The organism is Aeromicrobium sp. UBA7512 (assembly GCF_002476985.1).
GTDB classification, from domain to species: Bacteria; Actinomycetota; Actinomycetes; order Propionibacteriales; family Nocardioidaceae; genus Aeromicrobium; species Aeromicrobium phoceense.
In genome coordinates, this window is the sequence record NZ_DLNK01000007.1 from 1 (window position 1) to 56,071 (window position 56,071).

General features: G+C 71.9%; 56 protein-coding genes (1 of these 56 cut by a window edge). 20 read left to right on the plus strand and 36 right to left on the minus strand.

What is annotated here, in order from left to right:
• Positions 1-9: 9 nt before the first annotated feature.
• On the minus strand, positions 10-1,560 hold the full coding sequence (locus B2363_RS10965) for a class I adenylate-forming enzyme family protein (RefSeq protein WP_286930141.1): 1,551 nt from the start codon (positions 1,558-1,560) through the stop codon (positions 10-12).
• Between the two features lie 52 nt (positions 1,561-1,612).
• Here B2363_RS10965 and B2363_RS10970 point away from each other — a divergent pair, with 52 nt between their 5' ends.
• Complete coding sequence (locus B2363_RS10970; protein ID WP_286930143.1) at positions 1,613-2,503, plus strand: HAD family hydrolase; 891 nt, start codon at positions 1,613-1,615, stop codon at positions 2,501-2,503.
• Here B2363_RS10970 and B2363_RS10975 read toward each other — a convergent pair.
• Positions 2,500-3,117: a TetR/AcrR family transcriptional regulator gene (locus B2363_RS10975; protein ID WP_286930145.1), complete on the minus strand. Its 618-nt coding sequence runs from the start codon at positions 3,115-3,117 to the stop codon at positions 2,500-2,502. The genes B2363_RS10970 and B2363_RS10975 overlap by 4 nt on opposite strands.
• Before the next feature lie 81 nt (positions 3,118-3,198).
• On the opposite strand from B2363_RS10975, the gene B2363_RS10980 reads away from it, so the two are divergent.
• Together B2363_RS10980 and B2363_RS10985 are read left to right on the plus strand one after the other, a co-directional pair.
• Complete coding sequence (locus tag B2363_RS10980) at positions 3,199-5,517, plus strand: MMPL family transporter (protein ID WP_286930147.1); 2,319 nt, start codon at positions 3,199-3,201, stop codon at positions 5,515-5,517.
• A 105-nt stretch (positions 5,518-5,622) separates the two neighbouring features.
• Positions 5,623-5,997 (plus strand): hypothetical protein, encoded by a 375-nt coding sequence (locus B2363_RS10985; protein ID WP_286930150.1) that lies wholly within the window; start codon positions 5,623-5,625, stop codon positions 5,995-5,997.
• A 98-nt stretch (positions 5,998-6,095) separates the two neighbouring features.
• On the opposite strand, the gene B2363_RS10990 is transcribed toward B2363_RS10985, so the two are convergent.
• From B2363_RS10990 to B2363_RS11030, 9 genes are all read right to left on the minus strand, one after another.
• Complete coding sequence (locus B2363_RS10990) at positions 6,096-6,668, minus strand: RNA polymerase sigma factor (RefSeq protein WP_286930152.1); 573 nt, start codon at positions 6,666-6,668, stop codon at positions 6,096-6,098.
• Positions 6,661-7,380 (minus strand): hypothetical protein, encoded by a 720-nt coding sequence (locus tag B2363_RS10995; RefSeq protein ID WP_286930154.1) that lies wholly within the window; start codon positions 7,378-7,380, stop codon positions 6,661-6,663. Before B2363_RS10995 ends, B2363_RS10990 begins: the two co-directional genes overlap by 8 nt.
• Positions 7,381-7,400: 20 nt before the next feature.
• Complete coding sequence (locus B2363_RS11000) at positions 7,401-8,714, minus strand: lysophospholipid acyltransferase family protein (protein WP_286930156.1); 1,314 nt, start codon at positions 8,712-8,714, stop codon at positions 7,401-7,403.
• On the minus strand, positions 8,711-9,685 hold the full coding sequence (locus B2363_RS11005; RefSeq protein ID WP_286930158.1) for an NAD-dependent epimerase/dehydratase family protein: 975 nt from the start codon (positions 9,683-9,685) through the stop codon (positions 8,711-8,713). The genes B2363_RS11000 and B2363_RS11005 overlap by 4 nt, the downstream gene beginning before the upstream one ends.
• A 3-nt stretch (positions 9,686-9,688) precedes the next feature.
• Positions 9,689-9,790 carry a 30S ribosomal protein bS22 gene (locus B2363_RS11010; protein ID WP_019143756.1) on the minus strand — a complete coding sequence of 34 codons (102 nt, stop codon included), beginning with the start codon at positions 9,788-9,790 and terminating at the stop codon, positions 9,689-9,691.
• A 128-nt stretch (positions 9,791-9,918) separates the two neighbouring features.
• Positions 9,919-10,104, minus strand: a complete 186-nt coding sequence (locus B2363_RS11015; RefSeq protein WP_078699209.1) for a helix-turn-helix domain-containing protein — start codon at positions 10,102-10,104, stop codon at positions 9,919-9,921.
• Positions 10,105-10,314: 210 nt separating this feature from the next.
• Positions 10,315-11,490: an acetoin utilization protein AcuC gene (locus B2363_RS11020; RefSeq protein ID WP_286930167.1), complete on the minus strand. Its 1,176-nt coding sequence runs from the start codon at positions 11,488-11,490 to the stop codon at positions 10,315-10,317.
• A 5-nt stretch (positions 11,491-11,495) separates the two neighbouring features.
• Positions 11,496-12,278, minus strand: coding sequence for a pyrroline-5-carboxylate reductase (gene proC, locus B2363_RS11025; protein WP_286930170.1), 783 nt, complete (start codon positions 12,276-12,278; stop codon positions 11,496-11,498).
• Positions 12,279-12,347: 69 nt separating this feature from the next.
• Complete coding sequence (locus B2363_RS11030; protein ID WP_286930172.1) at positions 12,348-12,905, minus strand: TIGR00730 family Rossman fold protein; 558 nt, start codon at positions 12,903-12,905, stop codon at positions 12,348-12,350.
• A gap of 90 nt (positions 12,906-12,995) precedes the next feature.
• Here B2363_RS11030 and B2363_RS11035 point away from each other — a divergent pair, with 90 nt between their 5' ends.
• Positions 12,996-13,946, plus strand: a complete 951-nt coding sequence (locus B2363_RS11035) for a bile acid:sodium symporter family protein (protein ID WP_286930174.1) — start codon at positions 12,996-12,998, stop codon at positions 13,944-13,946.
• Complete coding sequence (locus B2363_RS11040) at positions 13,943-14,290, plus strand: VOC family protein (protein ID WP_286930177.1); 348 nt, start codon at positions 13,943-13,945, stop codon at positions 14,288-14,290. Before B2363_RS11035 ends, B2363_RS11040 begins: the two co-directional genes overlap by 4 nt.
• A gap of 6 nt (positions 14,291-14,296) precedes the next feature.
• Here B2363_RS11040 and B2363_RS11045 read toward each other — a convergent pair whose 3' ends face one another.
• Genes B2363_RS11045 through B2363_RS11055 form a run of 3 tightly spaced genes read right to left on the minus strand, consistent with a single transcriptional unit; the run spans position 14,297 to position 18,018 of the window.
• Positions 14,297-15,091: a sugar phosphate isomerase/epimerase family protein gene (locus B2363_RS11045; protein WP_376785959.1), complete on the minus strand. Its 795-nt coding sequence runs from the start codon at positions 15,089-15,091 to the stop codon at positions 14,297-14,299.
• Between the two features lie 25 nt (positions 15,092-15,116).
• Positions 15,117-16,028 carry a Ppx/GppA phosphatase family protein gene (locus B2363_RS11050; RefSeq protein WP_181754268.1) on the minus strand — a complete coding sequence of 304 codons (912 nt, stop codon included), beginning with the start codon at positions 16,026-16,028 and terminating at the stop codon, positions 15,117-15,119.
• Between the two features lie 4 nt (positions 16,029-16,032).
• Entirely contained in the window at positions 16,033-18,018 is a 1,986-nt protein-coding gene (locus B2363_RS11055; protein WP_286930180.1) for an SGNH hydrolase domain-containing protein, read from the minus strand.
• 49 nt (positions 18,019-18,067) lie between these two features.
• On the opposite strand from B2363_RS11055, the gene B2363_RS11060 reads away from it, so the two are divergent.
• From B2363_RS11060 to disA, 4 genes are read left to right on the plus strand one after another with little or no spacing between them, the layout of a single operon-like run.
• On the plus strand, positions 18,068-18,808 hold the full coding sequence (locus B2363_RS11060) for a hypothetical protein (RefSeq protein WP_181754264.1): 741 nt from the start codon (positions 18,068-18,070) through the stop codon (positions 18,806-18,808).
• A 42-nt stretch (positions 18,809-18,850) separates the two neighbouring features.
• On the plus strand, positions 18,851-19,489 hold the full coding sequence (locus B2363_RS11065; protein ID WP_181754261.1) for a VOC family protein: 639 nt from the start codon (positions 18,851-18,853) through the stop codon (positions 19,487-19,489).
• A gap of 38 nt (positions 19,490-19,527) precedes the next feature.
• On the plus strand, positions 19,528-20,877 hold the full coding sequence (radA, locus tag B2363_RS11070) for a DNA repair protein RadA (protein WP_181754259.1): 1,350 nt from the start codon (positions 19,528-19,530) through the stop codon (positions 20,875-20,877).
• 40 nt (positions 20,878-20,917) lie between these two features.
• On the plus strand, positions 20,918-21,979 hold the full coding sequence (disA, locus tag B2363_RS11075) for a DNA integrity scanning diadenylate cyclase DisA (protein WP_181754257.1): 1,062 nt from the start codon (positions 20,918-20,920) through the stop codon (positions 21,977-21,979).
• A 12-nt stretch (positions 21,980-21,991) separates the two neighbouring features.
• Here disA and B2363_RS11080 read toward each other — a convergent pair whose 3' ends face one another.
• Positions 21,992-23,176, minus strand: coding sequence for an oxygenase MpaB family protein (locus B2363_RS11080; RefSeq protein ID WP_286930184.1), 1,185 nt, complete (start codon positions 23,174-23,176; stop codon positions 21,992-21,994).
• 44 nt (positions 23,177-23,220) lie between these two features.
• On the opposite strand from B2363_RS11080, the gene B2363_RS11085 reads away from it, so the two are divergent.
• Entirely contained in the window at positions 23,221-23,817 is a 597-nt protein-coding gene (locus B2363_RS11085) for a TetR/AcrR family transcriptional regulator (protein WP_286930187.1), read from the plus strand.
• A 63-nt stretch (positions 23,818-23,880) separates the two neighbouring features.
• Here B2363_RS11085 and B2363_RS11090 read toward each other — a convergent pair whose 3' ends face one another.
• Positions 23,881-24,366 (minus strand): CarD family transcriptional regulator, encoded by a 486-nt coding sequence (locus B2363_RS11090; protein WP_181754253.1) that lies wholly within the window; start codon positions 24,364-24,366, stop codon positions 23,881-23,883.
• Positions 24,367-24,459: 93 nt separating this feature from the next.
• Here B2363_RS11090 and B2363_RS11095 point away from each other — a divergent pair, with 93 nt between their 5' ends.
• Positions 24,460-25,023 carry a hypothetical protein gene (locus tag B2363_RS11095; protein ID WP_286930190.1) on the plus strand — a complete coding sequence of 188 codons (564 nt, stop codon included), beginning with the start codon at positions 24,460-24,462 and terminating at the stop codon, positions 25,021-25,023.
• 61 nt (positions 25,024-25,084) lie between these two features.
• On the opposite strand, the gene phoU is transcribed toward B2363_RS11095, so the two are convergent.
• Positions 25,085-25,732 (minus strand): phosphate signaling complex protein PhoU, encoded by a 648-nt coding sequence (gene phoU / locus B2363_RS11100; protein ID WP_181754249.1) that lies wholly within the window; start codon positions 25,730-25,732, stop codon positions 25,085-25,087.
• A 133-nt stretch (positions 25,733-25,865) separates the two neighbouring features.
• On the opposite strand from phoU, the gene B2363_RS11105 reads away from it, so the two are divergent.
• Positions 25,866-26,999, plus strand: a complete 1,134-nt coding sequence (locus B2363_RS11105) for a sensor histidine kinase (protein ID WP_286930193.1) — start codon at positions 25,866-25,868, stop codon at positions 26,997-26,999.
• Positions 26,996-27,673, plus strand: a complete 678-nt coding sequence (locus B2363_RS11110) for a response regulator transcription factor (RefSeq protein WP_078699966.1) — start codon at positions 26,996-26,998, stop codon at positions 27,671-27,673. Before B2363_RS11105 ends, B2363_RS11110 begins: the two co-directional genes overlap by 4 nt.
• Here B2363_RS11110 and B2363_RS11115 read toward each other — a convergent pair whose 3' ends face one another.
• From B2363_RS11115 to mshA, 4 genes are read right to left on the minus strand one after another with little or no spacing between them, the layout of a single operon-like run.
• Positions 27,674-28,417, minus strand: coding sequence for a phosphoglyceromutase (locus B2363_RS11115; RefSeq protein ID WP_286930197.1), 744 nt, complete (start codon positions 28,415-28,417; stop codon positions 27,674-27,676).
• A gap of 34 nt (positions 28,418-28,451) precedes the next feature.
• The gene (locus B2363_RS11120) at positions 28,452-29,024 is read right to left on the minus strand and encodes a DsbA family oxidoreductase (protein WP_286930199.1); all 573 of its coding nucleotides are present in this window, start codon (positions 29,022-29,024) and stop codon (positions 28,452-28,454) included.
• A gap of 3 nt (positions 29,025-29,027) precedes the next feature.
• Entirely contained in the window at positions 29,028-29,513 is a 486-nt protein-coding gene (locus tag B2363_RS11125) for a YbjN domain-containing protein (protein WP_181754237.1), read from the minus strand.
• Positions 29,510-30,736, minus strand: a complete 1,227-nt coding sequence (mshA, locus tag B2363_RS11130) for a D-inositol-3-phosphate glycosyltransferase (protein ID WP_286930202.1) — start codon at positions 30,734-30,736, stop codon at positions 29,510-29,512. Before mshA ends, B2363_RS11125 begins: the two co-directional genes overlap by 4 nt.
• A 26-nt stretch (positions 30,737-30,762) precedes the next feature.
• Between mshA and B2363_RS11135 the strand changes: the two genes are divergently transcribed.
• Positions 30,763-31,503 carry an SDR family NAD(P)-dependent oxidoreductase gene (locus B2363_RS11135; RefSeq protein ID WP_286930204.1) on the plus strand — a complete coding sequence of 247 codons (741 nt, stop codon included), beginning with the start codon at positions 30,763-30,765 and terminating at the stop codon, positions 31,501-31,503.
• 22 nt (positions 31,504-31,525) lie between these two features.
• On the opposite strand, the gene B2363_RS11140 is transcribed toward B2363_RS11135, so the two are convergent.
• Both B2363_RS11140 and B2363_RS11145 read right to left on the minus strand, forming a co-directional pair.
• Positions 31,526-32,380, minus strand: coding sequence for a hypothetical protein (locus B2363_RS11140; protein ID WP_286930207.1), 855 nt, complete (start codon positions 32,378-32,380; stop codon positions 31,526-31,528).
• Positions 32,381-32,454: 74 nt separating this feature from the next.
• Positions 32,455-33,348: a sterol desaturase family protein gene (locus tag B2363_RS11145; RefSeq protein WP_286930209.1), complete on the minus strand. Its 894-nt coding sequence runs from the start codon at positions 33,346-33,348 to the stop codon at positions 32,455-32,457.
• Positions 33,349-33,389: 41 nt separating this feature from the next.
• Between B2363_RS11145 and B2363_RS11150 the strand changes: the two genes are divergently transcribed.
• The 3 genes from B2363_RS11150 (at position 33,390) to B2363_RS11160 (ending at position 37,498) form a co-directional block, all read left to right on the plus strand.
• Positions 33,390-34,211, plus strand: coding sequence for an SDR family NAD(P)-dependent oxidoreductase (locus tag B2363_RS11150; RefSeq protein ID WP_286930211.1), 822 nt, complete (start codon positions 33,390-33,392; stop codon positions 34,209-34,211).
• 90 nt (positions 34,212-34,301) lie between these two features.
• Positions 34,302-35,378, plus strand: a complete 1,077-nt coding sequence (locus tag B2363_RS11155; RefSeq protein ID WP_286930213.1) for a Glu/Leu/Phe/Val dehydrogenase dimerization domain-containing protein — start codon at positions 34,302-34,304, stop codon at positions 35,376-35,378.
• A gap of 68 nt (positions 35,379-35,446) precedes the next feature.
• Complete coding sequence (locus tag B2363_RS11160; RefSeq protein WP_286930215.1) at positions 35,447-37,498, plus strand: MMPL family transporter; 2,052 nt, start codon at positions 35,447-35,449, stop codon at positions 37,496-37,498.
• 113 nt (positions 37,499-37,611) lie between these two features.
• Here the strand turns inward: B2363_RS11160 and B2363_RS11165 are convergent, their stop codons facing one another.
• From B2363_RS11165 to purF, 3 genes are all read right to left on the minus strand, one after another.
• On the minus strand, positions 37,612-37,788 hold the full coding sequence (locus B2363_RS11165) for a DUF3073 domain-containing protein (protein ID WP_078699958.1): 177 nt from the start codon (positions 37,786-37,788) through the stop codon (positions 37,612-37,614).
• A 125-nt stretch (positions 37,789-37,913) separates the two neighbouring features.
• The gene (purM, locus tag B2363_RS11170) at positions 37,914-38,957 is read right to left on the minus strand and encodes a phosphoribosylformylglycinamidine cyclo-ligase (protein WP_286930218.1); all 1,044 of its coding nucleotides are present in this window, start codon (positions 38,955-38,957) and stop codon (positions 37,914-37,916) included.
• Positions 38,954-40,450, minus strand: a complete 1,497-nt coding sequence (gene purF, locus B2363_RS11175; protein WP_286930220.1) for an amidophosphoribosyltransferase — start codon at positions 40,448-40,450, stop codon at positions 38,954-38,956. Before purF ends, purM begins: the two co-directional genes overlap by 4 nt.
• A 157-nt stretch (positions 40,451-40,607) precedes the next feature.
• Between purF and B2363_RS11180 the strand changes: the two genes are divergently transcribed.
• A complete protein-coding gene (locus tag B2363_RS11180) occupies positions 40,608-42,161 on the plus strand; it encodes a long-chain-fatty-acid--CoA ligase (protein WP_286930221.1) in 1,554 nt (517 codons plus the stop codon).
• Between the two features lies 1 nt (position 42,162).
• Here B2363_RS11180 and B2363_RS11185 read toward each other — a convergent pair whose 3' ends face one another.
• The 4 genes from B2363_RS11185 to rfbB are packed head-to-tail and all read right to left on the minus strand — an operon-like array spanning position 42,163 to position 45,479.
• Positions 42,163-42,777 (minus strand): peptidylprolyl isomerase, encoded by a 615-nt coding sequence (locus B2363_RS11185; protein ID WP_286930222.1) that lies wholly within the window; start codon positions 42,775-42,777, stop codon positions 42,163-42,165.
• A gap of 10 nt (positions 42,778-42,787) precedes the next feature.
• Positions 42,788-43,150, minus strand: a complete 363-nt coding sequence (locus B2363_RS11190; protein ID WP_286930224.1) for a sterol carrier family protein — start codon at positions 43,148-43,150, stop codon at positions 42,788-42,790.
• Between the two features lie 23 nt (positions 43,151-43,173).
• The gene (locus B2363_RS11195; RefSeq protein ID WP_286930225.1) at positions 43,174-44,472 is read right to left on the minus strand and encodes a bifunctional dTDP-4-dehydrorhamnose 3,5-epimerase family protein/NAD(P)-dependent oxidoreductase; all 1,299 of its coding nucleotides are present in this window, start codon (positions 44,470-44,472) and stop codon (positions 43,174-43,176) included.
• Positions 44,473-44,480: 8 nt separating this feature from the next.
• Positions 44,481-45,479 (minus strand): dTDP-glucose 4,6-dehydratase, encoded by a 999-nt coding sequence (gene rfbB, locus B2363_RS11200; RefSeq protein WP_286930227.1) that lies wholly within the window; start codon positions 45,477-45,479, stop codon positions 44,481-44,483.
• A gap of 61 nt (positions 45,480-45,540) precedes the next feature.
• Between rfbB and rfbA the strand changes: the two genes are divergently transcribed.
• Positions 45,541-46,404, plus strand: coding sequence for a glucose-1-phosphate thymidylyltransferase RfbA (gene rfbA / locus B2363_RS11205; protein ID WP_286930229.1), 864 nt, complete (start codon positions 45,541-45,543; stop codon positions 46,402-46,404).
• Here the strand turns inward: rfbA and B2363_RS11210 are convergent.
• From B2363_RS11210 to B2363_RS11225, 4 genes are all read right to left on the minus strand, one after another.
• Positions 46,377-48,542 (minus strand): CDP-glycerol glycerophosphotransferase family protein, encoded by a 2,166-nt coding sequence (locus B2363_RS11210; protein ID WP_286930230.1) that lies wholly within the window; start codon positions 48,540-48,542, stop codon positions 46,377-46,379. The two genes, rfbA and B2363_RS11210, sit on opposite strands and share 28 nt — an antisense overlap.
• Before the next feature lie 35 nt (positions 48,543-48,577).
• Entirely contained in the window at positions 48,578-49,834 is a 1,257-nt protein-coding gene (locus tag B2363_RS11215; protein ID WP_286930231.1) for an HNH endonuclease signature motif containing protein, read from the minus strand.
• A 72-nt stretch (positions 49,835-49,906) separates the two neighbouring features.
• A complete protein-coding gene (locus B2363_RS11220) occupies positions 49,907-51,694 on the minus strand; it encodes a glycosyltransferase family 2 protein (protein ID WP_286930232.1) in 1,788 nt (595 codons plus the stop codon).
• A complete protein-coding gene (locus tag B2363_RS11225) occupies positions 51,691-53,922 on the minus strand; it encodes a CDP-glycerol glycerophosphotransferase family protein (RefSeq protein WP_286930233.1) in 2,232 nt (743 codons plus the stop codon). The genes B2363_RS11220 and B2363_RS11225 overlap by 4 nt, the downstream gene beginning before the upstream one ends.
• Before the next feature lie 56 nt (positions 53,923-53,978).
• Between B2363_RS11225 and B2363_RS11230 the strand changes: the two genes are divergently transcribed.
• Positions 53,979-55,685 (plus strand): glycosyltransferase, encoded by a 1,707-nt coding sequence (locus B2363_RS11230; protein ID WP_286930234.1) that lies wholly within the window; start codon positions 53,979-53,981, stop codon positions 55,683-55,685.
• A gap of 1 nt (position 55,686) precedes the next feature.
• Here the strand turns inward: B2363_RS11230 and B2363_RS11235 are convergent, their stop codons facing one another.
• Positions 55,687-55,983 carry a hypothetical protein gene (locus B2363_RS11235; RefSeq protein WP_286930236.1) on the minus strand — a complete coding sequence of 99 codons (297 nt, stop codon included), beginning with the start codon at positions 55,981-55,983 and terminating at the stop codon, positions 55,687-55,689.
• On the minus strand, positions 55,980-56,071 hold the end of the coding sequence (locus tag B2363_RS11240) for a hypothetical protein (RefSeq protein ID WP_286930238.1). It continues 628 nt past the right edge of the window; the window shows 92 of its 720 coding nt (coding positions 629-720); its start codon lies beyond the right edge, outside the window; it ends in the stop codon at positions 55,980-55,982. The genes B2363_RS11235 and B2363_RS11240 overlap by 4 nt, the downstream gene beginning before the upstream one ends.

Sequence of the window (56,071 nt, forward strand, 5' to 3'; positions counted from 1 at the left end):
GGCGCTCGCTCATGCCGGCTCCGAGCGCGCGAGGGCGCGCAGGCGCCCCTTCGCGACCTTGCCCGTGGGCGAGTGCGGCAGGGCGGCCACCACGATGACGCGCGACGGCACCTTGAAGCGCGCCAGCCGCTCGGCCGCGATGGTGCGGACCGCGGCCTCGACCGGGGCCGAGTCGCCCTCGGGGTCGTCGGGGACGACGAAGGCCACCACGGCCTCGCCGGTGCGCTCGTCGGGGACGCCGATCACGGCGACCGCCTCGACACCCGGGGTGTCGACGATCGCCTCCTCGATCTCCGAGGGGTAGACGTTGAAGCCCGAGACGTTGATGGTCTCCTTCAGCCGGTCGACCAGGACGAGGTTGCCCGCGTCGTCGAGCAGACCGATGTCGCCCGTGGCCCACCAGCCCTCCGCGTCGGGGCCGTCCGAGCCGTCGGGCCAGTAGCCGGAGAAGAGGTTGGCACCCCGGGCGTAGATCTGGGCCGGGTCGCCGGGTGCGGCCGGCTGGCCCAGGAAGTCGCGCAGCGCGATCTCGACACCCGGGAGCGGGCGCCCGACCGAGCCACCGGGCGGCAGCTGGCCCGGCTCACGGCCGTCGCCGATGGTCATGGTGAGCACGGGCGAGGTCTCGGTGAGGCCGTAGCCCTGCTCGACCGGCTGGCCGGCGAGGACGTGGAACGCCTCGGCGAGCTCGGGGTCGAGCGCCGAGGCACCGGAGACGACCAGCCGGACGCCGGCGAACGCCTCGGCAAGCCCCTCCAGCCCGACGAGGGCCTGGATCACCTGCGGCGCGACGGGCAGGTTGGTGACGCCGTGGTCGACGATGTCGCCCAGCAGCGCGCCGGGGTGGAACTCCTCGACGAGCACAGCGGTGGCGCCGACCCGGACCGAGAGCGACAGCACGCAGTTCAGGCCGTAGATGTGGAACATCGGCAGCAGGCCGAGCACGACGTCGTCGGGCGTGATGACGGGCGGCGAGTCGACCCGGAGCAGCTGGTCGAGGTCGGCCGCGAGCGCGCGGTGCGTGAGCATGACGCCGCGCGGCAGGCCCGTGGCACCGGAGGTGAACAGGACGACCGCGAGCGACTCGGGGTCGCGCGGGGCGATCGGCTCCAGCTCGACCGCCTGCTCGAGCAGCGCCCCGAAGCGCAGCTCCCCCGCCTCGGGGGCGGCGCGGTGGACGACGATGAGCGAGTCGCCCGTCTCGGCCTGGCGCACCTGCGTGATCGACTGGGCATCGCCGACGACGATCTTCGGCGAGCATGCCTCGACCATCCGCGAGATCTCGCGCGGGGTGGCGCGCGGGTTGATCGGCACGGCCACGAGGCCGCCGCGGAGCACGCCGTAGTAGGCCACGGCGAGGTCGATGCCGTTGGACATGACGAGGGCGACCCGCTGTCCGGCGAGGACATTGCGTCCGAGGAGGGTCTGGGCGACACGATCGGCCCATTCGTCGAACTCGGCCCACGTCACGCGACGGTCGCTCCGGGGCTCGATCAGGGCGATGCCCTCGGGGTCACGACGCGCGGTCTCGCGCAGATCGTCACTCACGTTGACGGTCATGGCGTCGAGTCAACCACACCTCGCCGTCCGGCAACGCCGTTACAGTGACGCCATGTCCCCGCGACGACCGCACGACGCCCCGCGCAATCTGCAGTCGCGCTCGATCCTGGCCGGCCAGGCGGCGGCCGCCGCCGCCGAGGTGGAGCAGGCTCTCGCCCAGCCCGCCGACCCCACCGCCGCCGCGTTCTTCGACGTGGACAACACGATCATGCAGGGCGCGTCGATCTTCCTGCTCGCCCGCGGCCTGCACCGCCGCGAGTTCTTCACCACGCGCGACATCGCCCGTGCGGCCTGGCAGCAGGCGTACTTCAAGTACGTCGGCGTCGAGGACCCCGAGCACATCGAGCAGGCCCGCAACGCCGCGCTCCAGTTCATCGCCGGCCACGAGGTCAGCGAGTTGGAGGAGATCGGCGAGGAGGTCTTCGACGAGTACATGGCCGCCAAGATCTGGCCCGGCACCAGAGCGATGGCCCAGTGGCACCTCGACCGCGGGCAGCGGGTCTGGCTGATGACGGCGGCGCCGGTGGAGATCGCGCAGGTCATCGCCCGCCGGCTGGGCCTGACCGGCGGCCTGGGCACCGTGGCCGAGCACGTCGACGGCGTCTACACCGGACGGCTCGTCGGCGACATGCTGCACGGAGAGGGCAAGGCGATCGCGGTGCGCGCCCTGGCGGAGTCCGAGGGCCTCGACCTCGAGCGCTGCTACGCCTACTCCGACTCCTCGAACGACATCCCGATGCTGTCCCTCGTCGGGCACCCGTGCGCGGTGAACCCCGACGGAGCCCTGCACTCGCACGCCAAGGCCAACGGGTGGCTCGTGCGCGACTACCGCACCGGGCGCAAGGTGGTCGCCGCCGGCGCGAAGGCCGGCGCCGCGGCGGCCCTGGCCACCACCGCTTGGCTGCTCACCCGGTTGGCCGTCCGGCGCCTGCGTCGTTCCTAGTCGGCGTCGAGCGGCGGCTGGCGGCGCTCGGGCGGGGCGCCGAGGCGGTCGTAGTCCTCGTCGGAGAGCGGCGGCAGCTCGCCCTCGGCCTCGGGCGACAGCGCGGGCAGCAGCATCGCGAGGTAGCGGCGGCGCACCGTCTCCGTGGCGACCGGCGAGTTGAGGCCCAGCACGATCATCCGCAGCAGCCAGTAGAGGTCGACCGGCTCGAGGTCGCGGCGCAGGACCCCCCTGAGCTGGCCGCGTCGCAGCAGGTCGACGAACGGCTCGGCGAGCACCTCGAGCGCCTCGTCGGTGACCTGGCTCGCGCCCACCTCGCTCAGCACGGGCGCGTAGCGGCCGATCACCTCGACGAAGTGCGTGGCCACGTCGAGCAGGTCGGCGTCCTCCTCCTCGGCGCCGTCGACGAGCGGCAGCAGCTCCTCGGCGAAGATCCGCGCGAACACGGCGCTCTCCAGGGCGGCGCGGTTGGGGAAGTGCCGGTAGACCGTGGCGACGCCGACGCCCGCCTCGGTCGCGATCTTCTCCATCGAGGGTGCGGCGTCCTCGATCCAGAGGCGCTGGACCGCGACGACGATGCGCTCGGCGTTGGCCCGCGAGTCACGTCGTGACACAGGTCTCCTCCCCTCCCCTCGCTTCGTTCCACGGCCCATCCTACGATGTGAGAGACATCTATCACTTCGTGAGGAACACCTGTGTCGACTCTCCTGTACCGGTGGGGCAAGTCCGCCTTCGCCCACCCGTTCCGCTTCCTCGGCGCCTGGCTCGTCCTGCTCGTCGTCATCGTCGGGTCGATCGCGGTCAACGCGCCGAAGCTCAGCAGCGAGGTGACGATCAACGGCGTCCCCGCCCAGGAGGTGCTCGAGCAGCTCGAGCGCGAGATGCCGGCCGCCGCGGGCGGCGCGGGCCAGATCGTCTACCGCGCCCCGGAGGGCACCACCTTCTTCGACGAGGCGTCCGCCGCTCCCCTGGCCCAGTCGATGCAGGGGATCTACGAGGACGACAACGTCGTGAACCCGCTCGACCTCGCCGGCTCCGAGCAGGCCCAGGCCGCGGCGCAGGAGCAGATGGCCGCCCAGGTCCAGGCCGCCGAGCAGGCCGTCGCGGCCGCGCAGGCCGGCCAGGACCTCGACCAGCCCGTGCCGCTCGTGGTCGGCGGCGAGCTCGTTCCCGGCGTGACCATCTCGCCCGACGGCACCGTCGCCATGGCGCAGTTCCAGTTCACGAAGCAGACGATCGACCTCCCTGCCGGAGCCATCGAGGAGGTGCTCGACCACGCCGAGGCGCCCCTGGAGGGCACCGACGTGGAGGTCCTGCCCGGAGCCTCGCTGCAGGAGCTGCCCGAGGTGGCCGGCGCGGGCGAGGCCGTCGGCATCGTCGTCGCGGCCGTCGTGCTCTTCCTCGTCCTGGGCTCCGTCGTGGCCGCCGGACTGCCGCTCGCGACCGCGCTGCTCGGCGTCGGCGTGGGCGTCGGCGGCGCCTACGCGCTGGGCCACTTCTACGACCTCGGCTCGATGAGCGTCGTGCTGGGCCTCATGCTCGGCCTGGCCGTGGGCATCGACTACGCCCTCTTCATCGTCAACCGCCAGCGCCGGCTCATCATGCGTGAGCGGCTGTCCGCCCACGAGGCCACCGGTCGTGCTGTCGGCACCGCCGGCAGTGCGGTGTTCTTCGCCGGCACCACCGTCGTGATCGCCCTCGCGGCTCTCACGGTCATCGGCATCAGCCTCCTGACGACGATGGCGATCATCGCCGCCGCCACCGTGGCCGTGGCCGTCCTCGTGGCGCTCACCGCCCTGCCCGCCCTGCTGGGGCTGGTGAACGAGCGGATCGTGTCGAACAAGGCCCGCGAGAAGTTCCAGGAGCGCGAGGCCGCCGGCGTCGACCACGCCACCGCGCGCCGCTGGGCGACCTTCCTGTCCAAGCACCGCTTCCTCGCCTCGGGCGCCGTCATCCTGACGACCCTCGTCATTGCGATCCCGGCGCTCGACATGCGCCTGGGCCTGCCGTCGAGCGAGAACTACAACTCCGGCACCGACCAGCGCGAGAGCTACGAGACGGTCAGCGAGGCGTTCGGTGAGGGCCTCAACGGCCCGCTGCTCGTGGTCCTGTCGTCGCGCGACGACCAGCCCGTCGACCAGCAGGCCGCGGGCGCCGTCCTGGCCGAACTCGGCCAGCTCGATGACGTCGCCTCGGCCACCGCCGCCGGCATGAGCGAGGACGGCCGCACCGTGCTCGTCTCGCTGATCCCCCGCGAGGGCCCGACCGATCCGTCCACCGAGGACCTCGTGCACTCGCTGCGCGACGCGTCGACCGATGTCGAGGCGACGTACGACATCGACCTCGGCGTCACCGGCCAGACCGCCATGGGCATCGACATCGCCGAGAAGATGGGCGAGGTCATGCCGATCTACCTCGGCATCGTCGTCCTGCTGTCGCTCATCGTCCTGACGATCGTGTTCCGCTCGATCATCGTGCCGCTCAAGGCCACGGCGGGCTTCCTGCTGACGATCCTGGCCACCCTCGGCGCCACCACCGCCGTGTTCCAGTGGGGCTGGCTGAACGGCCTCTTCGGGCTCGACTCGACCGGTCCGGTGATGGCGATGCTGCCGATCCTGGTGACGGGCATCGCCTACGGCCTGGCGATGGACTACCAGGTGTTCCTGGTGTCGTCGATGCGCGAGTCGTGGGTCCACGGCCACAGCGGCCGCGAGTCGGTGATCGACGGGTTCAGCCACTCCAGCCGTGTCGTGGTGGCCGCGGCGGTGATCATGACGGCCGTGTTCGCCGGCTTCATCTTCAACGGCGACCCGATGATCAAGCAGATCGGCTTCGCCCTGGCGGTCGCGATCGCGATCGACGCGTTCCTCGTGCGCATGACGCTCGTGCCCGCACTGATGGCGATGTTCGGCGACCGCGCCTGGCGCCTGCCGGCCTGGCTCGACCGGCTGCTCCCCGACCTGGACATCGAGGGCGACCAGCTGCTCAAGCGCCTCGGCGCGAAGGAGTCCTGACCAGCGCGCGAAAAAAAACTCCGGGGGCGTGTAACGCCGGTGCGCTCCCGTGACATGTGAGAGGTGTCAGCAGTCTCCGGGCTGCCCATCATCTGAGGAGATCACATGAAGAACAGCGCACGCATCGGCGCGCTCGCCGCCGGCCTCGCCCTCTCGCTTGGCCCTCTGACGGCTCCCGCGCACGCCGACGCTCCGACCAAGGAGCCCTGCGCGACCCAGACCACCCAGGTCGCCCGAGCCGAGGCGCAGCTGGCGAAGGTGAACGCCGTGTTCGCCAAGAAGCAGGCGAAGGTCAAGAAGGCCAAGAAGGCCGTCGTCCAGGCCGACACCCGCGCCGAGAAGCGTCAGGCCGTGAAGAAGCTCAAGGTGGCCAAGGCGAGTCGCACCAAGGTCGTCAAGGTCAAGAAGGCCCAGGTGCAGCGCGTCGCCCACGCCAAGGCGCGCCTCGCCAAGTGCCTGGCGAGCCAGCCCGCCTCCTGATCGTCCCCCCGGGACTCGCCCTCGTCTGCGTGGGCGTGCAGTTGTCGGCCCGCCCCAATCCCCCGGGGCGGGCCGGCTTTTTCTCCGTCGGTGCGGGTTCAGACCCCGGGCGCCCCGTCCGGGATCGACTCGAGGGAGGCCCGCACCGACGGTCGGCGCTCCAGCCGGCGCAGGCCGCGGTGCCGCGCCACGCGGAGCGCGACCGCACTGACGCCCAGCACCTCGGCGGCCGTGTGCGGATCCATGCCGAGCCCGTCCACGAGACCCACCGCCGCGCGCTCGCGGGGCGGCAGGCCGGCCAGGACGGCCCGGAGCCACTCCTGGTGGGCGACGTCGGGACCGTGGTCGGGGACCGGCTCCAGCGCCAGCTCCTCCCCCTCGCTCGGACGGGTGTTGCGACGCTGCCACGTACGGCGCGAGGTGGCGCTGATCCGGCGCGCGATGCCGAAGATCCAGCCGCCGAAGTCGGACGACGTCCCCTCGAACTCCGCGATCTTGCTCGCCGCGACGAACCACGCCTCGGCCGCCACGTCCTCGGGAGCGGCCGCGGAGTCGCCGGTGGGCCGCAGGCGCAGCCAGGCGACCAGCCGGCCGGCGTGCTCGACGTAGAGGGCGCGCCACGCCTCCTGCTCGCCGCGCTTGGCCGCCAAGACGAGGGCGTCGTCAGTCATCGCCGGCCCCCGGCTTCTTGTCCTGCGGGTCCGCGGGTGCCGGCTTCCTCCCGGTGCGCTCGCCCGCCTGGCTGCCGTCCTGCTCCTGCACCGAGGTGTCGTCACCGCGGCCCTTCTTCTCCTGCCCGCCGTGCTGGCCGTTCTCGCCCTTGTCCTCGCTGCGGGTCTCGCCCTGACCCTGGTCCTTCTCGCGACCCGGAGCCGGGTCCTTGCTCTGGTCCTTGCCCTGCTCCGCGCCCTGGTCCTTGCCCTGCTCCGCGCCCTGGTCCTTGTACTTCACCGGCGCGTCGGCCGCCGGGGAGTCGGCCCCGCGTCCGGCCTCGTCGTCGCGCGCGGGTGAGCCCGTCTCGCGACCCGAGGGCGCTCCGGGATCGACGGCACCGCCGCTGGACCCCTCACCACGGTCGGCGTCGCCGGCCGGGGCGCCACCCTGCTCGCCCTGCGGTGCTGGCGGGTCGGGCGTCACGACGGCCTCGCGCAGCGGCGACGGCGGCAGCCCGGGAACCTCGATCGCACCGACCGCCCACGCTCCACCCACGGAGACGGCACTGATGCCGAGGAACGCCGCGACCGCGACGGCGACGCGGTGCCGTCGGCGCGGAGCCGCGACCGTGACGCCGCTCGTGCGGGCCGCGGCGGCCAGCCGGTGGACGAGGTCGTCCGACGGCTCGAGCGTCGGGGTGTCGAGCAGCAGGTCCGGGCGTCGCGACATGGGCGTGCTCCTGGGGCGGATCAGACGAAGGGATTGCCGCGCTCGACCAGCAGCGTGTACAGCGTCTGCTGGATCGTCTCGCGGACCTGGTCGGTGACGTTGAACAGGAGCATCGGGTCGTCGGCCGACTCCGGCGGGTAGGCGTCGGTGCGGACCGGCTCGCCGAACTCGATGATCCACTTGCTGGGCAGCGGGATCAGGCCGAGCGGACCGAACAGCGGGAAGAACGGCGTGATGGGGATGTACGGCAGACCGAGCAGCCGGGCGAGCGACGGGATGTTGCCGATCAGCGGGTAGATCTCCTCGGCACCGACGATCGACACGGGGATGATCGGCACCTGCGCGCGCATCGCGGACGAGACGAAGCCGCCGCGGCCGAAGCGCTGCAACTTGTAGCGCTCACTGAACGGCTTGCCGACGCCCTTGAAGCCCTCGGGCCACACCGCGGCGAGCTCCCCGGAGGTCAGCAGGCGCTCGGCGTCCTCGGCGCACGCGAGGGTGGCGCCCATCTTGCGCGCGATCTGGCCCACGTAGGGCAGCCGGAACACGAGGTCGGCGCCGAGCGGGCGGATCGGCCGGCCGGTGTGCTTGCGCACGGCGTAGCCGGTGATCAGGCCGTCGACGGGCACGGTGCCGGAGTGGTTCGCCACCAGCAGCGCGCCACCGTCGGTGGGGATGTTCTCCACGCCGCGCACCTCGAGGCGGAACCAGCTCTCGGCCAGCGGCTCGACGAGGTTCGAGAGCAGGTCGAGCACCTCGGGGTCGAGGCCGAACTCGTCCACCTCGTAGCCGCCCGAGAGACGCCGGCGCAGGTTGCCGACGATGTCGACGACCTTCACCTGCCAGTCGGTGCCCATGAGCCGGCGGGCGCCCTCAGCGAAGGCCGCCGCCACGTCCTCGGGATCGATGTCGGCGGTGGCCTCGCGGGGCGGCTCCTGGCGGGGCGGCTCGTCCTCGGGCACGGCATGCAGGTGACGCTCACGCTGGGGACCGGGCGCGGTCTCCTCGGGCGCCGCCGTGGGCTGCTGCGGCGCCTCGGGGCGCTTCTTCGCCGCGGGCGCCTTCCTGGTGGTCTTCTTCGTCGCCTTCTTCGCCGGGGCGGTGGCGGCGGCCTCCTTGGCGGCGGCGGAGGTGGCCGCCTCGGCCTGCGCGGCCGAGGTGGGCTTCGTGCCCGAGCCGGACTTCTTCGCTGCGGCCTTCTTGGCGGGGGCCTTCGGAGTCGCCTTCTTGGCGGCGGGCCCGGCGAGCGTGCGCGCGGCTCGCGAGGGCGACGTCGAGCCGTTGCCGCGACCAGCGCGCCCCGACGTCCCGATGCCCTTGAGGTCGTCCTTCATCCCGTGATCCCCCATGAGTGCAGCAGACCCGGGCGCGCCGCCTCGGCGTACCACTCGAAGGTCTCGCGCGTCGTGTGCCGGGGACTGTAGCCGAAGATCTCGCGCAGGGCGGTGGTGTCCAGCACCCGGCCGTACGTCAGCAGGCGGTGGACGCCCGGCGACACGTCCGAGCCCATGTAGTGCACCATCCGGCGCAGCACCGAGCCGAAGCCCAGGGGCGGCAGCGGGATCGTGGGCTTGCCCATGATCCGGGCGGCCTGGGTGAGCATGAGGATGCCGTCGCCCGCGACGTTGAAGGTGCCGGGCCGGTCGGACAGCGCGGCCATCGAGATGACCTCGAGCGCGTCCTGGGGGTGCAGCAGCTGCAACCGGGCGTCGAAGCCCATGGGGACCGGGAGCACGGGATTGGCGAAGTACGACCCCAGCACGGTCGGGAAGTGCGGCGACAGCCACTGCGCCATGCGCAGCGTGGTGACGGTGACGTCGGGACGACGGCGCGCGAAACCGCGCGTGTAGCCCTCGACCTCGACGATGTCCTTGGCGAAACCGGACTTCGTGCCGCCGCGTGCCGTGGCGGACTCGGTGAACACCGCGGGATCACGCGGCGACGCGCCGTACACGGCAGCACTGCTGGCGAGTACGACGCGCTGGACGGTGTCGGAACGCTGGCAGGCGGCGAGCACCTGCATCGTGCCGATGACGTTGATCTCCTTGGTGGCACTGCCGCCCCCGCGCGATCGCATCGGCGCCAGGTCCATGTGGACCACGGTGTCGACGTCCTCGACGGCAAGAACCTTGGAGATGACCGGCGTGCGGATGTCCGCACGCACGAATTTGACTGACCCGAGATCGTCGGTGGGCAGGGTCGTGTCGACTGCGACGACCCTGGCATCACCAGCTTCAGCGATGCGCCTCGCAGCGAGTGCCACGCCCGGCGTGGCCGCGCCCGTGACGAGGACGACCCCGGCCATCGGTCACTTGCCCAGACGGCGGCGCTGCACGCGTGTGCGCTTCAGCATCTTGCGGTGCTTCTTCTTCGACATCCGCTTGCGGCGCTTCTTGATGACAGAACCCACGACTCACCTCGATCTGATCTTTCACACAGGACAGACCAACCCTAGGCGATCGCACCCCGCCTGCACACAGCGGTGGGCAGGGGAACGTCAGCGACCGTCGGTCCGCCCCCCGCGGACCTCGGGCCGGATCAGCCGGCTTGGTAGAACGACTTCTGCAGCAGCTCCTCGACCGCGTGCTCAGGCACACGGAAGGAACGGCCGACACGCACGGCTTCGAGCTCGCCGGAATGCACGAGCCGGTACACCGTCATCTTCGAGACACGGATCTGGTCCGCGACCTCGGCAACGGTCATGAAGCGGGTTCCCTCAGACATCTCACACCATCCTCCCAGGGGCACGCGCGCTCTCCGGCTTCCCCACCGGAGAGTGAGCGCGCGTGCTTGGTGTGAAGACTAGTGGCAGAAGGGTCACCTGGGAACGAAAAATTTGAAACTCATGGCCTCTTGGCGTACCGTCCGCGCTCGACCCGCTCCTTGTGTACCGCGACCGTACCCCCAAACCCGCAGTTGCGCCGGGGATTTCGGTCAGTACGAGGGATCGAGGCCGATCAGGGGAAAAGTCTCGGTCCGGGTGGCCTGGATCGATCGGTCGAGCCACGAGGCCGGGTCGTACCCGTCCTCCCAGCGCCGGTAGAGCGCTCGCCGGCCGTCGGTCATCCGGGTGGGCGCGGGCTGGCCGCGCAGCTCCTCCACGGCCCGCCGCCACGCCTCGGGCGTCTCGGTCTCGGGCGGGAGCGGATGACCGCTGACGATCGACAGCAGGTGGCCCCACGCGCGCGGCACGACGTCGACGACGGCGTAGCCGCCCCCGCCGGTGGCGAGCCACTTGCCCGCGGTGACCTCCTCGGCCAGGTCGCGCACCGCCAGGTAGGACGCACGTTGCCCGTCGACGCTCAGCATGAGGTTGGTCAGCGGGTCGTCCATGTGCGAGTCGCAGCCGTGCTGGCTGACGATCACCTCGGGCGCGAACTCGCGGACGATCGGCGGCACCACCGCGTGGAACGCGCGGAGCCAGCCGGCGTCGGAGGTTCCGGGCGGCAGCGGGACGTTGACCGCCGAGCCCTCGGCTCCCTCGGCGCCGACCTCGGTGGAGTAGCCGGTGCCCGGGAACAGGGTCTGCGGCGACTCGTGCAACGAGATCGTCAGCACCCGGGGGTCGTGGTAGAAGATCGCCTGCACGCCGTCGCCGTGGTGGGCGTCGACGTCGATGTAGACGATCTTCCGGGCCCCGTGGTCGAGCATCCACTGGATGCCCATCGCGACGTCGTTGTAGACGCAGAATCCGCTCGCGCGGCCGGGCATCGCGTGGTGCAGGCCACCGCTGACGTTGATCGCTCGCTTGCGCTCGCCGGTCCAGACCAGGCGCGCGGCCTCCAGGCTCGCTCCGGCGATCAGGGCGCTGGCGTCGTGCATCCCGCGGAAGACCGGGTTGTCCTCGGTGCCCAGGCCGTGGGCGGCGTCGGTGTGCGTCGGATGCTTGCTCAGGTTGATCACGCGCTCGACGTAGTCGGGCGTGTGGACGCTGAGCAGCTCGCGCTCGGTGGCGGGCCGGGCACCCACGACGTCGAGGTCCTCCAGCACCCCCAGCTCCTCGGCGAGCGCCATGGTCAGCTTGACCCGGATCGGCGCCATCGGGTGCGAAGGCCCGAAGTCGTAGTCGGTGAGGTGCTCGTCGAACACCACCGCGGCGCGATCGTCCATGCCCGTCACCCTAGTTCCGCGGACCGGGCGATCGCGGCGAGAACGCCGGCTCGGATCCCCTCGCCCACCCCGTGCTGGTCGAACGTGGTGATCGCGGCGTGCGTGGTGCCGTTCGGCGACGTCACCCGACGGCGCAGCTCCTCGGGCGACTCGTCCGAGCCGGCCAGCAGCTCGGCTGCGCCGGCGAGGGTCTGCACCGTGAGGGTGCGCGCGTCCTCGGGGTCGAGTCCGCCCTCGATGCCGGCGGCGATCATGTGCTCGGCGAGGTGGAACAGGTAGGCCGGTCCCGACCCGGAGACCGCGGTGACCGCGTCCTGGTGGGACTCGTCGACCACGACGACCTCGCCACCGGAGTCGAGCAGGTCGACCACGGCCTCGAGCCGGTCGGCGGGCACCCGGCTGCCGGGTGAGACGCCGAACATCCCGCGCCCGATGACGGCCGGCGTGTTCGGCATCGCGCGGACGACGGCGACGGTGTCGGGCAGGGCTGCCTCGATCGTGGCGGTGCGCACCCCGGCGGCGAGCGAGACCAAGGTGGCCCCGGCGTCGACCGAGGCGGCGATCCCCGGGAGCACCGTGGCGACGTCCTGGGGCTTCACGACGAGCAGGATCACGTCGGCCCCGGCGACCGCGGCGACGTCCTCGGCGGTGGCGTGCCCGAGGGCCTCCAGCTCGGCCCGGCGCTCGGCGCTGCGCTCGATCACGACGATGTCGTCGTGCCCGGCGCGCGTCGTCGCCTCGGCCAGCGTGCCACCCATGACCCCGCCACCGACGACCGCGATCCTCATGGGTCCGAGGGTAGTTCCCTGCGGGCGCGTCCCGGCTTCGGCCCTGCCCTCAGGCGTGACGGGCGTCTCTCACGCGTCGATCCCCAGGACGGCGAGCGCCTCCTCGACGGACGCGACGATCGTGAACAGCTCCTCGTCGCGGGGACCGGTGAAGCCCTCGGCCGCGCCGTGCGAGACGATCTCGCGCAGCGGTCCGTAGTAGCCGGCGGTGTCGACCACGACGATCGGCTTGTCGTGGAAGCCCAGCTGGCGCCACGTGAGGATCTCGAAGAACTCCTCGTACGTGCCGAGCCCGCCCGGCAGGACGACGAACGCGTCCGACAGCTGGTGCATCAGCGCCTTGCGCTCGTGCATCGTCTCCACCACGTGCATGTCGGGATCGCCGCGGTGCCCGCCCTCGCGCTCGAGCAGCGACTGGGGGATGACGCCGACGACGCGGCCGCCACGTTCACGGGCCGCGCGGGAGGCGGCCCCCATGATGCCGATCCCGCCGCCGCCGAACACCAGGTCGACTCCGGCGCGGGCCAGTGCGGCACCGAGCTGCTCCCCGGCGGCGAGGTACTCAGGGCGGGCTCCGTCGCGCGCTCCGCAGAAGACGCAGACGGCGCCGATGGTGGTCTCACTCATGGAAGTCACGGTGCCAGTGTGGAACGAACCGACGGCGACCGGACGGCGACCCCCGGGCGACGGCGTGCCGAAGCGGCCTATCGTGGCCCGGTGCGCATCGACCCGTTCGTGCTGATGATCCTGGGCCTGGCCGGCCTCGGGATCGCCCTTCCCGCGCAGGGTGTCGTGCTCGACGTGGTGTCCGTGCTGGTCCAGGTGGGCATCGTCGCGCTGTTCTTCCTCTACGGGGCGCGGCTGTCGACCGCCGAGGTGGTGCACGGCCTGACCGCGTGGCGCGTGCACGCCGTGATCGTGGCGGTCACGTTCGTGGTCTTCCCGCTGATGGGCCTGGCCCTGTCCCCGCTGGCGCCGGCCGTGATCTCGCAGCAGCTGCTCGCCGCGCTCGTGTTCGTGTGCCTCGTCCCCTCCACGGTGCAGTCGTCCGTGGCCTTCACGTCGATTGCCGGCGGCGACCGCGCGATCGCCGTGGTCGCGGCCTCGACGTCGAGCCTGCTCGGGGTCTTCCTCACGCCGTTGCTGGTGGCACTGGTCCTCGGGGGCGACGTCACGGTGGACGCCGAGGCCGTCCTGCGGATCGTCGGCCTGCTGCTCGTGCCGTTCCTCGCCGGGCAGGTCGCACGGCGGTGGCTGCGGCCGTGGCTCGTGCGCCACGAGACGGGACTGCGACGCTTCGACCGGTCGACCGTGCTGCTCGTGGTCTACGCCGGCTTCAGCCGGGGCACGAACGCCGACGTGTGGAGCGTGCTCGACTGGGGAGACGGCGCCGTGGTGGGCGCCGTCTGCGTCGGGCTGCTGGCCGTCTCGTCGGTGCTCTGCTGGCTGGCCGGGCGCCGGTTCGGCCGCGGCGCCGGGATCGCGATCTACTTCTGCGGGACCAACAAGTCGCTCGCGGCGGGCCTGCCGATGGCCAGCGTGCTGTTCTCCGCAGCCACGTTCCCGCTGATGATCCTGCCGCTCATGGTCTACCACCAGCTCCAACTGGTCGTCGGCTCGCTCATCGCCACCAGACTGTCGGGGCACGGCCCTAGCGTGGGCCCATGACTGTCACTCCAGCGATGATCACGTGCGACACGACCGACGCCACGGCGTTGGCCACCTGGTGGGCCGAGCAGACCGGCGGCACCATCACCGAGGAGAACGACGGCTGGTACGTCATCGTCTCCGTGCCCGACAGCCCCACGCTGGCCTTCCAGAAGGTGGAGGACCCCACGCCGGGCAAGAACCGCCTGCACCTCGACGTGCTCGCCGACGACCTCGACGCCGAGGTCGCTCGGCTGCGCGAGGCCGGTGCCGGCCTGGTCGCCGAGCGCGGCGACGAGAGCTTCCGGTGGGTCACGCTCACCGACCCGGCCGGCAACGAGTTCTGCGTCGCCCAGCGGTCCTGACCCGGCTCAGACGGGCGTGGGCGCCAGGTGCAGCCGCGCGTAGGCCAGCGCCTCCAGCAGGTCCGCGTCGCGGTCGGCGGCCTTGCGCGTGTTGACCTCCACCACGACGTGACCGGTGAAGCCCCGGTCGGCGAGGTGGCCCAGCAGCTTGTCGCACCCCTGCGTGCCGCGGCCGGGGATGAGGTGCTCGTCCTTCATCGACCCGGATCCGTCGGCGAGGTGGATGTGCGCCAGCCGGTCGCCCAGGTCGTCGATGAGCTGCATGGAGTCGATCCGCGAGGTGGCGCTGTGCGAGAAGTCCACCGTGACGTTCTCGTACTCGAAGGGCACCGGGTCCCACCCGGGCGCGTAGGCCTGGAACTCCCGCTTGCCCGAGCGCCACGGGTACATGTTCTCCACCGCGAACGCCACGTCGTACTCGTCCTCGAGCCGGGTGATCCCCTCGACGAAGCCGCGGGCGTACTCGCGCTGCCAGCGGAAGGGCGGGTGCACCACCACGGTGTCGGCGCCGACGTCGAGCGCCATCTCGGCGCTGCGGTGCAGCTTGCCCCACGGGTCGGTGCCCCACACGCGCTGGGTCACCAGCAGGCAGGGCGCGTGGATCGAGACCACGGGGATGTCGTGCGACGACGCCAGGGCCTTGATCGCGGTGGTGTCGGCGCTGACCTCGTCGAGGCCCACCATCACCTCGACCCCGTCGTAGCCCAGCCGCGCCGCGGTCGCGAAGCCGGCTGCCGTGCCCTCGGGGTAGACCGACGACGTGGACAGCGAGACCATCGGGTCGCTCGAGCGCGTGCTCACGACTCCCAGCCTAGAGCGGTGCTGGTCACATGTGGTCCAGGTACTCGATCAGCACACCCTCGCGCAGGGCCCACGGACAGATGAGCAGCTCCTCCAGCCCGAAGAGCTCCATCGTCGCCTCGGCCACCACGGCGCCCGCTCGCATCTGGTGCGCGCGCAGGGCGGACACGCCGGGCATCGCGGCGATCTGCTCGTCGGACGCGACCCGCAGCTCCTGGCCCAGCTCGACGAGGTCGCGGTGCTTCAGGGTGCGACGCACGTAGGGGCCGTCGCCCGACGGGGCAGCACCGCACATCCGCGCCAGCGAGCGGAACGTCTTGCTGGTCGCGACCGCCTGGTCGAAGGGCCCGCCGCGCAGCAGCGGGCCGGCGACGGCACCGATCTCGCGTCGCACCTCACGGCGCAGGTCGTCGTGGTCGAGGCCTCGGTCGAGCCACTCGCGGGTGAGTCGGCCGGCTCCGAGGGGAAGCGAAGTCGCGGTGTCGGGCGTCTCGTCCGACCCGACCGCGAGCTCGAGCGAGCCGCCGCCGATGTCGAACACGCCCAGCCGGCCCGACGACCAGCCGAACCAGCGGCGCACCGCGAGGAACGTCAGCCGCGCCTCGTCGTCACCGGGGAGGATCTGCAGCTGGATGCCGCTGGCCTCGGCGACGCGGGCGATGACCTCGTCGGCGTTGCCCGCCTCGCGCACCGCCGAGGTGGCGAAGGCCAGCACGCGCTCGGCGCCCTTGTCCTCGGCCTGCGAGCCCGCCTCGACCACGTACTTGGCGAGCCGGTCGATGCCCTCGCGGGTGAGGTGACCGTCGGTGTCGAGGTTCTCCGCGAGCCGCAGCGGCTCGCTGAAGGAGTGGGCCGGCACCGGCGGTCCGCCCCGGAAGGCGTCGACGATGAGCAGGTGCCCGGTGTTGGAACCGATGTCGAGAACGCCGATGCGCATGGGCTCAGTCTGACATCGAGGCGACCGCCTGCGCAGCGGTCCACCGCGGCTCGAACACCCCGGTGCGGGCGATCTCGCGATAGAGGACCGGCGCCAGCGTCGCCGAGTAGGTCGCCGAGACGTGGTTGTAGTCGCGGTAGACGTTGACCCCGCCGATCACGGCCGGGCACCGGCCGTCGGCGCAGAAGAGGGGCCTGGTGTCGATGAAGTGGGCGCCCTCGAGCTGCTCCGCCGCCGGCTCGAAGGGATCGAACTCCGGGACGAGGTCCTCGACCGGGACGTCGCACCTCGACCACTCGCGCGAGTCGAGCTCGGTCAGGCAGTCCAGGGTGTCCTCCTCGAGCCGCGGGTTGTCGCGCAGCGCCACGACCGGCACGCCCGCCTCGACCACCGGCTTCCAGGCCTCCACGTGGCTGGCCACCTGGCGGGCGTCCGGGCCCTTCATCCGGCCGTTGTACGCGGTGGTGACGACGACGTCGTAGTCCTGGACGTGGTCGACCAGCCATTCCGCCAGCCGCCCGCGCCACACGTCGCACCGCGGGCCACGCTCGGTGTCCCTGCGGTCCAGGACCGGCAGGGTGCTCCACCCGCAGCTGGCCTTCGTCGCGGCGTCGACCTCGATCACGCCGCGCTCATCGAGGCGGCGGAAGGCGCCCAGCAGCACGCGGGCGTGGGAGTCGCCCAGCACGAGCACGCGGGGCACATCGGGGTCCGGGCTCGCGTCCTCCCCCAGCTGGCAGACGTCGAGATCGGCGTCGCTCGGGTCCGACCAGCAGTCGAGGTAGGACTCGAAGTCCCACCGGGCCCGGTTCAGGGGCGGACGGATGACGCCGTCGAGCTCAGGGTTGGCGCAGTCACGACCGTCGCTCACCGCCGCCATCGTCATCGCACCGAGGCAGTCGGGCAGGTCGGCCGTCATCACGGTCTCGACGCGGGCGACGTCGCTCTCGATCGCCTCGACCCGGCCCAGGCCCGGCACGGTGACCAGGAAGGCGGCCAGGACCGAGGCGGCCGCGACGCCGACCCAGACCCCGCCGCGATCGACGAGCGCGCGCACGGCGGCGATCAGGCCCACCGTGGCGACGGCGACGGCACCCACCATCAGGAGCAGCAAGGCACGGTCGCGCAGGCCGAGCTCGCGTCCGATCACCTCGGGCGCGAGCCGCAGCGCGGGGCCCGCCCAGCACAGACCGGCCCAGGCGACGGCGCCGAACCAGGCGGCCAGCCGCGGGCCGAGCAGGACCGCGGGCGAGCCCGGGGCGGGCCCGCTCAGCACCAGGATGAGGCCGACCACGGCGCCCGTGACGGTGTCCAGCACCCCGCCCGTTCCGAGAACGGCGACGCCCGCCACGGCCAGCGTCGTGAGCCAGGCGATGACCGCGAGCTCCCGCCGCCCGGCCGCCTCGGGCCGCCGGGCCATCGCCAGGGACACCAGGACGCCGAGTCCGACCGGCCAGAACCTCGCCCCGAGATGCCCCGCCGGGTCGAACGCCCACCAGGCGAACGAAGCGACCGACAGCGCGAGCACGATGAGGCCGAGTCCGCTCGCGAGCCGGCCAGCGACCCAGCGCAGCACCAGGACGAGCGCGGCCGACTGCACCAGCAGCGCGACGATCCAGAAGAGGGAGACGGGCGACTCGGCGGCGACTCCGCGGACGTTGGTGGCCGCGACGGCTGCGTCGCGGACCTCGTCCAGCACGGGGTCCCACGCACGGACGTCGACCCAGCGCTGCACCGCGAGCCCGGTGGCGACAAGGACGAGCAGTGGCGGCACGAGGAGCCGCAGTCCGGCTCCCAGGGCGGGCCCGAGCGGGCGGCCACGCTCCACCAGCAGCGTGTGCCCCAGCAGCGCGCCGGCGGCGACCAGCAGGATCTCGGTGGCCGCACCCGCGCCGGGCAGGCGGCCGGGCCAGTACAGGCCGAGCACGACGAGCGCCGACGCGGCGCCCGCGATCGTGCACCACGCCGTGGTGGGTCGTCCCCCGGTCATCACGTTCGTCAACCCTACGTGGCGCCGCCACGTGACCTACTGTGTGACCGTGCCCGAGGTCGACCTGGGATTTCCCCGCTCCTTCGTGGAGTTCGCGAACCCCGACGACGCCACCGAGGTCTTCCGCTGCGACCTCACGTGGCTCACGTCGCGGTGGACCTGCATCTTCGGCGCCGGCTGCCCTGGCATCTACGCGGACGCCCCCGACTCGGGCTGCTGCACCCTCGGGGCCCACTTCAGCGACGAGGACGACCACGCCCGGGTGGCCGGCTTCGTGGAGCGGCTGGACCCCACCGAGTGGGAGCTGCACGACCTGGGGCACCGCGACGGGTGGACCGAGCGCGACCAGGACGGCGAGCTGAAGACGCGCGTCGCGGACGGCGCCTGCATCTTCCACAACTCCCGCGACTTCCCCGGCGGCTACGGCTGCGCGCTGCACGCCCACGCCCTGGCCACCGGCCTCGAGCCCCACACGACGAAGCCCGACGTGTGCTGGCAGCTGCCCCTGCGACGTCAGTTCCGCGAGGTCGACCCGGGCGACGGCTCGTCCTACACCGAGGTCAGCATCGGCGAGTACACCCGCGCCGGGTGGGGCCCGGGCGGCGCCGACCTCGACTGGTACTGCTCGTCGAACACCGAGGCCCACGTGGCTGCCGACCCGGTCTACGTCGGCAATCGCGCCGAGCTGACGGCGCTGATGGGCGAGGCCGGCTACGCCGAGCTCGTCGTCCACTGCGAGCGCTTCGTCGCGGCGGGACGGCCGGTGCCGCACCCCGCCGACCCAAGGTGACCCTGACTGCGACCGCGATCACATGACGGGCAACAATGCCGTATGCACCTCGATCATCTGTCGTTCGCAGTCGGTCCGGCCGGTCTCATCGAGACCACGACCGAGCTGAGTGAGAAGTTCGGCGCCGTGTTCCAGGCCGGCGGCGTCCATCCCCGCTTCGGCACCAACAACATGATCCTGCCGCTGAGGAACCGTCAGTACCTCGAGGTCGTCGAGGCGCTCGAGCACCCCGCCTCCGACAAGGCGCCCTTCGGCCAGGCCGTCAAGGCACGCTCCGAGCTCGGCGGCGGCTGGATGGGCTGGTGCGTCTCGGTCGACGACATCACGTCCGTGGAGCACCGCATCGGCCGTCACGCCGTGCCGGGCAACCGCCACCGTCCCGACGGCTACAACCTCACGTGGCAGCAGATCGGCGTCCACGGCATGCGCGCGGATCCGCAGCTGCCGTTCGTCATGAGCTGGGGCGTGCCGCCCGAGGAGCACCCCTCGCAGATGGCCGAGACCGAGATCGCGCTCGTCGGCCTGGAGATCGCCGGAAGCCCCGAGCGCCTGGCCGACTGGCTGGGCGAGCCGGCCGTCGGCGCCCTCGAGCAGATCGAGGTCCGGTGGGTCGCCCCGAACGGCGCGCCGGGCATCCTCGCGGCCGAGTTCGAGACGCCCGACGGGACCGTCCGCATCTGATCCCGAGGTCTGTCGGACCTCGCGTCTAGGCTCCTTCCATGCCACCGAAGACCGCCTCCGCGTTCGCCTGCTCCGAGTGCGGCTGGACCACCGCCAAGTGGGTCGGCCGCTGCGGCGAGTGCCAGGCGTGGGGCACCGTCGACGTCGTCGGCGGCAGTTCGCGCAACGGCCGCACGACGGCCGGCCCGGTCTCCAGCCCCGCCGTCCCGATCGCCCAGGTCACCGCCACGGAGGCGGCCTCCGTGGGCTCGGGCATCCCCGAGCTCGACCGCGTCCTCGGCGGTGGTGTCGTCTCCGGTGCCGTGATGCTGATGGCGGGCGAGCCGGGCGTGGGCAAGTCCACGCTGCTGCTCGAGGTGGCCGCACGCTGGGCCCGCGCCGGCCGCCGCACGCTGTACGTCTCGGGCGAGGAGTCCGCCGCCCAGGTCCGGCTGCGTGCCGAGCGCACCGGCGCCCTGGCCGACGAGCTCTTCCTCGCCGCCGAAACCGACCTCGGCGGCCTGCTCACCCACATCGACGCGGTCAAGCCCAGCCTGCTGATCGTCGACTCGGTCCAGACCATCGGGTCGGCCTCGATCGAGGGCGTCCCCGGCGGTGTCACCCAGGTGCGTGAGGTCGCTGCCACGGTGATCGGGCGCGCCAAGGCCGAGGGCATCGCCACCCTCCTGGTCGGCCACGTCACCAAGGACGGGTCGGTCGCCGGCCCCCGCGTCCTCGAGCACCTCGTCGACGTCGTCCTGCAGTTCGAGGGCGACCGCACCAGCCGGCTGCGGCTGCTGCGCGCCACCAAGAACCGGTTCGGCCCGGTCGACGAGATCGGGTGCTTCGACCTCGTCGACGCCGGGATCGTCGAGGTGCCCGATCCGACGGGGCTGTTCGTCTCGCGTCACGAGTCCCCGGTCCCGGGCACGTGCGTCACGGTCACGATGGAGGGGCGCCGGCCGCTGCTGGCCGAGGTCCAGGCCCTCACCGTCGCCGCCACCACGCCGTCGCCCCGGCGCTCCTCCAGCGGCCTGGACTCCTCCCGCGTCGCGATGCTGCTGGCGGTGCTGAGCAAGACCGGTGTCTCGCTGGGCAACCAGGACGTCTACACCGCCTCGGTCGGCGGTGCCCGCCTGCACGAGCCGTCGGTCGACCTGGCCGTTGCGCTGGCCGTCATCTCGGCCGCGGGTGGCTCGCCGCTGCCCGGCGGGCTCGTCGCCATCGGCGAGGTCGGACTCGCCGGCGAGGTCCGTCCCGTGCGCGGGCTGGAGGCCCGGCTGCGCGAGGCCGCGCGGATCGGCTTCACCCACGCGATCGTCCCCATGGGCAGCGAGAACCTCGACCGCGTAGGCCTCAAGGTGCTGCGAACCGGAGATCTGGCCGCCGCGCTCCGGGCGCTGCCCTAGGATGAGGCGACCACGTCCATGACCGAGAGCGGGGGATGTCGTGGCGGTTCCGGACCTGAGGGCCACACTCACCTCCGTCGCGCCCGGAACGGCGCTGCGTGAGGGACTCGAGCGCATCATGCGCGGGCGCACCGGCGCCCTGATCGTGATCGGCCAGGACCGGATCGTCGACTCGATCTCCACGGGCGGCTTCGCCCTCGACGTGCCCTTCACGGCCACCGGCGTCCGCGAGCTGGCGAAGATGGACGGCGCGATCATCCTGGACTCCTCGGCCACGCGGATCATGCGGGCCGCGGTGCACCTCATGCCCGACCCGTCGATCCCCACCACCGAGTCCGGCACCCGCCACCGCACCGCCGAGCGCGTGGCCCGGCAGACCGGCGTCCCGGTGATCTCCGTGTCGGCGTCGATGCACACGATCGCGCTCTACCAGGACGACCAGCGCTACGTCCTCGAGGAGCCCACGGTCGTCGTCAGCCGCGCGAACCAGGCGCTGCAGACGCTCGAGCGCTACCGCACCCGCCTCGACGAGGTGTCCGACGCGCTCTCGGCGCTCGAGGTCGAGGACCTCGTCACCGTCCGCGACGTCACCGCGGTGGCCCAGCGTCTCGAGATGGTGCGACGCATCTCGGACGAGATCGACATGTACGTCCTCGAGCTCGGCTCCGACGGCCGCCTGCTGTCGCTGCAGCTCAACGAGCTCGTCGGCGGGGTCGAGTCCGAGCGCACCCTCGTGGTGCGCGACTACCTGCCCGCCGGCGCCGACGACCAGGTGGTCAAGGTCCTCGACGAGCTGGCCGCGCTGGAGTCGCAGGAGGTGCTCGACCTCGGTGTCGTCGCCGCCGCCCTGCAGATCGGCGACGGCAACTCGCTCGACGCCTCGGTCTCGCCGCACGGCTACCGGCTGCTCGCGCGCATCCCGCGCCTGCCCGGCTCGGTGGTGGAGCGCCTCATCACGCACTTCGGCACGCTGCAGCGCCTGCTGGGCGCCAGCCTCGACGACCTCCAGGCCGTCGAGGGCGTGGGCGACCTGCGGGCCCGCGGCGTGCGCGACGGCCTCTCCCGCCTCGCCGAGTCCAGCATTCTGGAGCGCTACGTCTGAGAATGCGGCGGCTCAGGTGGGCAGATCGGCCACGGCGCGGTCGTCGGACGCGTAGTACTCCGCGAGGATCTTCTGCGCGACGCGGGCGCCGCTCTCCTCGAGGCGCCACCTCCCGCCGGGCAGCCGCCCCAGCACCCGGTGCCGCGCCGAGTTGGCCACCCAGAGCATCACGTGCGCCCACGGAGGTCGCCACGGCAGTCCGAGCTCGCGCATGCTCTCGCGGCCGAGGAACAGGCTCAGCATGCTGAGGGTGCGCTCGGTCTTCCAGCGCCCGTGCGGCAACCGGCCGAGCACGGCGATGATGTCCTGCGAGAGCCGCGGTCCCGCTTCGGTGATCCCGTCCTGGGCCAGCACGACGTGGTAGTTGATCCGCTGGCGCTCGCGTTCGGAGTCCACCAGCCACGGCTCGTCCACGCCCATCAGCCAGCCCACGTACTTCCACAGGTGCATCACGGCACGTGAGTCGTCCTGGCCCACCGGCACCCCGAGCGCCTTCACCCCGATCAGCACCGTGCCGTCGAACAGGCCGAGCGTGCCCGCCTGGTCGGCCTGGTTGATCGGCAGGCCCCACCGCTCGACGTCCCACCGCGGCTCGAACGTGTGGTTCACCAGCGCGTGCATCGCCCGCACGTGCGCCGTCGTGCGCCAGCCCTCGCCGTGCACGTCGAGGCCGCCGGCCGTCGTCACCGCCACCGCCCACGACTGGGTCTCGGCGAGCCGACGCTGCGTGCTCTCCCCGGCCAGCGCTCCGGTCGCCACGAGCAGGTCCGGAGGCCCGCCGAACCGGTAGCCGCCGATCAGCGAGAGCTGCAGCAGCACGTCGGCCGCGTTCCGCCCGAAGCGCCGGAAGACCCGCGCCCCCTCCTCCACCAGGTCACGGTTGAGCCAGGGCGGGTCCTCCCGCAAGGTCCCCACGAACTCCGCGAGCGCGGGCGGCGCCTCGGCGTCGACGCCGTGCTCCAGCGCGGAGCGGAACTGCGCCATGGACACGCGCTCGGGATCGCCGACCGGCAGGCGCATCGCCGCAGCCAGCCGAGCGCCCAGCTCGTCGCGCTGGGTGAACCCCCGGCCGATCCGCGCCATCAGGAGCTCGTCGACCTCACGCACCCCGGCGAGGACCTTGAGCACCCGGCCCAGCCTCACGTTGCGCTCTCCCCCGGCCCGGAAGCGGGCGGGCGGACTCTGGACCGTCGTCATGACGACACCGTGACACGAGTAATTGCTCGCATACAATTCGCGTCATGGCCCTGAGGAAGCTCCCCCGTCAGCAGCGCTCGCGCGACATGGTCGACCGGATCGTCGCCGCGGCCCGCGAGGTGCTGGTGGCCGACGGCTACGACCGGCTCACCACGAACCGCGTGGCCGACCGGGCCCGGGTGAGCCCCGGCTCGCTGTACCAGTACTTCCCCGACAAGGCCTCGATCGTCGAGGAGGTCACCGCGCGGTACGTCGACCGGCTCGCCGAGGACGTGGTCGCCTCACTGGTCGACCACGTGCACGAGGATCCCGAGGCGATGGCCCGGGCGACGGCCGAGGCCCTGCTTTCGGCACTCGAGCGCGACCCCACACTGCTGCGCGTGGTGTGGCAGGAGCTGCCGGCGTCGCGTCACCTCGACGACCGACTCGGCCTGGAGCGACGGGTGCGCGACGTGCTGCGCGCCTACCTCGGCGGCCGGCAGCCTCCCGGCGCCCGGCGTCGCGACCCGGCCCGCTCCTCGTGGCTGATCGTCCTGGCGGTGGAGTCGCTGGCCGTGAGCTTCGTGCTGGACGACGATCCTCCCCTGACTCGCGAGGAGCTCGTGGAGGACCTCGTCGCCCTCGGCCTGACCTGGTGGTGACCGCGCCACAACAGACGAGCGCCCGGCCGAAGCCGGGCGCTCGTCAGTGAATGGGTTGCTGCGTCAGGAGGCGAGGACCTCGTCGAGACGGATCTCGGCCTTGTCCTCGTTCGTGTTCTCGGCGAGCGCGAGCTCGGAGACGAGGATCTGACGCGCCTTGGCCAGCATCCGCTTCTCGCCGGCCGAGAGGCCGCGCTCGTGATCGCGGCGCCAGAGGTCGCGCACGACCTCGGCCACCTTGAGGACGTCGCCGGAGTGCAGCTTCTCCAGGTTCGCCTTGTAACGTCGGGACCAGTTGGTGGGCTCCTCGACGTGCTCGGCACGGAGCACGCTGAAGACCCGCTCGAGTCCTGCTTCATCGACCACGTCGCGGACGCCCACGAGATCGACGTTGTCGGAGGGGACGCGGACGACCAGATCGTTCTGAGCGATGATCCGGAGAACGAGGTACGTGCGGTCCACGCCCTTGATGTTCCGGACCTCGATGTCTTCGATCACCGCCGCGCCATGATTGGGGTACACGACGGTTTCGCCGACAGAGAAAGCCATGGAGAAAGCACCTTTCCTAGGTGACCAGAATAACATGGCGGAACGAGTACCCTGCCTGCCTTCGCTCCCGGGTGCCCCGGATACCATGCCTGCGTGAGCACACGTCGCACCCTTGCCGCCATCGCCCTGGCCGTCGCCGCCCCGTTCGCGCTCTCCGCCTGCGGCACCAGCTTCGGCGCCCAGACGAACCAGCAGTACCAAGCCGCTGTCGGCTCGAACCTGCGCACGGGCCCGATCGGCGTCTACAACGGACTATTCGTGGACAACGCCGACGGCACCGCCACCTTCTCCGGCGGCCTGCTGTCCACCGAGAACCAGACCATCGAGTCGGTCACGGTCGACGGCGCCGCGAAGAAGCTGGCCCGTCCGATCACGCTGAAGCCCGACACGCTGCTGACGCTGGGCACGGCGGGCGAGATCGTCGTCAAGAGCGACATCGCGGCCGGCGACTACGTGGTCATCAGCTTCGCGGCCACCCCCGGTGGGGACGTCAGCATCGAGGTCCCGGTCGTGGCCCGCACCGAGATGTACGCCGACGTCGCGAAGCGGCCCACCGGCGAGGCCAAGGCCGTCCAGGAGCAGGAGTCCGACCCGGCCGAGGGCGGCGAGGACCAGTCCGACGTCGAGCAGAAGGACACGTCCCCGCCCTCGTCGTGATCCTCACCCCGAGCACGACGAACGGCCCCGGCGATCGCCGGGGCCGTTCGCGTTCCGCAGGTCAGGCGACGGGAAGCTCGCCCGTCACGAGGTAGACGACGCGGCGGGCCATGCTGACGGCGTGGTCGCCGATGCGCTCGTAGTAGCGACCCAGCAGAGCGAGGTCGATCGCCGTGTCGACGCCGTGCTCCCACGTCCCGTCGAGCAGGACCCGGAAGAGCTCCTGGCGCAGGCGGTCCATCTCGTCGTCCTCGATCTCGAGCTCGGCGGCCGCGCCGAGGTCGCGCTCGGAGACGATCCGGGCAGCCGACCCGATCATCGAGTGGGCGACCCGCGCCATGTCACGGATGAGCGGCTGCACCGGCAGCGGCACGGCCGCCTCGGGCGCGCGGCGGCGGGCGATCTTGGAGACGTGGACGGCCAGCGCGCTCATGCGCTGCAGGTCGGCCACCATCCGCAGGGTCGAGACGAGCTGCCGCAGGTCGGTGGCGACGGGCTGCTGGGTCGCCAGCAGCACGAGGGCCCGCTCCTCCACCTCGTCGATCGCCTCCTCGATGCCACGGTCGGAGCCGATGACCGCCTCGGCGGTGGCGATGTCGGTGTCGAGCAGTGCGGTCGTGGCGTCGGCCACCGCGGTTCGCACCCGGTCGGTGATGAGGACGAGCTCGTCGACGATGACGTCGAGCTGCTCGTAGTACTGGTCGCGCATGGCTCGACGGTAGGCGCGCCGCATGAATGCGAGACGACCTGCGGTGAACGGGGGGTGAACGCCAGCGGAAACCGTGCCTCTCGGGCCCGCCGCGATGGTGGCCGGCGCGTGTCGTCGGCCTACGATCGGTCCCGTGGAGGTCTCCCAGATCCTGGCCGGCGCTGCCGGCATCGTGCTCGGCGCCGTGATCACGTACGTGTGGCGGTTCTCCGAGCGATCCCAGGAGGTCGTCCCGCCCGCTCCCGCCGCGGCCGTCCCGCCGGACATCGCGACCGTGCTGTCGGTGCTGCGGTCCTCGGCCGTGGTCCTCGACCAGGAGGAGCGCGTCCTGCGCGCCTCCGCGCCGGCGATCGCTCTCGGCCTGGTCACCGACGACGACCGGCTGCGCAGCGGTGAGCTGCTCGACCTGGTCCGGCAGGTCCGCCGCGACGGCGAGGTCCGCGAGGACGAGTTCGAGATCCGCATCCGCCGCCGGCCGCTCGTCTACGTCCGCGCCCGGGTCGCGCCGCTGTCGCACGGGCTCATGCTCGCTCTCGTGGAGGACCGCACGAGCGAGCAGCGCGTCGAGGCCCTGCGCCGCGACTTCGTCGCCAACGTCAGCCACGAGCTGAAGACCCCCATCGGCGCGATCAGCCTGCTCGCCGAGGCGGTCAGCGAGGCGCGCGACGACCCCGAGGCGGTCGACCGGTTCGCGGGCCGCATGCAGACCGAGGGTGAGCGCCTGACTCGCCTCGTGCAGCAGATCATCGACCTGTCCCGGCTGCAGGCCGACGTCGCCAGCGACGATGCCGCGCTCGTGAAGGTCGGCGAGCTCGTGGCCGAGGCGATCGAGCACTCGCTCACCGACGCGGAAGCCAAGTCCATCGCCATCTCGCAGGACGTCCAGCCCGACCTCTACGTCCAGGGCGACCGGGCCCAGCTGCACGCCGCGGTCAGCAACCTCGTCGAGAACGCCGTCACCTACAGCCCCGACAGCTCGGTCGTCGCGGTCTCCGCCACGGGCGACGGCGAGGACATCCGCATCACCGTCTCCGACCACGGCGTGGGCATCCCGCCGGAGGAGCAGGACCGGATCTTCGAGCGGTTCTACCGGGTCGACCCGGCGCGCGCCCGCGCCACCGGGGGCACGGGCCTGGGCCTGTCGATCGTCAAGCATGTCGCCGCCGGCAACGGCGGCTCCGTCGAGGTCTGGAGTGAACCAGGCCTCGGTTCGTCCTTCACGCTGGTACTGCCGGCGCGGGACGTCGATGAAGGAGAGTTCGAGTGACCAAGGTCCTGATCGTCGAGGACGAGGCCAGCTACAGCGAGGCCCTGTCGTACGTCCTGCGCAAGGAGGGCTACGACGTCGCGGTCGCCGAGACCGGCCCCGACGCGCTGACCGCGTTCGAGCGCGGCGGTGCCGACATCGTCCTGCTGGACCTCATGCTGCCGGGGCTGTCGGGCACGGAGGTGTGCCGCACGATCCGCCAGACGTCCTCGGTGCCGATCATCATGGTCAGTGCGAAGGACACCGAGGTCGACAAGGTCGTCGGGCTCGAGCTGGGAGCGGACGACTACGTCACCAAGCCCTACTCCCCGCGTGAGCTGGTGGCGCGGATCCGGGCGGTGCTGCGTCGCGGCGCGCCCGAGGAGGTCGACGACGACGCGGTGATCGAGGTCGGCGGCGTTCGGATGGACGTTGACCGTCACCTGGTCACGGTCGACGGCGGAGAGGTGAAGCTGCCGCTCAAGGAGTTCGAGCTGCTCGAGTTCTTCCTGCGCAACAGTGGTCGCGTCCTGACCCGCGGCCAGCTGATCGACCGGGTGTGGGGCGCCGACTACGTGGGCGACACGAAGACCCTCGACGTCCACGTCAAGCGCCTGCGCGCCAAGATCGAGGACGACCCGGCCCACCCCACGATCCTCACGACCGTGCGGGGGCTGGGCTACAAGTACGCCTAGTCAGCGGCCCTGGTTGGCCACGGCGGCGATGGCGGCCGCCGCGGCGTCGGGGTCGAGGTACTGGCCCCCGCGCTGCGTGGGCTTGAGGTCGTCGTCGAGGTCGTAGACCAGCGGGATGCCGGTGGGGATGTTCAGTCCCACGACCTCCTCCTCACCGAGCCCGTCGAGGTGCTTCACCAGCGCGCGCAGCGAGTTGCCGTGCGCGGTGACGAGCACCGTCTTGTCGGCGCGGAGGTCGGGAACGATCTGGTCGTACCAGTACGGCAGCATCCGCACGAGCACGTCGGCCAGGCACTCGGTGCGCGGCATCAGCTCGTTCGGCAGGTCGGCGTAGCGGGCGTCGCCCACCTGGCTGAACTCCGAGTCGTCGGCCAGCGCCGGCGGGGGCGTGGAGTACGAGCGCCGCCACGTCATGAACTGCTCCTCGCCGAACTCCTCGAGGGTCGCCTTCTTGTCCTTGCCCTGCAGGGCGCCGTAGTGGCGCTCGTTGAGGCGCCAGCTGCGCTTCACGGGGATCCAGTGGCGGTCGATGCCGTTCAGGGTGATCTCGGCCGTGCGGATCGCGCGCCGCAGCAGCGAGGTGTGCGAGACGTCGGGCAGCAGGCCCGCCTCGCGCAGCAGCTCCGGGGCGCGCAGCGCCTCCTGGAGCCCCTGCTCGTTGAGGTCGACGTCGACCCATCCGGTGAACAGGTTGAGGGCGTTCCACTCGCTGTGACCATGACGCAGCAGGATCAAGGTGCTCATGGCGACAGCCTAGTGCCGCGCCCGGGAGCCCGGCTCAGGACTGCGCGGTGATGGACTGCAGGGCCCGCAGGTAGTCGTCCTGCGAGTGCACGCCCGCGAGCGTGTAGCGCGCCTCGACCACGACGAACGGCGCGGCGTCGGCCCCGATGGCGGCGGCGGTGGTCCGCTGCTCCCCCACCTCGACCACCAGCTCGTCGCTCGCCAGGAGGGCCTCGGAGGTCTCCAGGTCGAGCCCCACGAGGGCGGCACGGCTGGCCAGCACGAAGCCGTCGGCGATGTCGGCGCCCTCGAGGAAGTGGGCCCGCCACAGCTGGTGCAGGAGCTCGCGCTGGACCTCGGGCCCGGACTCCGCCGCCCACGTCAGGAGGCGCCACGCGTCGGTGGAGTCGGCCGGCACCACCTCGTCGACGTTGAGGTCGATGCCGGTGATGCGAGCGGCGGCGACGACGTCGTCGGCCGGGGCGGAGGCGTCGAAGGTGGCGGCCCGATAGGAGACCTCGACCGGCTCACCGGTCAGGATCGTGAACAGCGCCGCGGCGCGCTCGAAGCGCACGGCGCCGACGTAGGACCAGGCGCCGACGACGTCGGCGAAGACGATGGCTTTCACGGCTCAGTCCTGGGGACGCAGGTGGCGGAACGCGTCGAGGTTGCGCGTGGGCTCACCCCGGGACTCGCGCCAGCGCCACTCCTTGCGGATGCTCGAGGCGAAGCCGAGCTCGAGGATCGTGTTGAAGGACTCGTCAGCGTACGACAGCACCGAGCCCAGCAGGCGGTCGAGCTCGTCGGCGGTGACCGCCTCCAGCGGCAGCCGGCCGTCGAGGTAGATGTCGCCCGCGGAGTCGATCGCGAAGGCGACGCCGAACAGCTTGAGGTTGCGCTCCAGCATCCAGCGGTAGACGGCCTCGTGGTTCTCGTCGGGGTTGCGCGCCACGAAGGCGTGGACGCCGAGCGCGTGCCGGCCCACCTCGAGGCGGCACGTGGTCTTGAGCTTGCGTTCCCCCGGCAGCTCGACCTCGAACACGTCCTGCCCGTGGCGCACGTACTCCAGGCCGGCGTCGTCGAGCGAGCTGACGATCACGTCGCGAACGTCGGTCATCCTGCCTCCTCCCGCGCCGCCTCGCGATCGTGCAGGGCGGCGGCATAGACGTCGAGGGTGCGCTCGGCGGTGACGTCCCAGCCGAACGACTCCGCGTGGCGCACGGCCTTGGCGCCGGCGTCGGACCGGAACTCCGGGTCGGCGAGGTACGGCCGCAGCGCCGCCGCGTAGGCGGCCGGGTCGTGCCCGTCGACGAGCGTGCCGGTGACGCCGTCGGCGACGGCCGTGGTGAGGCCGCCGACCGCCGCGGCGACCACGGGGGTGCCGCAGGCCTGGGCCTCGATCGCGACGAGCCCGAACGACTCGCTGTACGACGGGACGCAGACGACCGCGGCCCGCGAGTACCAGGTGGCCAGCTCGGCCTGGGTGACCGTGGGGACGAACTCCACCCGGTCGGCGATGCCCAGCTCGTGGGCGAGGTCGGTGAGCTCGGTGGGGCGGTCCAGCCCGCTGCCGGACGGCCCGCCGATGATCGCGACCCGGTGCGGCACGTCGAGCAGCGCCGAGGCGTGCAGCACCACGTCGGGTGCCTTGAGCGGCTGGATCCGGCCGGCGAAGACCACGAGCGGCGGCTCGTCGTCGGGCTCGCTCGCGCTGAAGACGTCGAGGTCGACACCGGGGTGCACGACCGCGACCGCGCGCGGGTCGGCCTCGTACAGGTCGATCAGCTCGCGCCGCTCCTCGGCGGTGTTGGCGATCAGCCGGTCGGCGAACCGGACGATCTCCTCCTCACCGGCGACCCGGCCGACGGGCTCGGGACGGTCGCCGGCCGCGAGCGACGCGTTCTTGACCTTGGCCATCGTGTGCATCGAGTGCACGAGCGGGACGCCCCAGCGCTCGCGCAGGACCGTGCCGACCTGGCCCGAGAGCCAGTAGTGGGAGTGGACGAGATCGAAGTAGCCCGGCTCGTGCCAGGCCTCGACGCGCAGCACGTCGCGGACGAACGAGCAGAGCTGGCTCGGCAGGTCGCCCTTCGTCAGTCCCTCGAAGGGACCGGCGGCGACGTGGTGCACGCGGATGCCCTCGTCGGCCTCGACGACCGGAGGCAGATGGCGGGAGGTGGCCCGGGTGAAGACCTCGACCTCGATGCCGCGGGCGGCCAGCCGGCGCGAGAGCTCGAGGACGTAGACGTTCATGCCGCCCGCGTCGCCGGTGCCCGGCTGGTCGAGGGGGGAGGTGTGCGCCGACAGCATTGCGACACGACGGATCCCTCGGGCAGCCATGCGATCCATTCTGGCACGCTGTCCCCATGCCCACAGCCGTCGTCACCGGAGCCAGCAGCGGGATCGGCGAGGCCACGGCCCGCGCCCTGTCGGCCGCCGGCTACACCGTCCTGGCCGCCGCCCGCCGACGCGACCGCATCGAGCGGCTCGCCGAGGAGATCGACGCCATCGCACTGCCGTGCGACATCACGAACCCCGACGACGTGGCCCGGCTGGCCGAGGCCGTCGGCGACCGGCTCGACCTGCTCGTCAACAACGCCGGCGGCGCGAAGGGCCTCGAGGACGTCACCGAGGCCGACCTGGACGACTGGCGCTGGATGTACGAGACGAACGTCCTCGGCACCGTCGCGGTGACGAAGGCGCTGACGCCGGCGTTGATCAACTCCGGTGCCGGCACGATCATCAACGTCGGCTCCACCGCGGGCCGGGTGACCTACGAGGGCGGCGGCGGCTACACCGCGGCCAAGCACGCCCTGGCCGCCGTCACCGAGACCCTGAGGCTCGAGCTCAACGGACAGCCCGTGCGGATCACGGAGATCGCGCCGGGCATGGTCCGGACCGAGGAGTTCAGCCTGACCCGCTTCGACGGCGACAGCACGCGCGCCGACGCCGTCTACGCGGGCGTGGACGAGCCGCTCGTGGCCGAGGACATCGCCGACGCGATCACGTGGGTCGCCACGCGGCCGCGGCACGTGGACGTCGACCTGATGGTCATCAAGCCGGTCGCCCAGGCCGCGCAGTGGAAGGTGCACCGCCGGCCCCAGTGAGTGGCAGGGCCGGCGGGTCCTCTCAGTCGGACGCGGGAGCGTCCGCGCTGGCCGGGTTCTGCGGCGTGGCCGGAGGTGACGTGGGCGACGTGGTCCCGGTGGCGGTCGTGGCCTTGCGCGCGGCGGTCTTGCGGCCCGGCGAGGCCGTGCGCTTCGCGGTGGACGTCGCGCCGGCCTTCTTCGCCGGCGCCTTCTTGGTCGCGGTCTTCTTCGCGGTCGCGGTCTTCTTCGCGGTCGCGGTCTTCTTCGCGGTGGTGGTCTTCTTCGCCGGGGACTTCGTGGCGGGCGTCTTCCTGGCGGCGGCCGGGCGCTTCGCCGCGGCCTTCACGGCCGGCTCCGGCGTCACCTCGGCCGTCGGAGCGGTGCCGGGCACCTCGGGGTCGACGGGCCCGCTCGCGTCCGACGCGGCCAGTGCCTCGCCGGCGAAGGAGAGCCTGTCGTCGGCCTCGGTGGCGGAGTCCGGCAGCGTGGCCTTCTTCGCGGTCGTCTTCTTCGCCCCGGCCTTCTTCGCCGGAACGCTCTGTGCCGCAGCCTCGCCCAGGGGGTCGCCGTGCGGCCGGTCCGAGCCGGTCTCGGCCGGGGCCGCGGTGGCCTCGGCCGGCGGCGGCGTGGCCGAGCCTCCGGGCTTGACGAGGTCGGGGGCGAGGCGGGCGACCATCGCGGTCAGGTCGGCGATCTGCTTCGCCGTCGTGTCGCGGACCTGGGCCACCTCCTCGCGCACCTTCTTCAGCTCGGCGGAGGACGACCGGGTGGCCTTGTCGATCTGCTGGGCCGCCGCCTTCTCGGCCGCCTTGCGGACCTTCTTGAGCTCACCTCGCAGGTCGTTGATCGTGGAGATCGTGTCGCGGAGCTTCTTCTCGACCTTGCTCTTGGCCATCGGGGGATCCTCTCGGTGGTGCGGAGTCGGTGCTGCCAGCCTAGGAGGATCGGGGCTCATGCGCCCGCCGCGTCTCAGTGCGTGCCGGCCTCGGTGCGGCCTCGGTCGATCGTGCCGTCGGGCTTCCACCCGGGCGGGCCGAGCACGTAGCCGACCTTCTCGCGCCACGTGGACGCCGACCTCACGTCGGCGGCCATCTTGCGGTAGTCGCCGTACTGCAGCGTGAGGATGTTGTAGGTCTCGACCGGATGCGTGAGCCCGTATCGCGGACGGTGCAGCTCGCGCTGGAAGGTGCCGAACATCCGGTCCCAGACGATGAGGATGCCGCCGTAGTTCTTGTCGAGGTACTCGGGGTCGGAGCCGTGGTGCACGCGGTGGTGGGAGGGGGTGTTGAACACCCACTCGATCGGCCGCGGCAGCTTGCCGACGACCTCGGTGTGCACGAAGAACTGGTAGATCAAGTTGATCGCGAAGGCGGCGAACAGGGTCCACGGCGCGAACCCCAGCAGCGGGAGCGGCAGCCAGAAGAAGAACTCGAACCACGGGTTCCACTTCTGCCGCAGCGCGGTCCCGAAGTTCATGAACTCGCTGGAGTGGTGCGACTGGTGGCCGGCCCAGCCGATCCGCACGCGGTGGCTGAAGCGGTGGTGCCAGTAGTAGCAGAAGTCGAGTCCGACGAGCAGCGCCGGCCAGTACCACCAGGCCGAGACGTCCAGCTCGAACAGGGCGAAATGGGCGAACACGAAGACGAACGCGAAGAACGTGATGATCTTGAAGACCGTCAGGAACAGGATCGAGCCGATGCCCATCGAGATCGAGGTGCGCGCGTCCTTGAAGGCGTAGCCCGTGACGTTGTCGTCGTGGTCGAGCCACTTCAGCGCTGCCAGCTCGATCGCGATGCTCAGCACGAAGAACGGCACCGCGTAGGTCAACGGGTTCTTCATCGGGTCCAGGAGTTCGGCCAGCACCCCATCACGATACGCGAACACTGTGACTACCATCACAACGCATGGGCATCGATCCGGCCGGGCAGGTCGTCGTCATCACGGGCTCCTCCAGCGGCATCGGCGCCGCGGCCGCGCGCCGGCTCGCCGCTCGCGGTGCGACGGTGTGCCTGCTGGCCCGGCGCGAGGCCGAGCTGGAGGCCGTCGCCGCGGCGATCCGGGCCGAGGGCGGCGATGCCCACGCCCATCCGGTCGACCTCACCGACGAGGCGTCCACCCGCTCGGCCGTCGAGCGCATCCTGGCCGACCACGGCCGCATCGACGTCCTCGTCAGCAACGCCGCGCGCTCGATCCGGCGCCCCATCGTGGACTCGCTCGACCGCCTGCACGACCACGAGCGCGTCATGGCGATCAACTACTTCGCCGCCGTGCGCCTCATCCACCTCGTGCTGCCGTCGATGCTCGCCACCGGACGTGGCCACGTCGTGGTCAGCTCGACCCTGTCGACCCAGGTGCCGATCCCCCTGTTCTCGGCCTACCTGGCCAGCAAGAGCGCGCTGGAGTCCTACGTGCGCTCGCTGTCGGCCGAGCTGGGGCACCGCGGCATCACCACGAGCACCGTGCACTTCCCGATGGTGCGCACCGAGATGTCCGGGGGCACCGAGATCTACCGCGCGATGTCGATGATGAGCCCGGACGAGGCCGGCCGGTGGATCGAGCGCGCGGTCGTGTCACGTCCCTCGCGGATCACGAGCGCGTTCGGCGTGGCCGGCGAGACGTCGATGGCCCTGCTGCCCGGCGTCGTGACGCGGGCGACCGCGCCGTTCTTCCGGCGCATGGACCGCAACCTCGCACGTCGTGCCGCCGCCGGCGACGTTCGCGAGTAGCGTGGGTCACAGCGGCCACCACCCCCGGCCGCGCGACACCACCGCAACCGACAGGCCGGCACCACCCCCGCCAGCCCAGGAAGAGGAAGCATGAGCACGCCCAGCAGCTTCGGCACCCACCACGAGCAAGTCGTCTTCTGCCACGACGAGGCCTCCGGACTGCGGGCGATCATCGCCCTCTACTCCACCGCCCTCGGTCCCGGCCTCGGCGGCACCCGGTTCTTCCCGTACGCCAGCGAGGGTGACGCGCTGGCCGACGTGCTCAACCTCAGCCAGGGCATGGCCTACAAGAACGCCCTCGCCGGGCTCGACCTCGGCGGCGGCAAGGCCGTGATCATCGGCGACCCGCGCACCGACAAGTCCGAGGCCCTCCTGCGCGCCTACGGCCGCTTCGTCCAGACCCTCGCGGGCCGGTACTTCACCGCGTGCGACGTGGGCACGTTCTCCACCGACATGGACGTCATCGCCCGCGAGTGCGACTACGTCACCGGACGCACCGTCGAGCACGGCGGCGCCGGCGACTCCAGCGTCCTGACCGCCTTCGGCGTCTACCAGGGCATGCGCGCCTCGGCGCAGTTCGCGTGGGGCGACACGTCCCTGGCCGGCAAGCGCGTCGGCATCGCCGGCGTGGGCAAGGTCGGGCGTCACCTGACCGCCCACCTCGTGCAGGAGGATGCCCAGGTGGTCGTCACCGACATCGACCCGGCCGCCGTCGCTCGCCTGGTCGAGCAGTACCCGGGCCTCGAGGTCGCCGAGTCCACCGAGGCGCTGATCGCCGCCGACCTCGACGTCTACGCGCCGTGCGCGCTGGGCGGAGCGCTCAACGAGTCGTCGGTCGAGGCCCTCACGGCGCGTGTCGTGGCCGGAGCCGCGAACAACCAGCTGGCGCACGACGGCATCGGCAAGCTCGTGACGGACCGCGGGATCGTCTACGCGCCGGACTACTGCGTGAACTCCGGCGGCGTCATCCAGGTCGCCGACGAGCTCGACCCGAGCGGCTTCTCCTTCGACCGCGCGAAGGCGCGGGCCACCGGCATCTTCGACACCACGCTGGCCGTCCTGGAGCGCGCGGCGAGCGAGGGCATCACCACCGCCGAGGCCGCCGACCGCCAGGCCGAGCAGCGCATCCGTGAGATCGGGCGGCTGGCGCAGATCCGGCTGCCCTGACGCCGGCGGGAGGACCGGTGGGCATCCCGATGTACCTGAGATTTAGTTAGATCGCCTAGCCTTCTAGCGTGCCTCCCGTCGACCATCGGTCCTTTCCGCTCGCGCGCCTCGTGGGGCCGCGCCGATCCATCGTCGTGGTGCTGCTGGGGCTGATCGTCTCCGGCCTGATCATGGCGTTCGCCCCGGAGCCCACCTCCGGCAACGAGGCCGGCTCCAACCTGCCCGAGTCGGCCGAGTCCGCGCGCGCCGCGGCACTGCTCGACGAGCTGCCCCAGGCCGACGAGGCACCGGCGATCGTCGTGTTCTCCCGCGAGGGCGGGCTCTCCCCCGAGGACCTCACGGCGCTCGGCGAGCGCTCGCAGGCGATCGGCGCGGAGCTGGACCTCGAGGCGAGCCCGCCCGTGCCGTCGGAGAACGGTGCGGCCGCGATCGTCGCGATCCCGGTGAAGACCGGCCTGAGCAATGACGACAACGCCGAGCTGGTCGAGCAGATCCGTGAGGTCGCCCGCGCCGACCTGCCCGACGGCGTGAAGGCCGAGGTCACCGGCGCCCCGGCGGTCCAGGCCGACCTCGGTGCGGTGTTCGACGGCGCCGACGTGCGCCTCCTCGCCGTCACCGCCGCCGTCGTGGCGGTGCTGCTGATCATCACCTACCGCAGCCCGTGGCTGTGGCTCGTCCCGCTGACCGTCATCGGCATCGGCGACCGCGTCGCCGCCCGCACGCTCGAGGGCATCTCCGGGGCCTTCGGCTTCGAGATCGACGGCTCGATCACCGGCATCACCTCGGTCCTCGTCTTCGGCGCGGGCACGAACTACGCGCTGCTGCTGATCGCGCGCTACCGCGAGGAGCTGCGCCGCCACGACTCGCGCCACGAGGCGATGCAGACCGCCGTGGGCGGGGCCGCCCCCGCGATCCTGTCCAGCTCCGGCACCGTGGTCCTGGCCCTGCTGTCCCTCCTGATCGCCGACTCGCCGTTCGTCAGCGGCATCGGCCTGGCCGGCGCGATCGGCATCGTCATCGCGGTGGCGTTCGCCCTGCTCGTGCTGCCCTCGGCGATGGTCCTGCCGGGCCGCTGGCTGTTCTGGCCGTTCGTGCCGCGCAACGGCGACGAGGACCCGTCCGAGCGCGGCTGGTGGTTCCGCGTCGGCGGCACCGTCACATCGCGCCCCTGGCCCGTCGCCATCGCCTCCCTGGGCGTCCTGACGGCCATGGCCGCCGGTGCCCTCACCCTCACCACCGGCCTCGGCCAGAGCGAGCAGTTCCTCGACACGCCCGAGTCGATCCAGGCGCAGGAGACGCTGCAGGACGGCTTCCCCGCCGGCATCTCGGCGCCCACCGTCGTGGCCACCTCGCCCGATCAGGTCGAGGCCGTCACGGCCGCCGCGAGCGAGGTCTCCGGCGTCGAGAGCGCCCGACCGGCCGGCGCCTCCGACGACGTGGCCGAGGTCCAGGTCGTGCTGTCGGTCGCACCCGAGAGCGATGGGGCCCTCACCGCCATCGAGGACCTGCGCACCGCGGTCCAGGACGTCGATCCCGACGCCCTCGTCGGCGGCCCGGACGCCCAGGCGCTGGACGAGGCACAGACCGCCGCGGACGACCGCGCCACGGTGATCCCCATCGTGCTGGCCATCGTGCTGATCATGCTGCTGGTCCTGCTGCGCTCCGTCGTGGCCGCGGTGATCCTGTGCGCCACCACCGTGCTGTCGTACCTGTCGGCGCTCGGCGTGGGCTGGCTGCTGTTCGACCACGTCCTGGGCTGGTCGGCGATGGACGTCAGCACGCCGCTGCTGGCCTTCATCTTCCTGGTCGCGCTGGGCGTGGACTACAACATTTTCCTCACCGCGCGGGCGCGCGAGGAGATGGCCCTCACCGGCGACGCGACCGGATCGATCGTCAAGGCGCTGGCCGTGACCGGCGGCGTGATCACCAGTGCGGGCGTGCTCCTGGCCGCCGTCTTCACCGTGCTGGGCGTGCTGCCGCTCGTGCTGCTGGCCCAGTTGGGCGTCGTGGTCGGGTTCGGCGTGCTGCTCGACACCGTGCTGGTGCGCGGTGTGGCGACGCCGGCCCTCGTCGCGCTGTGCGGCCGCCGCTTCTGGTGGCCGAGCAAGCTCTCACGCTGAGGGCGGGAACGCCGAGCACCCGTGGGGCACAGAGGTGCCCCACGGGTCGTGAGCTCGATGTCCGATGCAGGCGCTGGAGAGAGCCGACACCAGGGAGAAGTTCGCCCTACCGCTCAACTGGCGGCAGGGTCTCCCAGTTTCTTGGCGAGATCAACGTACTGGTCGGGAATCGGGTCGCCCGACTCTCCATGAAGCTCTCGCTCCAGATCATTGAAGTCCGTGTCCAATGTCCGGTACTTGAGATCGCGAGCGACCTTGGTCTGCTTCGCTTTGGCACGGCCGCGGCCCATGGGCTCGACCCCCTCGCACTCAGTGGTTCAGTATGTCGTGCTCCCAAGAGTACCCAAAGGACCTCGGAACGCATGAACGACCCCCGGTCAGGCGAGCCGCCTGACCGTCGTTGCAACGAATATTCTCAGCCGAGGGTGACCGAACCGCCCGCGCCGTGGGTTCCGGCCGCCGCGACCTCGCCCGCGATCCACGCGTCGACGCCGTGCTGGCCGAGGAGGGCGACCGCCGCGTCGGCCGCGTCGGCCGGGACGATCGCGACCATGCCGACGCCCATGTTCAGGGCCAGGTCGAGGTCGGCCTGCGCGACCTTGCCGAGCTCGCCCACGAGGCCGAAGACGGGGGCCGGGGTCCACGAGGACCGGTCGAGCCGGACCGAGACCGAGTCGGGCAGGACCCGCTCGAGGTTCGCCGCGAGCCCGCCGCCGGTGATGTGCGACATGGCGTGCACCTCGACGGCGTCGGCCAGGGCGAGGCACGGCTTCGTGTAGAGGCGGGTGGGGGTCAGCAGCTCCTCGCCCAGCGTGCGGCCGAACTCCGGCACGTCGCGGTCGAGCTTCCAGCCGGCGATGTCGAAGAAGACGTGGCGCACGAGCGAGTACCCGTTGGAGTGCAGGCCCGAGGAGGCCATCGCCACCACCACGTCGCCCTCGCGCACGAGCTCGGCACCGAGGAGACGGTCGGCCTCGACGACGCCCGTGGTGGATCCGGCGACGTCGTACTCGTCGGGGGCCAGGAGGCCGGGGTGCTCGGCCGTCTCGCCGCCCAGCAGCGCGGTGCCGGTCTCGGCGCATGCCGCGGCGATGCCCTTGACGATGTCGGCGATCCGCTCGGGCACGACCTTGCCGGTGGCGATGTAGTCGGTGAGGAACAGCGGCTCGGCCCCGCACACGACGAGGTCGTCCACGAGCATGCCGACCAGGTCGAACCCGATCGTGTCGTGGCGGTCCATCGCCTGCGCGATGGCGACCTTCGTGCCGACGCCGTCGGCGCTCGTGGCCAGCAGCGGGCGCGTGTAGCTCTTCAGGGCCGAGGCGTCGAACAGGCCGGCGAAGCCGCCGATGCCGCCCACGACCTCGGGACGGGTGGCCTTGGCGACCCACTGCTTCATGAGCTCGACCGCGCGGTCGCCCTCCTCGATGGAGACTCCGGCGGAGGCGTACGAGGTCACTGGATCACCTTCAAGGGCTCGGTCCCGTTGGACGGCAGCTCCAGCAGGTGCTTGCCGATGAGGTCGTCGTCGGGCAGCTCGATCGGGTAGACCCCGTCGAAGCAGGCCCGGCAGAGGTTGTCGGCCGGGACGTTCGTGGCGGCGATGAGGTCGTCGAGCGAGACGTACGACAGACTGTCGGCGCCGATCGAGCGACAGATCTCGTCGACCGTGAGGCCGTTGGCGACCAGCTCGGCCCGCGAGGCGAAGTCGATGCCGTAGAAGCACGGCCACTTCACCGGCGGGCTGGAGATCCGGACGTGGACCTCGGCGGCGCCGAACTCGCGGAGCATCCGCACGAGGGCACGCTGGGTGTTGCCGCGCACGATCGAGTCGTCGACCACCACGAGGCGCTTGCCCGCGATGACGTCGCGCAGCGGATTCAGCTTGAGCCGGATGCCGAGCTGGCGGATCGTCTGCGAGGGCTGGATGAACGTGCGGCCCACGTAGGAGTTCTTCACCAGGCCGTGACCGAACGGGATCCCGCTCTCCTCGGCGTAGCCGATCGCGGCGGGCGTGCCGGACTCGGGCACCGGGATGACGAGGTCGGCCTCGACGGGCGCGGTGTTGGCCAGGCGGCGACCGATGCGCTCGCGCACGCTGAAGACACGCTGGTCGTTGATCGTGGTGTCGGGGCGCGCGAGGTAGACGTACTCGAAGATGCAGCCCTTCGGCGCGGCGTCGGCGAACCGGCTGCTGCGCAGGCCGTTCTCGTCGATCGCGACGAACTCGCCCGGCTCGATCTCGCGGATGTAGGAGGCGCCGACGATGTCGAGCGCGGCGGTCTCGCTCGCGATGACCCAGCCGCGCTCGAGGCGGCCGAGCACGAGCGGGCGGATGCCCTGGGGGTCGCGCGCGCCGTAGAGAGTGGTCTCGTCCATGAACACGAGGGAGAACGCGCCGCGCAGCTGGGGCAGGACCTCCAGCGCCGCGTCCTCGACCGAGCGGTCGCGGTAGGACGCCAGCAGCGAGGCCATCACCGAGGTGTCGGTGGTGGCGGTCTCGGCCGACACCGACTTGGCGTCGCCCTCCGTCCGCTCGCGGAGCAGCTGCACGAGCTCGTGCGTGTTGGTCAGGTTGCCGTTGTGCCCCAGCGCGACCGAGCCCTGGGCCGTGGGCCGGAACGTGGGCTGGGCGTTCTGCCACACGCTCGCACCGGTCGTGGAGTAGCGCGCGTGACCGATGGCGATCTGGCCCTGGAGCGACTCGAGGGTGGCCTCGTCGAAGACCTGGGACACCAGGCCCATGTCCTTGTAGACGAGGATCTGGCGGCCGTTGCTCACGGCGATGCCGGCCGACTCCTGCCCTCGGTGCTGCAGGGCGTAGAGGCCGAAGTAGGTGAGCTTGGCGACTTCCTCGCCAGGGGCCCAGACACCGAACACGCCACAGGCGTCCTGGGGTCCGGCGTCACTGGGATCGAGCTCGTGGGTCAGGAGACCATCTCCGCGGGGCACACCGGCAGTCTACCGGCCGTTCCCGCCTTCCCCGACCAGTACCGCCCGGAGCGGACGCGCGCACTAACAGTCAAGGTTGACTGGAAGTCTTCCGTCGAGGCACTCGGAGCATTACGGTGTGAGGCACATCACAGCCAAGGCCTCAGAGGGAGACCCCATGTCCGATGCGACGTTCATCGCCGATCACGCCCGAGCCGCCGCGCAGGCCGCGCCCGACCAGACGGGCTGGATCTACGAGGGCCGCGAGTGGACCTGGGCGCAGGTCTGGGACTCGATCCGGCGGACCGCCGGCGCTCTCTCGGCGGAGGGCATCGGTCGCGGCGACCACGTCGCCGTCGTGGACAAGAACAACCCGGCGATCCTGCAGCTCGTGCTCGGCGCCAGCCTGATCGGCGCCTCCACGGCCATCGTGAACTGGCGCCTGGCCGGCGACGAGCTGGACTACACGATCAACGACGCCGGCGCGAAGGTGCTCTTCGTCGGTCACGAGCTGCTGGACCAGGTCGACGTCATCCGTGACCGGCTCACCACCGTGGAGAAGATCGTCGTCATGGGCGGCGACGCCGACGAGTTCGAGGCGTGGCAGGCCGCCGGCGAGCCCCTCGAGCAGGCGGACGACTCGTCCGTCGACGACACCGTCGTCCTCATGTACAGCTCGGGCACCACGGGCCGCCCCAAGGGCGTGATGCTCACCCAGCGCAACCTGGTGGCGCACACCGAGAACGCGGACACCGGCATCGCCTACGGCGAGGACGCCAAGATGCTCGTCGCGATGCCGATGTTCCACGTCGGCGGCACGTCCTACGCGATGTTCGGCCTCAAGAACCGGGTGCCGGGCCACATCATCCGCGACGTCGAGCCCGGCGCGCTGGCCGGCGCGATGATGTCGGGCGTCACGCACGCCTTCCTCGTGCCGGCGGTGGTGGCGATGCTGCTGCAGGCCGGGCCCGACGCGATGAAGCTGTTCAGCGGGCTGCGCGGGTTCTCCTACGGCGCCGCGCCGATGCCGCTGACGATCCTGCGCGGCGCGCAGGAGCACTGGCCCGACACGGCGTTCTACCAGGTCTACGGCCTCACCGAGTTCTGCGGCGTCGTCACGATGCTGCACGACGACGAGCACCGCGACCTGGAGCACCCCGAGCGGCTGCTCTCGGCCGGCAAGCCGATCCCGGGCGTCGAGGCCCGCGTGGTCGACCCCGCCACCCTGCAGGACGTGGCGACCGGCGAGGCCGGCGAGCTGTGGTTCCGCACGGAGCAGGCGACCGCCGGCTACCACGGACGTCCCGAGGCGACCGCCGAGCTGTACGCCGAGGACGGCTGGGTGCGCACCGGCGACATCGGCCGGATCGACGCCGACGGCTACGTGTACGTCGAGGACCGCATCAAGGACATGATCATCACCGGCGGCGAGAACGTGTACTCCCCCGAGGTCGAGCGGGTCCTGTCCGAGCACCCCGACCTGCTCGAGGTCGCGATCATCGGCGTGCCGGACGCGACGTGGGGCGAGTCCGTGAAGGCCGTCGTGGCGCTGCGTCCCGGGGCCGAGGCGACCGAGGCCGAGATCATCGCGTGGGCGCGCGAGAACCTCGCCCACTACAAGGTGCCGCGGAGCATCGACATCGTCGAGCTGCTGCCGCGCAACCCCTCGGGCAAGATCCTCAAGCGCGACCTGCGCAAGCCCTACTGGACCGACGCGGCGCGCCAGGTCTGAGTCAGGAGACCGACTCGATCACGACGTCGGTCTTGGGGGCGACTCCGTCCGGGCCGTTGCCCTCCTCGGCGATCGCCCGGGCGGCCTCGAGCCCGGCCTCGTCGACCGTGCCGAACACGGTGTAGGCCGCCGGGAGCTCGGCGTCGTCGAGCACGATGAAGAACTGCGAGCCGTTGGTGTCCGGGCCGCTGTTGGCCATCGCGAGCGTGCCGGCCGGGTACGTCTCGTCGCCGCTGAGCTCGTCCTCGAAGCTGTAGCCCGGCCCGCCGCTGCCGGTGGCCGACGGGTCGCCGCACTGCAGCACGAAGCCGGGGACGAGGCGGTGGCACTTCGTGCCGTCGAAGTAGCCCTGCTCGGCCAGCGACGCGAACGAGTTCACGGTGCAGGGTGCGGCCTCGGCGTCGAGGGTGAGCGCGAAGTCGCCCCGGTTCGTCTTCATCGTGAGCGTCTCGGGCGCGAGCAGGTCCGACGGCGGCAGCTCGGCGTCCTTGGCGGCCGCGCCCTCCTGCGCGTACGTGCACTCGCCCGACGAGGAGGCGGAGTCGTCGTCCCCTCCGCCGCAGGCAGCGAGGATCGGGAGGACGAGGGCCGACAGGAGCAGGAGTCGCACGCGCATGGGGAAGACCCTAGCGAGCGTCGTCCTCCACCAGCGGCAGCAGTGGCGTGAGGTCGGAGCGCTCGCCGCTCGCGCGGACCCGCGCATCGGCCCAGGCGAGTCGGCCACGCGCGAGCGCGATCCAGGTCTCGGGGTCGGTCTCGACCACGGCCGGCGGCGTGCCCCGCGTGTGGCTGGCCCCCTCGATGCACTGGATCGCGGCGAAGGGCGGGATGCGGACCTCGACGCTGTGCCCCGGCGCCCGACGCTGCAGCAGCGCCAGCAGGTGCTTCGTGGCGGCCTTCAGGTCGGCCCGGTCGGCCGTGCCCGTGTCGATCCGCGCACAGATCGCGGTGAACTCGGCGGGGTCGAGCGGGGTGAGGGAGCGCGCCACGCGGCCACCCTAACCGAGCGGCCTCAGCTCAGCCGCAACGCCGAGTGGCGGGGCCGCGGAGCGGAGAGTCGGCCGGCCATGTACTCCTCGGTGGAGACGCCGGTGACGTCGGCGGGGTCGCGGCCCTCCTCGGCGAAGACGCGGCGGGCGATGTCGGCCCACGACTCGACGGGACCGCGGCCGGTGACGTGGTGGATGCCGTACGGCGCCTCGGAGCGGAGCAGGTCGAGGATCCCCTCGGCCAGCACCGACGCCGGCGTGAGCCGGCCGAACTGGTCGTCGACGACCGACGGCGAGACGCCGTCGCGGGCGAGGCGGCGCATCGTGTCGACGAAGTTCGCGCCCTCCCCCACGACCCAGCTGGTGCGGACCAGGTAGCCCTTCGGCACGACCGACGTCACGGCCTCGGTGGCCGCCTTCGTCTGGCCGTAGACGCCCAGCGGCGAGACCGGCTCGTCGACCTCGTGCTCCTCCTTCGTGCCGTCGAACACGTAGTCGCTCGAGACGTTGACGAAGGTCAGGCCGTGGGCGATCGCGATCCGGGCCATGGCGGCGACGCCGGTGACGTTGATCGCCCAGCACAGCGTGCGGCCCTCGGGGGTCTCGGCGCCGTCGACGTTCGTGTAGGCCGCGGCGTTGATGAGCGTCCCGACGCCGTTCCAGTCGATCGAGTCGAGAGTCTGCGGCTTGGAGAGGTCGACCTCGGGGAAGTCGTGGTACTCGGCGTCGGGGAGGAGCTGCTGCAACGCCTTGCCCAGCTGGCCGCCGGCGCCGATGACCACGGTGCGGCGCGGCGCGAGCGGCGTGACCTCGGCCAGGAGCGGGTGGTTGCGGTCCTTCTCGGACATCTCGGCCACGGGCAGCGGCCACGGGACGGCCACCTCCGGGTCGAGCAGGTTGACGTTGGCGTAGACCGCGTCGGCGCGCCAGTGGTCGTTGACGAGGTAGCTGTAGGCGGTGCCGTCCTCGAGGACCTGAAAGGAGTTCGCGACCCCGCGCGGCACGAAGACCGCGGTCTGCGGGTTCAGCTCGACCCAGAACGTCGAGCCGAACGACTCGCCCTCGCGCAGGTCGACCCAGGCGCCGAAGGCCCGGCCCGACGCGACCGAGACGTACTTGTCCCACGGCTCGGCGTGGATGCCGCGGATCGTGCCGGCGACGCCGTTGAACGAGATGTTCTGCTGGACGGGCCCGAAGTCGGGCAGCCCGGCGGCGACCATCTTCTCGCGCTGCCAGTTCTCCTTGAACCAGCCGCGGTTGTCACCGTGGACGTCCAAATGGACGACGAGCAGGCCCGGGACGGGAGTGGTCTCGATCTTCATCGGCTCCCTCACTGACCCGTCGCTGCGTACTTGGCCTCGGTGGCAGCCTTCGCCGGGCGCCACCACTGCTCGTTCTCGCGGTACCAGCGCACCGTGTCCTCGAGGCCCGACGCGAAGTCCGAGAACTGCGGCGTCCAGCCCAGCTCGGTGCGCAGCTTGGTGGAGTCGATCGCGTAGCGCAGGTCGTGTCCCGCGCGGTCGGCCACGTGGTCGAAGTCGTCGGGCTCGCGGCCGAAGAGCTGCAGCAGCGCCTCGACGACCTCACGGTTGGACTTCTCGCCGTCGGCGCCGATGAGGTAGGTCTCGCCCATCGCGCCCGACTCCAGGATCGTGAGCACGGCCGAGTTGTGGTCGTCGACGTGGATCCAGTCGCGCACGTTCAGCCCCTCGCCGTACAGGCGCGGACGGACGCCGTCGATCAGCCCGGTGATCTGGCGCGGGATGAACTTCTCGATGTGCTGCCACGGCCCGTAGTTGTTCGAGCAGTTGGAGATCGTCGCGCGGACGCCGAAGGAGCGCACCCAGGCCCGCACGAGCAGGTCGGAGCCGGCCTTCGTCGAGGAGTAGGGGCTCGACGGGTTGTAGGGCGTCGACTCGGTGAACCGCTCGGGATCGTCGAGCTCCAGGTCGCCGTAGACCTCGTCGGTGGAGATGTGGTGGTACCGCACGTCGTGCTTGCGGGCGGCCTCCAGCAGGGCGAAGGTTCCGATGATGTTGGTGTCCAGGAACGGACGCGGTCCGACCAGCGAGTTGTCGTTGTGCGACTCGGCGGCGAAGTGCACGACCGCGTCGTGCTGCCCCACCAGCGAGTCGACCAGCTCGGAGTCGGCGACGTCGCCCACGACAAGCGACACCCGGTCCTTGGGCAGCCCCGCCAGTGACTCACGGCTGCCCGCGTAGGTGAGCTTGTCCAGGACGGTCACGTGATCGTCCGTCCGGTCGATGACCTGACGGACGAAGTTGGACCCGATGAACCCGGCACCGCCGGTGACCAGCAATCGACGCATGCGCACGAGCGTACCGGCCGACGGATGCCGTCCCTCGCGGCGATCACCTAGGGTACGAACCATGCGCGGCATCATCCTGGCCGGGGGAACCGGCTCGCGACTGCACCCGATCACCCTCGGCGTCAGCAAGCAGCTCGTCCCCGTCTACGACAAGCCGATGATCTACTACCCGCTGTCGACGCTGATGGCGACGGGGATCCGCGACATCCTCATCATCACGACACCGCACGACGCGGAGGCGTTCGAGCGCCTGCTCGGCGACGGGTCGCGGTTCGGCGTGAACCTGACCTACGCACAGCAGCCCTCCCCCGACGGGCTCGCGCAGGCGTTCATCATCGGCGCCGACCACGTGGGCGACGAGGGCGCCGCGCTCGTCCTGGGCGACAACATCTTCTACGGGGCCGGGCTGGGCACGAGCCTGCACCGCTTCGACCACACCGTGGGCGCCGCGGTCTTCGGCTACCAGGTGGCGAACCCGCGTGCCTACGGCGTCGTCGAGTTCGACGAGAGCGGCCGGGCGATCTCGATGGAGGAGAAGCCGGAGCACCCGCGGAGCAACTTCGCGGTCCCCGGCCTGTACTTCTACGACAACTCGGTGGTCGAGCGGGCCCGCGACCTGAAGCCCTCGCACCGGGGCGAGCTGGAGATCACCGACCTGAACCGCACCTACCTCGAGGAGGGCACCCTCCAGGTCGAGGTCCTCCCGCGCGGCACCGCCTGGCTCGACACCGGCACCTTCGACGACCTGGCCGACGCGGGAGCGTTCGTGCGCACGATCGAGAAGCGGCAGGGCCTCAAGGTCTCGTGCCCCGAGGAGATCGCCTGGCGCCAGGGCTGGCTGACCGACGACCAGCTGGCCGAGCTGGCCCGGCCGCTGGTCAAGAGCGGCTACGGCAGCTACCTGCTGGGGCTGCTCGGCGCCTGAGGGCCGAGCCACGCGTCCACCACACGGGCCGTGACTTCGCCGTCGTCCAGCGGGGCGAACCGCTCGCGGAACGCGCGCGCCTGCTCCGACGTCCCACCGGCAGCGGCGAGCGCCTCGACGACCTCCTCGGTGGAGGTCACGATGGGGCCGGGCGGCGCCTGCTGCAGGTCGAAGTAGAAGCCGCGGTCGTCGCGGTACTGGTCGACATCGGGCACCAGGAGCACCTGCGGGCGCTCGGTGACCGCGAAGTCGAACATCACCGAGGAGTAGTCGGTCACGAGCACGTCGGCGACCGCCAGGAGCGCGGTGATGTCGGGGTGGGCCGTGACGTCGAGGACGCCGGGGCTGTTGATCCGGCCGCGACCCGCCGCGGCGTTGCTGTGGCTGCGCAGCAGGACGGTGGCGCCGGTCTGCTCGTGCACGGCCGCTGCGTCGAGGTGGGAGACGAACGCCCGGCGGCCCTGCTCGGTGCGAGCGGCGTCGCGCCACGTGGGCGCGTAGAGGACCACGCGCTCGTCGCCGAGCCCGAGTCCCGCACGGGTGGCGTTCCTCAGCGTCCGGCCCGCGTCGCCGGCGAGCGCGTCGTTGCGCGGGTAGCCCTCGACAAGGACCCGGCCCGCGAAGCCCAGCGCGCGCGGCAGCGTCTCGGCCGCGAACGCGTTCTGCGCCAGCAGCGCCTCCCAGGCGGCGGCCTCGCGAGCCATCGCGGCGGTGTAGCCGGCCGAGAGCCGGGGTGAGGCGATGTCGCGGCCGATGCGCTTGAGCGGGGTGCCGTGCCAGGTCTGCAGGTAGCGCTGGCCGTCACGAAAGCGCACGTAGTGCGGGAACTCGGCGTTGTTGACCAGGTACCGCGCGTGCGTGAACGCCTCGTGCCACTCGCGCGAGTGCAGCAGCACGGGCCGGGTGCCGTCGGGAACGGTCACGGAGTGGTCGGCGACGACCCAGTCGACCGGGATCCCCCGACGGACGAGCTCGCGCGCCACGGGGGCGACGCTGTCGCCGGCGCCCGCGCCGCCGAAGCACATCACGACGGCTCGCTCGCGCAGCGGACCCGCCTGCTCACGCACCGCGTCGAGCAGGAGTCGCTGGCGGCGGCGGCCGCGGTCGTGCACCGGGATCGGGTTACGGACCACGAGCGACACGGCGGCCTCTCCCGGCGACCAGGCCCGCGGCGTGACGAGCAGGTCGACCAGGTCGATCGCGCGCTCGGCCAGGGGCAGCTCGAGCACCGACGGGTCGGCGAGGTCGAGGGGATCGTCGGCGGTGACGGCGAAGCGCCCCGCCGGGATCGTGGCGGCGACGCCGAACCGGTCGATCCGGGCCTCGAGCGAGAGCGGTGACGGCCCGGCGCCCCAGCCCTCGGAGGTCGCGGCCACCCGCAGCGTGTGGTCGCCGGCGTCGAGCAGCGCGCCCGACCCGGTGGCACTGACGACCACGGGCACCGCCCCGGTCAGCGCGGGCACGACGATCTCGGCGGTGCGCGTCACCCCGGCCGAGTCGATGGTGACCGTCAGGGTGATCGGCTCGCTGCGGTCGGCATCGATCGTGGCCCACCAGGACGCGCCGGTCTGGTCGGCCCAGCGCTCCCCCGACTCGGCGTCGGCGACGGGATCGGGTCGCATCGTCACGGCCGTCTCGAGGGCGCCACGGCTCGTGGCGGCCTCGACGCGGACCGAGTCGGCCTCGGGGTCGAAGGCCAGCCCGGAGACGAACGAGGTCCCGGCCACATGCACCGGTTCGGATCCGGCGACCTCGACGCTCAGACGCGCGACGAGGTCGTGACTCTGCGCCGCGAGGAGCCAGTCGGGCACCGCGACCGGGTCTCCGAGGTCGATCTGCTGGGTGCCGCGATCGACGAGGAACGAGGGGCCGTGGACGGTGCGCGACTCGGCCAGGCGCTCGACCGTGGCGCGGTCGGCTTCGGAGGCGGCGTACAGCGCCACCCGGTCGCGTACGGGCAGGTCGAGCCAGTCGGCGTGGGTCCACGCCCTGGCACCTGCCGCCGCCTCGTTCACGAGGGCACGCCACTGCTGGTCGTCCAGGCGGAACGCGGTGCGCACGCGCTTGGCCAGCGCGGGCGGCGACGGCGCGTCGCCGTGGCCGCGCAGCCGCTGCACGATCCTGCGCACGAGGTCCATCCGCTCAACCTACCGATCCGTGCGGGTCCCACTCGTCACCCGGTGAGCGTCAGGGGGCGGTAGTGGTGGTTGCGTCGCCAGGGCTCGCTGGGACGTCGCCGGAACTCGACGATGTGGTCGATCGCGTGGAGCCGGACCTGCCATCCGCGGTCGTGGACCTCGTGGTGGTGGCGTGCGCAGAGCAGCACTCCGTCGTCGACCGTGGTGGGTCCGCCCCGCGACCACGGAACGATGTGGTGGCTCTCGCACCAGCCGGGCGGCCGGTCGCAGCCGGGGAACGCGCAGCCGAGGTCGCGGAGCGCGAGGGCTCGTCGCTGGGGCACCGAGTGGAGGCGCTCCTCGCGACCGAGGTCGAGCGCGGCCGACGTGCCGCCCATGACGGCCGGCAGGATCCCAGAGCCGCAGGCGAGCCGGCGCAGCTGCCCGGCCGAGACGGTGGTGCCGTGCTCGGTGACCCCGGCGCGGTCGGTGGCGCCACGCAGCGTGGACTCGTCGACGGTGACGACCAGGGTCGCCGGGATTCCGCCATGGTTCCCGAAGGCGTCCTTGGGCAGGTGCCGGACGAGCTGGACGAACGCCTCACCCTGTGCGCGGGGACGATCCGGGACGCCGTCCTGCTTGCGGGGCGCGGTGGCCGAGTCCATGAGCGAGCGCAGGACGTCTCCGGTGACCGCGTCGACCTCGAAGCCGCCCTTGACCATGCCGGTCTCGGCATCCGGGCGGGACATCCAGAACGACACCTGCGTGGCCTGATTGCGCTCGTCGCGCTCGACCTGACGGTTCTCGAGGGCATCGGCGCGGTCGACGTCGACGACCTCCACCGCCCGGCGGGCCTTGCGGCGGAGCTGTTCCAGTGGGAGATCGGCCGCCGCCGCGGTGAGGTCGCACTCGATCGCGCGACGCTCGTCGGCCGTGAGGTCGAGAGGCAGGTCCTGCAGCGCGTCGCTGACGATGCGCGCCTTGTCGGTGGACATGCCGGCGCGACCGAGCGACTCCCGCAGGACGGGCGCGGCGTCGAGCTGCTGGGCGAGCCGGACCTGCTGCGCCGCCTCGCGCCGGGAGACGCCCGCCTCCTTCGCGACGAGCGCCGTCATCGACAGCTCGCCGGCCGTGCGGTGCGCCTGGGCGCGCGAGGCCTCCGCCATCGCGGCCAGACCGAGCGCGGTGGCCTTGCGGACCAGATGCTGCGCCAGACGATTCAGCCGGACCAGCTCCTCGGCGGTGAGCTCGCTCAGGTCGCAGCCCAGCGCCGCGTCGAGGGCCTGCGGCCCCGACTCGATCTGACTGAACACCCGATGCATGCGTCCCCCGACGGCTCGAACTGATGTTCTGAGTCTACTTCATTGGGCCCAACAGAACAAGCATCACTGCGAGGAATCTTCCTGGACCGCGTGGTCGCGCTGCCACCAGAACGTGAGCTGCTCGCGCGGCACCTTCGGCTGCACGACCACCTTCAGCCGGCGCGGCCCGGCCAGCGCGAGGTAGCCCTGCCGGTCCTCCAGCTCGAACTCCCACGGCAGCTGGAGCGCCAGCGCCTGGTCGACCAGCCGGCCGGGCACCTCGTGCTCACCGATCTCGGTCGGGATCTCCACGTCGGCAGGATCCGCGAGGTCGCCCTTCCACAGCACGACGCTGTCGCGGTCGAGCGCCCACGGCTCCTCACCCGTGAGGGTGAGCCCGGCGGCCTCCTGGCGGATCGCCGCCGATCCCAGCGGGTCAATCCGCGTGACCACCTCGCGCCGGGTGCGCCCGTGATGGGTCACCTCCACGACCAGCTCCGAGGAGTCGACGTCGTCGAGGTCGGGCAGCGCGAGCTCGAGGTTCCAGACGCTGTCCTCGTTGCTGCGACGCGTGGTCCGGACCCGATGCCCGATGAACTCGCCGGCAGACGCCACGGTGAACTCGCGCTCCCACCCGGTGATGTCGCGCAGCCAGGCGCGGCACGTCAGCGCTCCCCCGTCGAGGTGCCGCAGCCACGCGGCGACCGTCAGGCGCAGACCGTTCTCGTCGAGTCGTGCGCGCAGGATCGCGGCATCCAGGGGCGTCTGACGCTCGGACAGGACGCGCGCCGCGTCGGGCACGTCAGGGTCACCCGTGAACGGGAAGACGAGTGCCGGGTCTCCCCCGACTTCGTCCGATTTCAGTGACGGCAGGTCGAAGCCGCCGCGCTCGACGAACGCCTGCACGTCCGCCGCTCGTCCGGCCCTCAGCAGCGCGTAGACCACGCGCGCCTCCGCTGGCACCTGCGACAGGTCGACGTCCGGCTCCGCCAGCAGGTCGAGGGCCCCTCGGACCAACCGATCTCGGTACCCCTCGTCCGCGACCTTCACCAGCGTGCGCAGATAGCGCGGCACGTCGTTGGACAGCACCTGCGACGCTCGCGCGGCACGGGCGCCCGGGACCGCGTCGAGAGCGTCGAGGCTCAGAGCGATCGCATCGAAGAAGGCGCCGATCGAGCGCTCCGTCGCCTCGCGGGTGATCGAACCCGCGCGCACGCGCCACAGGTAAGTCGGCACCGGCACCAGGTCGACGTGCTCGGCCGCCGCGTAGGCCTGGGCCGTGACCTCCTGGTCCTCGTAGAGGACACCCTCCCGAAACACGAGCCCCGCCCGGTCCCAGAAGGCTCGCCGATAGACCTTCGACCAGGCCGTCGCTTGCGCCAGGATCTCCGGCTGCTCGTGCGCCACGACGGTCCGCGACCCGTCGGTGTAGAACTCGGCTACCCAAGGCGGTGTGGGGCTCAGGGCGTCCGCGTCGCGGAACTGCCGGTAAGGCAGGAGCGCGTAGTCGGAACCGGAGCCTTCGAGCGATGTCAATGCTGCGTCGAAACCTCCGTCCCTCGTCACCACGTCGTCAGAGTCGACGAATGTCAGGTACGGCGCGGTGGCGTGTTCGACGCCCGTCATCCGCGCCGCGCTCAGTCCGCCGTTCGGACGCGTCACGACCGTGACCCGAGGGTCGCGCCGCGCGTACTTCCGAGCGATCTTGGCACTGCCATCGGGAGACCCGTCGTCGACCACGATCACCTCGAGCGGTGCGGCCGCCCAGTCAAGGATCGAGTCCAGGCACTCCGCCAGGTACTCCTCGACGTTGTACACGGGCACGATGACACTCAGCAGCGGCTCGGGAGCCGCGCGCCGGAACAACCTCACGCGTCCCACCCGAGCAGCCCGTCGACGACCCGCTCGGCCGCTCGGCCGTCGTGGAACCGGTTGAACCGCTCGTTGAAGGCCGCGTAGGCGTCGGCGTGCTCGGCCACCCACGACCTGTCGCGCACCAGCGCCGGCAGCTCACTCGAGTCGCGCACCACGGGGCCGGGTGCGGACTCCTCGAACGGGAACAGGAACCCGCGCAGCTCCTGCTCGTACTTCTCCAGGTCGGGCACGAAGAACACCATCGGCTTGCCGGTGATCGCGTAGTCGAACCGCAGCGACGAGTAGTCCAGGATCGCGAGGTCGGACGCGAGCACGAGGTCGTTGATCTCGGGGTGGTCGGTGACGTCGACGACCCCTCCCCCGGTGCCGTGCCGCTGGTCGGACCGCGCCACGGAGTGGTGGCTGCGCTGGAGCACGACCACGTCGTCGCCGAGCTCCTCGGCGAGCGCCTTCACGTCGAGGAGGTTCGGGTCGGCCGACGTGTTGTCGCCGCGCGAGAGGTCCTCGCGCCACGTGGTGGCGTGCAGGACGGCCACCTGGTCATCGCGGATGCCCAGCAGGCGGCGCGTCGCGCGACGCACCTCCGCGGCGTCCTCGGCGAGCAGCGAGTCGGTGCGCGGCAGGCCGTGGTCGAACGCCGGGCCCTCCCAGTCGTAGGCCTCGCGGTAGAACTCGGCCGCCTCCGGGTACGGAAGGCAGATCACGTGCCAGTACGCCGAGCGCCGGTCGGTGGCCTCGAACTGCGCTCGCCACGGTGCCATCCGGCGCACGAAGTCGGGCCGGCCCATCCGCTTGAACGGCTGGCCGTGGAACGTCTGGAGGTACACCTGCCCCAGCCGCAGGCGGGTGTACGCGCCGACCTCGGTGTTCTTCACGAGGTACTTCGCGGACGCCAGCGTGGAGTACCACTCGCGCGTGCCGGCGACGACGCGCTTCGCGCCCTCGGGCAGCGGCACGGAGTGGTCGACGGTGCCCCAGTAGAGCCGCATCCGCGGGTCGCGGCGGTGGAGCTCGCGGTGGATGGCGGCCTGGCTGTCGGTGGCGACCTCGGCCCAGTAGCACTGGAACATCGCGGCGCGCGGGTCCACCTCGACCTCGAGCGCCTCGTACGCCTCGCGCAGGTACCGCTGGCCATACATGGTGTTCTCGTCGGGCTGCCGCGGCTTGATCAGGCGCAGTCCGAGGTCGGTGGTGTGGCCGACGAGCGGACCGTCGGCGAGGTCGGTGGGCCAGCCCACGAGCTCGGCCGCGAGGGGCAGCGGCGTCCCGTCGGACACGACGGCGTAGTCGCCCAGCGGCAACGGCAGGGCACCGCGCCCCCACCGGTCGGCGGTGGCCGGGAAGACGGCGCGGAAGCTCGAGCCCAGGCGGGTGAACTCGGTGGCGGGGAGGGTGAGGCCGGCGGACTCGAGGGTGGGCGCGGCATCGAGCCCGCGACCGCTCACCACGATCGTGCCGCGCTCGAGCGAGATCGTGTCGACGACCGGACCGACCGGTTCGGGTTGCGCGATCAGTCCGATCCGGCCGGAGGCGGTGCGGCCGGCGAGACGGACCTCCACCTCCAGCTCGAGCGCCTGCTCCGGGCCGAGCCGCGACAGGGGCACGTCGAGCGCCCACGTGCTGCGGTCGTAGGTCTCGCGCCACATGGCGGGACCGCCGCGGTGACCCGAGGTCTCGCCGGTCCACTCGACCCGCACGCCGGGAGTCACGACGGTCAGCTCGGGAACGGCGCCCGGCGCGTCGACGTGGGCGAAGCCGGCGCGGAACACGGCCTCGAAGCGATCGCCCACGACACGGGAGCGGACGACCTCGCCGGCGAAGCGGGTCTCGGAGTCGGCGAGGACGAACGCCTCACGGGGGATCGCCGGGTCGTCCCAGCCGGGGAGGTGGGCCACCGGCTCGCCCTCGTGCAGGCCACCGGCGTGCTGCCGCACGTCGAGCAGGCCCTGGTTGAGCGCGGCGTGGAGCGCATCGGCGTCGCCGTGCTCGAGGTGGTGCAGCGCGACCTTCGCCCACGAGGGCACACGGCGAACGACGGCGGCGCGGTCGACGCCCTTCAACAGATCCGGCAGCCCGGCGCGGAGGTCGGCCTCGACGCTGCCGTCGAGGTCCTTCGGGAGTCGACGGACGAACGGAGGGAACTCCTTGACGAACACGTCGAGGGGCTTCGCCGGACCTGTCGCGAGGTCCAGCACCCGCCGCGAGAGCGACCGCAGCCTGCCCATGTCACCTACGCCTTCACCGAACATCCCGGACGGCCTCGATGCTATACGCTCGCCGCGTGTCGCCTTCCGCTGCTGCACCGGGCGAGCCTGCCACGAGCTTCCCCGACGGAGCCTGGTTCTCGGTCGTGGGCAACGTCCGCCTCGGCGCCGGCGGCCAGACCCGCATGGTGCTGCTGCGCCACCGCCTCTTCGTCGCGGCCGGGCTCGACTTCCCGATCCTGACCTACAACCCGGTGCCGTCGTACGAGCCGATCCGCACGGGCCTGCTGGCCGACGGCCTGCTGCTGCCCGAGAGCAGGCTGCTCAACCTGCACGAGGACCTCCGCGAGCGTGATCTCGGCGCACTGCCCGCCGTCGAGGCCTCTCCGATCGTGCCCGGCGCGAGCACCGAGGACGACGTCGAGGACGGCTACACCTGGCGACGCCGTCACCTCGACGCCGCGGGCACCGAGACCACGTGGGAGTACCTGCGACCCGACGGGACGACCTACGCGTTCACGCCGCCGGACGTGATGGACGGCGACACCCGCGTGCTCGCCCGCGACGGCCGCGTCGTGCTGGCCGGCGACGGACTCGGCGACCTGTGGCGCTGGTGGACCCGGCAGCTGGCGCCGGCCGACGGCACGGTGTTCCTCGTGAGCGACAGCCGCTTCGTCGCCGAGGAGCTCGGCCTGCTGCACGACCCGCGCTTCGTGCTCATGCACCAGATGCACAACCCGCACCTGCGCGGCGACCGCCGCTGGGACTCGCCCCTCGAGCCGTCCTACGCGTCGTCGCTGGAGCACGTGGACCGGTTCGACGCGCTCAACACCCTCACCGAGCGCCAGCGGCACGACCTGCGGCTCCGCTTCGGCGACCTGCCGCAGTTCCACGTGGTCGCGAACCCCGTGGAGGCCGTCGAGCCGCCCTCGCCCGCACCGGCGCGCGTGCCCGGGCGCATCGTCGTGATCGCCCGGTTACACCCGCAGAAGCAGCTGGACCGGGCCATCGACGCGTTCGCCCTCGTGGCTCCCCGGCACCCCACCGCGACGCTGGAGATCTACGGGGATGGCGACGAGGAGGAGAAGCTGCGGGCCCGCGCCGCGAAGCGCGACGTGGCCGACCGGGTGGTCTTCCACGGGCACGTGCCCGACGCCGCCGACCGGCTCTGGGAGGCCGACCTCGCGTGGTTGACGAGCCGCTTCGAGGGCTACGGGCTCTTCATCCTCGAGGCGCGGATGCGCGAGTGCCCCGTGCTGGCGTTCGACGTGCCCTACGGCCCCGCCGAGCAGATCGAGTCGGGCGTGGACGGCGTGCTCGTGCCCGCGGGTGACGCGGCCCGCCTCGCGCACGCGGCGCTGGACCTCCTCGCCGACCGCGTGCGGCTCGAGGCCATGCGCCCGCGCGCCCGAGCCGGGGCCATCGCGCACGGCCACGAGTCGTTCCTCGCCGACTGGGCACAGGTCGCGCGCGACGCACAGGCGCGCAAGGTGGAGCGCGTGGACCTGCGGGATGTCGCCGTGGACTTCGCGGGGCGCTCGGCCGTCGTCCGGGTGAGCGGCGAGGGAGACCTCGACGCGGTCGAGCTGCGCTGGCAGGCGTGGCAGCAGGGCGACGACGCCCCCACGGACCTCACGACCTCCCTCGAGCGCGAGGGCACGACCTTCGAGATCCGGGCCGGGCGCGCGCCCAAGGGCGCGCACGAGCGGCTGCTGCTGACCTGGTGGAACGCCTCCTGGCAGCAGGCCGTGCCGCAGCGACGCTGGTGGCAGCGCGGCCGCTAGGTCACTCGGGCCGGTCGAAGACCATCCGCTTCAGCGCCTGGACGTCGCGGTCGAGGTGATCGAGCCTGTCGTCCACGCCGCGGAACTGCTCGTCCACGCGCTCAAAGCGGGTGCTCATCTCGCCGCGGAGACCATTGACCTCGCCACGCAACCCGCCGATCTCTCCCTTGAGCTCACCCCGCAAGCCAGCCAGTTCGGCACGCAGGACACGAGTGAAGGTGCCGGTCACGATTCCCACCATGGCGAACATGGATGCACCGAACACCCCCATGAGCGTCCACACCTGCGGCGCGTTCATGAGTGCTGCCCCCTCATCTCAAGGCCGGAGGCCTCGGCGGGCGCCCCGCGCTTGCGGCGAGTGTCGGCACGAGCCGCGAACGCGGCGA

Coding starts and splice junctions, on each gene's coding strand:
- B2363_RS11020 (WP_286930167.1), bottom strand. CDS start 11,490: ATGGACGATCGCGCCGCGGTGGTGTTCGACGAGCACCTCACCGACTAC.
- B2363_RS11115 (WP_286930197.1), bottom strand. CDS start 28,417: ATGAGCACCTTGATCCTGCTGCGTCATGGTCACAGCGAGTGGAACGCC.
- B2363_RS10985 (WP_286930150.1), top strand. CDS start 5,623: ATGAAGAACAGCGCACGCATCGGCGCGCTCGCCGCCGGCCTCGCCCTC.
- B2363_RS11055 (WP_286930180.1), bottom strand. CDS start 18,018: ATGACCGGGGGACGACCCACCACGGCGTGGTGCACGATCGCGGGCGCC.
- B2363_RS11050 (WP_181754268.1), bottom strand. CDS start 16,028: ATGCGCATCGGCGTTCTCGACATCGGTTCCAACACCGGGCACCTGCTC.
- B2363_RS11140 (WP_286930207.1), bottom strand. CDS start 32,380: ATGGCCAAGAGCAAGGTCGAGAAGAAGCTCCGCGACACGATCTCCACG.
- B2363_RS11125 (WP_181754237.1), bottom strand. CDS start 29,513: ATGACCGACGTTCGCGACGTGATCGTCAGCTCGCTCGACGACGCCGGC.
- B2363_RS11185 (WP_286930222.1), bottom strand. CDS start 42,777: ATGCGCGTGCGACTCCTGCTCCTGTCGGCCCTCGTCCTCCCGATCCTC.
- B2363_RS11090 (WP_181754253.1), bottom strand. CDS start 24,366: ATGGCTTTCTCTGTCGGCGAAACCGTCGTGTACCCCAATCATGGCGCG.
- B2363_RS11000 (WP_286930156.1), bottom strand. CDS start 8,714: ATGAAGGACGACCTCAAGGGCATCGGGACGTCGGGGCGCGCTGGTCGC.
- B2363_RS11005 (WP_286930158.1), bottom strand. CDS start 9,685: ATGGCCGGGGTCGTCCTCGTCACGGGCGCGGCCACGCCGGGCGTGGCA.
- B2363_RS11180 (WP_286930221.1), top strand. CDS start 40,608: ATGTCCGATGCGACGTTCATCGCCGATCACGCCCGAGCCGCCGCGCAG.
- B2363_RS11195 (WP_286930225.1), bottom strand. CDS start 44,472: ATGAAGATCGAGACCACTCCCGTCCCGGGCCTGCTCGTCGTCCATTTG.
- B2363_RS11135 (WP_286930204.1), top strand. CDS start 30,763: ATGCCCACAGCCGTCGTCACCGGAGCCAGCAGCGGGATCGGCGAGGCC.
- B2363_RS11235 (WP_286930236.1), bottom strand. CDS start 55,983: ATGAACGCGCCGCAGGTGTGGACGCTCATGGGGGTGTTCGGTGCATCC.
- radA (WP_181754259.1), top strand. CDS start 19,528: ATGCCACCGAAGACCGCCTCCGCGTTCGCCTGCTCCGAGTGCGGCTGG.
- B2363_RS10990 (WP_286930152.1), bottom strand. CDS start 6,668: ATGACTGACGACGCCCTCGTCTTGGCGGCCAAGCGCGGCGAGCAGGAG.
- B2363_RS10965 (WP_286930141.1), bottom strand. CDS start 1,560: ATGACCGTCAACGTGAGTGACGATCTGCGCGAGACCGCGCGTCGTGAC.
- B2363_RS11165 (WP_078699958.1), bottom strand. CDS start 37,788: ATGGGCCGCGGCCGTGCCAAAGCGAAGCAGACCAAGGTCGCTCGCGAT.
- B2363_RS11210 (WP_286930230.1), bottom strand. CDS start 48,542: ATGGACCTCGTGCGCAGGATCGTGCAGCGGCTGCGCGGCCACGGCGAC.
- B2363_RS10970 (WP_286930143.1), top strand. CDS start 1,613: ATGTCCCCGCGACGACCGCACGACGCCCCGCGCAATCTGCAGTCGCGC.
- B2363_RS11065 (WP_181754261.1), top strand. CDS start 18,851: ATGCACCTCGATCATCTGTCGTTCGCAGTCGGTCCGGCCGGTCTCATC.
- B2363_RS11150 (WP_286930211.1), top strand. CDS start 33,390: ATGGGCATCGATCCGGCCGGGCAGGTCGTCGTCATCACGGGCTCCTCC.
- B2363_RS11225 (WP_286930233.1), bottom strand. CDS start 53,922: ATGGGCAGGCTGCGGTCGCTCTCGCGGCGGGTGCTGGACCTCGCGACA.
- B2363_RS11040 (WP_286930177.1), top strand. CDS start 13,943: ATGACTGTCACTCCAGCGATGATCACGTGCGACACGACCGACGCCACG.
- B2363_RS11085 (WP_286930187.1), top strand. CDS start 23,221: ATGGCCCTGAGGAAGCTCCCCCGTCAGCAGCGCTCGCGCGACATGGTC.
- B2363_RS10995 (WP_286930154.1), bottom strand. CDS start 7,380: ATGTCGCGACGCCCGGACCTGCTGCTCGACACCCCGACGCTCGAGCCG.
- B2363_RS11015 (WP_078699209.1), bottom strand. CDS start 10,104: ATGTCTGAGGGAACCCGCTTCATGACCGTTGCCGAGGTCGCGGACCAG.
- rfbB (WP_286930227.1), bottom strand. CDS start 45,479: ATGCGTCGATTGCTGGTCACCGGCGGTGCCGGGTTCATCGGGTCCAAC.
- proC (WP_286930170.1), bottom strand. CDS start 12,278: ATGAGGATCGCGGTCGTCGGTGGCGGGGTCATGGGTGGCACGCTGGCC.
- phoU (WP_181754249.1), bottom strand. CDS start 25,732: ATGCGCGACCAGTACTACGAGCAGCTCGACGTCATCGTCGACGAGCTC.
- B2363_RS11080 (WP_286930184.1), bottom strand. CDS start 23,176: ATGACGACGGTCCAGAGTCCGCCCGCCCGCTTCCGGGCCGGGGGAGAG.
- B2363_RS11155 (WP_286930213.1), top strand. CDS start 34,302: ATGAGCACGCCCAGCAGCTTCGGCACCCACCACGAGCAAGTCGTCTTC.
- mshA (WP_286930202.1), bottom strand. CDS start 30,736: ATGGCTGCCCGAGGGATCCGTCGTGTCGCAATGCTGTCGGCGCACACC.
- rfbA (WP_286930229.1), top strand. CDS start 45,541: ATGCGCGGCATCATCCTGGCCGGGGGAACCGGCTCGCGACTGCACCCG.
- B2363_RS11030 (WP_286930172.1), bottom strand. CDS start 12,905: ATGAGTGAGACCACCATCGGCGCCGTCTGCGTCTTCTGCGGAGCGCGC.